Origin of the sequence: Dyella lipolytica (assembly GCF_030160075.1) — a bacterium.
In the GTDB taxonomy this organism is placed as follows: Bacteria; Pseudomonadota; Gammaproteobacteria; order Xanthomonadales; family Rhodanobacteraceae; genus Dyella_B; species Dyella_B lipolytica.
Window position 1 is genome coordinate 801,082 of sequence record NZ_BSNQ01000009.1, and the last position, 57,671, is coordinate 858,752.

The window sequence follows — 57,671 nt, forward strand, 5'->3', positions numbered from 1 at the left end:
TGAGCTTCTCGCGCGTACCGCCGCCTTCCAGCACGGCTTCGGCCAGCTCTGCCTTGCGTGCCTTCAACTCCTCGATGCGTTCTTCGACGGTACCGACCGTAATCAGGCGGAACACGAACACCGGCTTGTCCTGGCCGATGCGGTGGGCGCGATCACTGGCTTGTGCTTCGGCGGCGGGATTCCACCAAGGATCGTAGTGGATCACCGTGTCGGCGGCGGTGAGGTTGAGACCGACGCCGCCCGCTTTCAGCGACAACAGAAATAGCGGTACATCGCCCTCCTGGAAACGCTGTACCGGTTCTGCGCGGTCGCGCGTTTCGCCGGTCAGCATCACGTAGCGAATGCGATGTCGCTCCAACTCGTTGGCGATCAGCTTGAGCATTTCGGTGAACTGCGAGAACAGCAGCACCTTGCGACCTTCGGCGAGCAGCGCGGGCAGCATGTCCATGAGCAGCTCGAACTTGGCCGAATCACGCACACCACGCGCCGCTTCCAGTTTCACCAGGCGCGGATCGCAGCAGACCTGGCGCAGCTTGAGCAAGGCATCGAGCACCACGATGCCGCTATGCGAAATACCGCGCTGTGCAATGACTTCACGTAGTTCGTCGGCCAGCGACAGCCGCAAACTTTCGTACAGCTCGCGCTGGCGGCCGTCGAGCACCACGCGGCGCGTGATTTCGGTTTTCGGAGGCAATTCGGAGGCCACCTGCGACTTGGTCCGGCGCAGGATGAATGGCGCCAGGCGCCGATTGAGACGCGCCTGGCATTCCTCATCGCGCTGCTTTTCGATCGGCACGCGATAGTGACGGCGGAAGGCGCCTTCATCGCCAAGCAACCCGGGCACGGCAAGATCGACCTGCGACCACAGCTCGCCCAGATGATTTTCCAGCGGCGTACCGGTGAGGCAAACGCAGCGCGGCGCGCGTAGCGTGAGTACCGCACGGCGTGCCTGCGTGCGCGGATTTTTTACCTGCTGCGCTTCATCCAGCACGATTAGCGAGAACGGCTGCTTGCGCAGCGTGACCACGTCGCGCGGCAGCAAGGCATAGCTGGTAAGAATGATGTCCTGCACGGCAATCTGCGAGAAATCACCGCTGCGCTGCGGGCCGTGCAAAGCCAGCGCACGCAGGGATGGCGCAAAACGCGCGATCTCGGCCAGCCAGTTCGGAATCAGGCTCGTGGGCACAACGATCAGTGCCGGTTGCTCCAGCGCGCCGGTTTGCTTCAGCGCCAGCAAATGCGTGATCAATTGCAGCGTCTTGCCAAGCCCCATATCGTCGGCCAGCACGCCGCCCACACCGGCTTCGGCGAGCGCATTCAACCATCGCAGGCCTTCGCGCTGATACGGGCGCAATTCGACGGTAAGGCCTTCGGGTACCACATCGCTGGCGCGGTCAGCAGCGTCGCGCAGGCGCGCAGTGAAACCGCGCAATTGCTCGGGCGCTTGCAGTTCACCGCCGCTCGGCAGCGCTTCGACGATTTCCTCGAGTCGCCCGGCCTGCACGCGCGGCAGGTGCAGTTTCTTTTTCGGCTTTTCCAGGTATTCGGCGAGCGGTGCGAGCAGGCCACGCAGTTCTTTCAAGCGCACGGGCACACGTCGACGCTCGTCGACGGGCGCGTACCACACGGCGTCTTCCGGCTCGTTCGGCGCGGGGCTCAGGTTGAGTTGATGCTCGGCCAGTGCCTGCGCAACGGCAGGCAGCAGGTTGCGGCGCTTGCCTTCGACCTCGATACCGATTTCCAGATCGAACGCGTGATCGTCGGCGTCTTCGACGGCATTGCCGTACCAGCGCACCGGACCTTCCAGCACTTCGAACGGAAAACTCGGCGCGTATTCGAGCAGGAAGCCTTCCGCTTCGAGTTTGGGACGCAACGCGAGCCAGCGCGCCGGCGTGTTCACTTCGAGCGCACCGGCGTGGCCTTTGCCGGGGAACAGCCAGGCGTCTTCCGGCAGCGTATCGGCGACATCCCAAGGCAAACCTTCGGTATCCACGCCGAGCGTGAGGCCGGCACGTTCGAGCTGCTCCATCGTGGACAACTCTTCGGCGCGGCGGCGGGTGATTTCCACCAACTGGCCGTTGCGCACGCGACGTACCAGCGGTTCGCCACCGCGCCCTGGCAAGCGTTCGCCCGCGTAATCGAAGGCGAGCCGCGCATAGGCGAGCGGCGGCGTGCCTGCGGCCAGGCGCGCGTGACGGGTCAGCGCGTGCAGGATCAGCACCGGCTTGGGCGCCAGTTCCGCGCGACGCAGTTCCTCGAAGACCTGCGGCGCCGGAATGCGGTGCGCCAGTCGACTCGACGGCAGGCTGCGGCGCAGGCTGCGGCTGTACTCGTGCTTGAGCGGTGGCAGATCGAGCCAGTGCGTTTCTTCGGGGTCCGCTTCCAGATGCCCGAGTTCGGCGCGTTCGGCATCCAGGTACCAAAGCCCTTCGACGCGCAGCAAGCGCTGGCTGTGCGGCAGCGACGGCAGCAGGCGCTGGCTGCCATCGTGTTCCAGGTGCCAGTGCCAGTTGAGCTGATGCGATTTGCCGCGTGACAGGCGCAAGCCAGCCAGACCACCGAGGAAGCACGGCGTGGTGTCGAGCATTTCAGCCAGCAGCGTGCTGCCGACGTGACCGCTCAGACGCGCATAGCTGCGCGACTTGCGCAGCGTCTGCGGCAGACCCAGCACGGCCGTGGCAAGCCGCTGTTCGAGCGGCTGCAACGTGGTGTGGGACAGCAGTTTGCTTTCCAGGGGCGCAGGGCGAGCGAAGCGGCCGTGTTCGACGGCCGACAGCAGCACCGGCGCTGCGTCCAGCCGCGCGAAGGGCGCGCCTTCTTCCGACATCACCTCGAAAAAGAAACCGAGCACGACGTGTTCGTGTGCCGCAGCGGCTGTCGGCTTGGCCAGCAGCTTGCGCCACACGCCGGGCAGACTCTCCTCGCCGCGCTCTTCCTTGGGTGCGGAGGGATCGTCGTGCCGTTTCTCGTCCGGTAGATGCATGCGCATGCGATCCCTGGGGAGATCAAAACCTTGAGCTTAACAGCGATCGGGGTCCGCGCCGCAAGCGAATGCGGACAAGCACACAAGAATTGACGTTTAGTGAGAGCCGAACAGGCCTTGCGGGTATTCCGGTTTCTGTTCGCGCGCCATCAGGGCACGCAGTCCTTCGACGGGCGTGACCTCGCCATGCAGCACCGCGCGCACGCCTTTGCTGATCGGCAGGTCCAGGTCGTGCTTGTCGGCCAGGCGCACCACTTCATCGACCGTAACGACGCTTTCGACGACCTGACCGATCTGCGCCACCGCCTCGTTGATACCGATGCCTTGCCCCAGCGCGATACCGAGCCGACGATTGCGGGAGAGGTCGCCGGTGCAGGTAAGCACGAGATCGCCTAGGCCGGAGAGGCCCATCAGGGTTTCCGGTCGTGCGCCAAGTGCAACGCCGAGGCGCAGCATCTCGTTCATGCCGCGGGTGATCAGGCCGGCACGTGCATTCAGGCCCAGCTGCATGCCGTCGGCCACGCCGGTGGCAACCGCCAGCACATTTTTCATCGCACCGCCGAGCTCGGCGCCGAGCACGTCCTTGCCGGTGTAGGCGCGAAAGTTGGGTGCGTGAAGCAGAACGGCCAGCTGCTGGGCGAACGCATCGTTTTCCGAATGCACGGTGACGGCACTGGGCATGCCGGCCGCCACTTCACGCGCAAACGATGGGCCGGTGATCACCGCCGCAGCGCGACCGGGAAGCTTCTCGGCCACCAATTCATGCAGGAAACGACCGGTGCCAGGCTCGAAGCCCTTGGTGGCCCAGGCGATGTTGGCGGCGGGATCGAGCAGCGGCGCGACCTCATCCAACATTTCGGCGAACGCGTGGCTGGGCACCACGATCAGCACGATCGTGGCGCCGCGCAGAGCGACAGCCAGATCGGGCTCGAAGGCGAGCCCGGCGGGCAGCTCGAGATCCGGCAGATAGCGCTGGTTACGGCGCGTGGTCGCCATGGCGGCCAGCGCTGCGGCATTGCGCCCCCACAACCGCGTGGGAACACCATTGCGCGCAGCCAGCGTGGCCAGGGCCGTGCCCCAGGAGCCCGCACCCAGAACCGCCAGGCTCGGCTGGTCCAGAATCGGCTGGTCGGTCATGGTTTGTGCTCAGCTGTTGAGCGTCGGGGCCTCGCCGCCGCCCGCTACGCGGCGCTGCTGCTCGGCGTACAGGGCTTCGAAATTGATCGGCTGCAGCAGGAACGGCGGGAAGCCGCCTTCCTGCACCAGCGAGGAGATCACCTGCCGCGCGTAAGGGAACAACAGGTTCGGGCAGTAGCTGCCGATGATGCCGGCATGATCGCTTTCGCTGAAGCCGGCGATGCCGAACAGACCTGCCTGGTGCACTTCGGCCAGATAGGCGGTGCGATCATTCACGGTGCAGGTCAAGGTCAGGCTCAGTACCACTTCATACATGTCGTTACCCAGGCCGGTGGCGCGCTGGGTCAGGTTCAGCTGAACCTGCGGCGCCTCGTTCAACTCGCCCACATCCTGGAAGATCTGCGGAGCGTTGGGTGCCTCGAAGGACACGTCCTTTACGTAGATCTTCTGCAGCATTAGCTGCGGCTGGCTGGCCGGGCCACTGGCCTGACCGTTGGCGATGACTTCTGCCATGGGAATCCCTCAGTTCGAATAAGCAGGCGCGCGGGGCGCAAAGGAGGAGATTGTTCCATACATCCCCGTCTGCTGCCATGAGCATGGCTCTTTGCCTTCTCCCCTTCTCCCCACCGGGGTACGCGGGGAGAGCACATGGATGTGCTCGGCTTTGAGGAGCGAGGAGAAGGTTGGGATGAGGGGCCAATCTTGCGACGGGCTACATCGAAGCAGACTACGAATAGCCATTTACGCAAGAGTGGCCCCTCACCTCGTTCCTCTCCCCGAAGGGGAGAGGAAGCAAAGCCGCCATTTGCACATCACCCTGTTTTTACTGGATAATGCACGGCTCGCCCTTATCGACCCGGCCTACCGGGTATGTCCGCTACGCGATGCGGACCTCACGACGTACGGCGAAAGCAACACCCTCCAGCATCGCGTGGCGCATAGCGTCGCTGGGCCGATGTCGCCCTGGCTAACGGGCGTTACACCACATTACGGAGGTCATCATGGCCCGTGTATGCCAAGTCACCGGAAAAGGTGTGCAGACCGGCAACAACGTCTCGCATGCCAACAACAAGACCCGTCGCCGCTGGTTGCCCAACCTGCATGAGCGTCGCTTCTGGGTTCCCAGCGAAAACCGCTGGGTGAAACTGCGCGTCTCCAACCAGGCGCTGCGCACCATCGACAAGAAGGGCATCGAGGCCGTGATCGCCGACCTGCGTGCCCGCGGCGAAAAGGTCTGAGGAGTAAGTCATGGCTAACAGCAAGCAAGACAAGATCCGTCTGATCTCGTCGGCCGGTACCGGCCACTTCTACACCACGCAGAAGAACAAGAAGAACACCCCGGACAAATTTGAATTCAAGAAATACGATCCGGTCGTTCGCAAGCACGTGATCTACAAGGAAGGCAAGATCAAGTGATCTCGCTGTGGGTGGATCACTACAGCGAAAGCTAAGATCCATCCCTTCGAAAACCCGCCCTTGTGGCGGGTTTTTTATTGGCAGCTCTCAGACAAACGGAAAATAGCGTCTATACCAGGAATACGATTGATTTATTTTGTGCCGGAATATGCAGGCGTCATGCGATGAGATTACTTAATCGCGCGAAAGACCGCGGTGTTCGCGCTTACAAATCCATATGAAGGCGCATAGCACAGCCCGATAGAAACGTGCGTAAAGCCTGCCGCACGAAGTTCGTCTATTAAATCGAGTCCAAAAGAGTGAAAGGTGTAGATGCCTGTACGATTCAAGCCATCCCCATGATATTCCGGCGGCGCAAAATGCGTGAGAGATCCATCCGAGTTCGGCTTCCCTCTTAATAGAGAGGTGGCGTTTTCATGAAAAAATGGCACGGTAAATACAAGCGTACTTCCTGGCGCGAGTACACGAGAACATTCACGTAACGCTGCCCGGTAGTCGTAGACGTGCTCCATTACATCGCTGTGAGCGATCAGGTCGAGCGAGTTCGACGCGTAAGACAACTGCGTGATGTCCTCATGCCTCGTATAACGAGGCCGAAAGGTGCTCGATCGCCACACATAGGCTTTCCCGTGTTGTTTATCAGGCCCAAGAAACTCGGACCCCATCGTATTCGGGTATCGTTTTTTTACTGATCGATACAATCTCGATGTTTGTTCTAACAACGCGATTCGAGCTTCGCGACCAGGCACATTCTCCGCTACCGCGCATCCGACCAAACGTTGCCGATTCGTCAGTCTGCAGTGAGCGCATCGCATACCCTCTCGCAAATTGGGGCGATCACTAAACGCGCCCCCTTCTGACACGCTAAAAATCGTCGCGCGATCGCACCAAGCGCACCAACCTTGGACAGAAGTGGATTTGGCTAGGGAATCTTCGTCTGCAATCACAGTCGAGCGAAGATCGTTCACCGCCGCGACATATTCGGACGCATCTGCAAACCAATTCAGCATGTCTGAGTACTTTTCTGTTGAAGTCGGCCGACTATATAAGTTGGCCCAAACAACTGGCAGTCAATCGACGACTCATACGAGCATTTTTGGGGGCGTCTATGCGGGGATAACACCGAGGTCATGGTGATGGAACCCATCAGCCCTTCGCAATTACGGTGGAAATATTGCACCCAAAAGAAAGCCCGCCTCAGGGGCGGGCTTTGCTTGACTCATGCGGCGAAGGCCGCCTGAGCTCAGGCGCTGTTACCAACCAGCGCGTAACTCTTCAACCGCTGCGCGAATTCTTGCAGCGCGCGGATACCGCTCTGTTCGGCCTCGGCGATCCACTGCTGCAAACCTTTCAGAGCCTGATCGGCACCGCGTTGCTCCATCAGATCGGCGAGGCGATTGCGGAAATCGCACACGGTGCTGAGCGTCGGACGCTTGGCCAGCACGGCCTGCAGGCGCTCGCGGCCTTCACCGTCGAGCCAGCGACCACCGTCGGCCAGTGCGCGGCGCATACGGCGCGGCGTCGCCTTGATGCTTTCGCCGGCGTGCTGCGCTTCATCGCGCAGGGTCGGCACGATGACGTTGCGGTAGAAGTCGGTCATCGCCTCGAAGCGGTGGGTGAGCACGGCTTTCAAGGTTTCAGCATCGGGCAAGTGCACGTTCGGGCGCACGTCCAACGAGGGCGCAACGCGCAGCACTTTGGCAAGGCCCACGGCGCGCAGCGCGCAGATCATTGCCCAACCGATATCGAACTCCCACTTGCGCAGCGCGAACTTGGCCGAACTCGGGAAGGCGTGATGGTTGTTGTGCAGTTCTTCGCCGCCGATCCAGACGCCCCACGGAACGAGGTTGGTGGCGGTGTCGGAGCTTTCGAAGTTGCGGTAGCCCCACCAGTGGCCGACGCCGTTGACGAAGCCGGCCGCCCAGAACGGAATCCACGCCATCTGCACGGCCCACACGGCACCGCCGATGACGCCGAACAGCGCTAAGTTGATGATGAGCATCAGCGACGGCCCCCAGTAAGGGTGCCCGCTGTAGAGCTTGCGCTCGATCCAGTCGTCGGGTGTGCCGCGGCCGTACTTCTCCAGGTCTTCCTTCACTTCGCTGGCATCGCGATAAAGCCCGACACCGTCCCAAAAGACTTTCTTGAGACCGTAGATCTGCGGGCTATGCGGATCTTCCTCGGTCTCGACCTTGGCGTGGTGCTTGCGATGCACGGCGACCCACTCCTTGGTGACCATGCCCGTGGTGAGCCAGCCCCAGAAGCGGAAGAAATTCGCGATAGCAGGATGCAGATCGATGCCGCGATGCGTCTGGCAGCGATGCAGATAAAGGGTGACCGTGAAGATGGTGATCTGGGTGACCACCAACAGGTAGACGATAATCGCCACCCAGCCGGCATGGCTCAGGCCGCCGGAAAGGAACTGCAGCACAGCATCGAACATCTGGATATACCCGGGTACGTTGAAAAAGCAGTCTAGTTGAGGGCGTCCATACCCACCAGCACGGACTCCCACCATGGTAACGCCCCACCGCTTTCACTTCTGTTAAAACACGGCTTCGTGACGGCGAACGGTTGTCTAACGTATGGGGTCACCCCGACAATCAAGCAATGAACGCGCCGAAGCCTGCTTCACCTCCCGTATTGCAACTCGAACAGGTTGTCCGGCATCGCGCCGGCCGCCCTGCCGTGCGCGATGTCAGCCTGAGTCTCGAAGCCGGGCAAGTGCTTGGCCTGCTTGGGGTGAACGGGGCCGGCAAGTCCACCACGCTGGCGTTGATTGCCGGGGCGCTACGACCCGATAGCGGCGCGATCCGGCTGCAAGGACAAGACTTTCTCGAGCACCCCGAACGGGCCGGCCGAGCGATCGGCTGGCTGCCCGAAGGTGCCCCGCTGTGGCCAGAACTGACGGTACGCGAACATCTGGACGCGCATGGCCGCCTCCGCGGCCTGAACGGGACCGATCTGGACCGTGCGCGCGACGCCACCCTCGAGCGGCTGGAACTGAAGGACCTGGGCGACCGCCTTGCGGGCGTATTGTCGCAGGGTCAGCGCCAACGCCTTGGATTGGCCTGCGCGCTGCTGCATCGTCCGGCCCTGCTGGTGCTGGACGAACCCGCCAATGCCCTCGACCCCGTCCAAGTGGTCGCATTGCGCGGCTTGTTGCGCGAACTGGCGGCGAACGGTACCGCGGTGATTCTTTCCACCCACCAGCTGACCGAAGTCACTGCCGTGTGCGATCGCGTGGCGATCCTGCATGAGGGCACGCTGCGTTACGACGCGCCGTTGCGCGCGGATGGACATGCCGCGCTGGAAAAAACGTTCTTCGACATTGCAATGGCTGGTAGGGCACAAGCCGCATGACACTTCTCGCAGTGACGCGGCTGGAATTGCGCCGCCTGTTCGTGCGCCCGCTTGGTTGGATCATCGCCGCACTGGCCTTGGCGGAACTGGGTTGGCGCTTCGCCTTGTTGTTGCAGATATTCCTGCTCAACCAGATCCGGCTTGCCGCACTGCCCGATGGCCCCGGCTATACCGATCTGGTCGCCGTGCGGATGCTCAGCAGTTTCATGACCGGCAGCCCGCTGCCGTTCGGCCTGATCGAACTGGCTCTGCTGCTGGTTCCGTTGCTGACCATGACCACGCTCGCGAGCGAACGCAATGCGGGAACGTTGCCGTTGTTGTTCGCCAGCGGCTTGTCGGCTGCGCGCATTCTGCTCGGCAAGTATCTGGCAGTGCTGATCTGGCTGGCTCTGTGGCTGGTGCTCGCACTCGCCATTCCCGTTTACCTTGCGCATGGCGCGACGCTGGATTGGGGCAAGCTGGCTGCGGCCACGCTGGGCACTTTTCTTACGCTGGCGTTGCTGGGCGCTATCGGCGTGGCGTGTTCCGCGTTTGCGTCGCACCCGGCGGTCGCGGCGGTCGCGGCGTTGATGGTGGGGCTGGCGCTCTATTGCATCAACCTCGGTGCGCAGCTGGCAGGTGTCAACAGCGGCTTCCTTAATTGGCTAGCCATGAGCACGCATCAGGAAAACTTGTTGCGCGGATTGGTATCGAGCGCGGACATTGTCTGGTTCCTGCTGGCGATCGCGGTGGCGCTGGCGCTGGGCACTCAACGCCTGGCCGCTGAGCGGGAGCGTGGCTGATGAACATGGCGACACTCCGACGCCTCAACGGTTGGTTGTTTGCACTGCTGGTCGTGCTTGGCGCGGGCGCGATCGGCTTTCTCTCCGCACGCCACAACCATGTCGCCGATTGGACCTTCGGCAGTCGCGTCAGTATGTCGCCGGAAACGCGCAGCGTGCTCGCCAAGCTGGAAGGGCCGGTGGAGATCGTCAGTTACGCCGATCCACAGGGCGACCTACGTCAGACCATCGCGGCGGTGTTGCAGCGTTACCAGCAGGCCAAACCCGATCTGCACCTCAGCTTCGTCGATCCGCAAAAAGATCCGGCGGCGATGCGCAATCTCGGCATCACAGTAGACGGCGAACTGATCCTGCATTACCGCGATCGCGAACAACGCCTGGATGTACTGACCGAACGCAGTTTCACCGATGCGCTGGAGCGTCTGGTACGCGGTAGCGATCGCATCGTCGCCTTCGTCACGGGCGACGGCGAGCGGCGCGCGGATGGCGTGGCCAATGCGGACCTCGGCACTTTCGCATCGCAACTCGAACAAAGCGGCATGCGCGCCGTGCCACTGAACTTTTCGCAGGTCGCCGCGGTGCCCGATCACACCGATCTGGTGGTGCTGGCCAGCCCACAAGCAGCGCTGTCGCCCAGTGCCATGAAGGCGCTGACCGACTATCTGGGCAACGGCGGCAATCTGCTTTGGCTGGCCGATCCAGGCAATCAGGACCCAAGCCTGCAGCCGCTCGCAGATGCACTCGGCATCCGCGTGCTTCCCGGTGAATTGATCGACGCGTCTGCTGCCACACTGGCGTTGAAAGATCCGCGCATGATCGCACTCGGCGATTACCCACCCAGCGCGATCACACGCGGCTTCACTCTTACCACGCTGTTCCCGGAAGTCGCGCCCCTCGCAGAAGTGCGCAAGAGCGAATGGCAGATCGTTCCGTTCCTGCGCTCCAGTGCGCAGGCCACTACGCAGTCGATCGACGGCACATCCGCCAATGCGATGAAGGGACCGCTGGATTTCGGCTTTGCGCTCAGCCGACTCTCGCCCAGCCCGGCCAAGAGCGAACAGCGCGTGGCGGTGATCGGCAACGGCGATTTTCTCTCCAACAGCTACTTGGGTAACGGCGGCAACCGCGCGCTGGGCGAACGCATCTTCGACTGGCTGCTTGGCGACGACGCACTGATCAACATGCCGTCGCGTGGCGCACCCGATCGTGTGCTGACAGTCTCCCAGGGTTCGCTGAATGTGCTGAGCATCGCCTACATCGTCGTGTTGCCGCTGCTGTTGTTGGTGATCGGCGGCCTGATCGCGTGGCGCCGGCGTCGCGCATGAAGCGTGCGGCGCGCCGACAGTTGTGGTTCCTGGCGGCAGTGTTGGTGCTGCTAGCCGCCGCATGGTGGCAGCTGCGTAGCGACCGGATGTCTGCGCCCGGTACGTTGCTGACGCTCGATCCCAATGCGATCACGCACGTCGACCTGCAGATCAGCCAAGCACCAGCGGAGCACTACGTAAAGCGCGACGGCCATTGGTGGAGTGCCGACCAGACGGCAGCCGCCGACGATCTGCGCCTGGGCGAACTGGTTCGCATCGCTTCCGCCCCGGTGCAGAACTGGCAGCCTGCAGACAGCTACGATCCAACCAAGATTGGCCTCTCTCCGCCGCAGGCCACATTGAATTTGGACGGCCAAACGCTTCGCTTCGGCGGCATGACGGCGATCGGCCAGCGCGGTTACGTGCAAGTCGGGTCGCGTATAGGCATTGTCTCGCTGCGTTATATGCCACGCTCGGTGCAGAGCGCATCGATCAAGGGGTTGTGACATGCCTGAATTGCCTGAGGTCGAAACGACCCGACGCGGCATTGCCCCGCACCTGATCGGCCGCCGCGTTGCTGGCGTCACGCTGCGCCGCGCGGACTTGCGCTGGCCGATTCCGCGTGAAATCACCGAATTGCTGCCCGGGCAGCGGATCGACGACGTGGAGCGCCGTGCAAAGTATCTGCTGTTGCACACACAGGCCGGCAGCGCATTGCTGCACCTAGGCATGTCGGGTGTACTGCGAGTGCTGCCGCCCGATATTCCGGCTGGCGCGCACGACCACGTCGATATTCTGCTTGAACCGGTACAAGGCGAGCGCGAACGCATCCTGCGGTTCACTGATCCACGCCGTTTCGGCTGCCTGCTCTGGCAGGCGCCAGGCACCACGCACGAACTGCTTGCAGGACTCGGCCCCGAACCGCTTACCGATGCCTTCGACGGCGAGCGGCTGTGGCAACGTTCCCGCGGTCGCAAGGCGGCCGTGAAACTGTTTCTGATGGACAACGCCATTGTCGTCGGCGTAGGTAACATCTACGCCAGCGAAGCGCTGTTTGCTGCGGGTATCGATCCGCGCCGAACCGCCGGTTCAGTATCGCGCGCACGTTACCAGCGTCTTGCTGCCGAGGTGAAACGCATCCTGGCCTGGGCGATCGAGCGCGGCGGCACGACCTTGCGCGACTTCATCAATCCGGATGGCGCGCCCGGTTATTTCTTTCGCGAATTGTATGTGTATGGGCGCGAGGGCGACCCGTGCAAAGTATGCGGCACGGCGATTCGACAGACGGTCATCGGACAACGCTCGACCTTCTGGTGTCCGCGTTGTCAGAAGTGATGCTGTATGAGGCGCGACTCGCTCTTCACTCCGCGCCGGGCCAATAGAACGACACATACGTATTGTTGAACTGCGGATCGTCGTAACCACCGCCCATTTCAGCAACAAGACCGCCAAACAATCCGTCGACCTCCAGCGCCTGCCCATCGACGAAATGCGCGCCCATCGCCTGCAATTCAACCAATCGCTGGCACAGCGCGCCCGCGCGATCGATGTCTTGGACCGGCACGTCATGCAGGCTGATATCGGGACGACCGAACTTGCGCAGGCCGCGCGTGTGAATCCACAGACGGTCCGACCCTTCCTCCTCATCGCGCAGGATCAACAGATGATTGCGCAACGGCGCGCCATCCCTGATCAGATAACGGCGACGCCATTCGTCGGCGCTGAACAAGGAGAGGATCTGCGGATCGAGAATCGCCACACCGCCGATGTCGAGCAGGCCGGCCAGCACGCCAAAGGTGTCGCGCATGTAGCCCGTGTCAGCGCTGTCCTTGAAGCGTCCCCGAAGCACCAGCACCTGCGGCGCAGCGATGGCTTCTTCGTACGCCTGGGGCGAGTCGTTCTTGAACAAGTCGCCGAGCGAACCTTTCAGCGGATAGCCTTCCCACTCGCGCAAACTGCTGTGGTGATGACTGGTCAGTTCGACCTCTTCCGGCAGACCGTCGCTGCCATAGGGTGCAGACGGTACGCGGGTCGGCTTGAAATCGCCGAACACATAAAACTGCAGGACGATTTCCTCGTCACTTGGCTGCCAATGCGGACGCTGCCATGCGGGGAAAGTAATCGGATTGCTCATGCGTCATTCCTTAATAGCGGCGCCGGTTCGAATCAGGACTTGTCGTCCAGCGGCAGGCCGGGTTGTTTCAGTTCGATACGGCCGCGTCCCCGGGTGATCCTCTTGAACTCGGCGCGGCTGACCGAGACATAGCGTTCGTTACCGCCGATCTCAACCTGCGGCCCTTCGGTAATCGCGCGACCCTGCTCGTCTACGCGCACCACCATGGTGGCCTTGCGGCCGGTATGGCAGATGGTCTTGATCTCTTCCAGGCTGTCGGCCCAGGCCAGCAGATAACGGCTGCCTTCGAATAGTTCGCCGCGGAAATCCGTGCGCAGACCGTAGGCCAACACCGGAATGCTCAGCTCATCCACGACGTCGGTGAGCTGCCACACCTGCGCCTTGCTCAAAAACTGTGCTTCGTCGACGAACACGCAATGCAAGGTGCCGTGCGCGGCGATATCCGCCTGCACCAGCGCCCATAGATTTGCTTCTGCGGTGAAACGCTGCGCCGCCGATTTCAAGCCGATCCGCGAGGCGACCACCCCTTCGCCATAGCGATTGTCCAGCACAGGCGTGAGAATCAGCGTGCGCATCCCGCGCTCGTAGTAGTTGTAAGCGCTCTGCAGCAGATTGGTGGTCTTGCCGGCATTCATTGCCGAGTAATAGAAATAGAGCTTGGCCATGCGGGTGCCGGACATGCGGAATGACGCATGGTAACGCGGCACGGCGTCATCGGGACGAATCGGCTGTAACCTGCGCCAGGCACTCCCTGTTTGCTACGATCGTCTATTGCCTGCCTCCCACCGGACCGATTCGCCCACCGCATGCTCAACCCCCAACAATTGGCCGCCGTCGAACACATCGACAGCCCGCTGCTGGTGCTGGCCGGCGCCGGTTCCGGCAAAACCTCGGTGATCACCCAGAAGATCGCGCACCTGGTGCAGCGGCGAAAGCTGGCCGCCTCGAAGATCGCGGCCATCACCTTTACCAACAAGGCCGCTCGCGAAATGCGCGAGCGCGTGAGTAAACTGGTCAGCGCCGAGGATGCGCAGGCGCTCACCGTATGCACCTTCCACGCGCTGGGCCTGAAATTTCTGCAGATCGAACACGAGCGCGCCGGCCTGCGCCGCGGTTTTTCCGTACTGGATGCAGACGACAGCGAGAATATCGTCAAGGAACTCGCGCCGAAGGGTGCGAAGCCCGATGTACTGTTCGGCCTGCGCAACTTGCTTAGCCGCGCCAAGAGCAGCGGACTTTCGCCCGAAGAAGCACTAGCTGCCGCGCGCAGCCCACGCGAACTAGACGCCGCCACCATTTACCAGATGTACCAGCAGCGACTCGCCGCTTTCAATGCGGTCGATTTCGACGACCTGATCCGCCTGCCGCTGCGCATCCTGGAAGACGACGAAGCGTGCCGCAACGGCTGGCGCGAACGCCTGCGCTATCTGTTGGTGGACGAATACCAGGACACCAACGACGCGCAGTACCGGTTGCTGAAAGCATTGTCCGGCGAGCGCGGCAACTTCACCTGCGTCGGCGATGACGATCAGTCGATCTATGCCTGGCGCGGCGCCAATCCGGAAAACATCGATCAGCTCGGCAAAGACTGGCCAAGCCTGCGCGTGATCAAGCTGGAGCAGAACTACCGCTGCGGCCGGCGCATTCTGCGTGCAGCCAATCAGCTGATCGCCAACAATCCGCACCTGCACAGCAAGAAACTTTGGAGCGAGCATCCGGAAGGCGCGCCGATCCGTGTCATCGAATGCAAGGACGCCGAGCACGAGGCCGAGCGCATCGCCGGCATGGCCGCTACGCTGGCGGAAAAACACAAAGTGCGCTGGCACGATATGGCCATTCTGTATCGCGGCAACTTCCAGGCGCGACCGCTGGAAAAAGCGCTGCGCTTGGCGCGCGTGCCCTATCACCTCACCGGCGCGCTGTCGTTTCTGGACCGCGCGGAAGTGAAGGATCTGCTCTGCTATCTGCGCCTGTTGACCAACCCAACCGACGACGCCGCCTTCCTGCGCGTTGTGAATGTGCCAAAACGCGAAATCGGCGCCACGACGCTCGAGAAACTTGGACAGCTCGCACAATCGCGCCATAGCTCATTGCTGGACGCCACACGCAGCGACAGCGTATTGCGCCAGCTGAGCCCGCGACCCGCCGCAGCGCTCGCCTCGTTTTCCGAGTTGCTGGACGAGTTGCGCAGCGCCTCGCTGCACGAAAGTGCCGCCGATCTCGTCGAGCGCGTGTTGACGCGCACAAGCTACGCCGCGCACATCGCTACCGGAACGCCGGACGCCGCGTTACGCGAACGCCGTCTCGGCAACCTGCGCGAGCTGGCCGACTGGTTCCGTGCCATGCAGAAAGGCGGTGGCAGTGCCGGCGATCTTGCTTCCCAGCTCGCGCTGTTGAGTCATGCCGACCGCGACGAACCCGGCAATGCGTTGCGCATGATGACCTTGCACTCCGCGAAAGGCCTGGAGTTCCGCTTTGTATTCATCGTCGGCTGCGAGGAAGGCACATTGCCACACGACGGTGCGATCGATGAAGGCCGCACCGATGAGGAACGCCGGCTGATGTACGTGGGCATAACCCGCGCCAAAGAACTGCTGACGCTTTCGTGGTCGTCCAAGACCAAGCGCTACGGCGAAGTGCACAGTAATCAGCCCAGCCGCTTCCTGCACGAACTGCCGCAAGACGACTTGCACTGGGAAGGCAAGGATCTCGAAGCGGACAAGGAAGCAGTGCGCGAAACAGCCGAATCGCATATGGCGAAGATCGCAGCAATGCTCGCCGGTAACTAAGGAAACAGCATGAACGAACACGGCTTTCCGGACGAACAACGCGAAGGACTGTACCGGGCCATTCGCGAACGTCGCGATGTGCGCTCGCAATTTCTACCCGATCCCATCGCGCCCGACGTACTTGCCCGCCTGCTGCGCGCAGCGCATCACGCACCCTCGGTCGGCTTTATGCAGCCGTGGGATTTCGTGGTCATCGACAGCATCGAGATCAAGCGCGCAGTCAAAGCGCTTTACGAAAAAGCCAATGCCGAGGCAGCCGGCCATTACACGGATGAACGCGCAACGCTCTATCGCCGACTGAAACTGGAAGGCATCGTCGACAGTCCGATCAACCTTTGCATTACCTGCGACCGCCAGCGCGGCGGACCGCATGTGCTCGGTCGCAATACGATGCTGGAGACCGATCTCTTCAGTACCTGTCTCGCCGTGCAGAACCTATGGCTCGCAGCACGTGCCGAAGGCATCGGTGTAGGCTGGGTCAGCATCGTGGATCCGGCGCAGTTGGCCGACACGCTGGGACTGCCTGCTCATGTGCAGCCCGTGGCCTATTTGTGCCTGGGCCACGTGAGTGAATTTTTGCCGCGCCCGGAGCTTGAAATCGCCGGCTGGCGTTCGCGTATCCCGCTGGAGCAGTTGCTCCACAGCAACACCTGGAATAGCGCGGTGGAAGATGATGCGCTGATGGCAGCGGTGCGTGGACCTTTCGATTCGATTTGAACGCCGCGGATTCAAACCATTCCTTCGGCCTCGAGCTCGCTCTTCAGATACGCATAGTAAATCGGCGCGGCGATCAATCCCGACAAACCAAATGCGGCTTCCATCACCAGCATAGCCACCAGTAATTCCCAAGCGCGCGCGCGAATCTGCGTACCGATGATCCGCGCATTGAGGAAATATTCCAGCTTGTGGATCACTATTAAAAAGCCAAGCGCAGCTACCGCCATCCACACCGATATCGAAAGCGCGGCGATCGTCACCGCGGTATTCGAAATCAGATTGCCGATGACCGGCAGCAAGCCTGCCACGAACGTGACTACCACCAGCGTCTTGGACAGCGGCACGTGGATACCCATCAACGGCAGTACGCCGAGCAGGAAGACGCCGGTCGCTACGGTATTGATCAGCGAAATCTTCAACTGCGCGAACACGATGTTGTGAAAGGCTTCGGCCAGGTGCTGGCAGCGCTGGCCCAACGCCGCCGCCAATGGGCCGACCTGATGCGGCGGACGCTCGCGGTTGAGTGCCACCAGTGCGCCGAGCACCAGGCCGATGATGATGCGAACCAGCACACGCGCCGTTTCCTTGCCCGCCATTTGCAGGCTCATCGCATGCTTGCGGGTGAGATCCAGGGCCATCACGCGCAATTCGTCCACGCTATCGGGCAACCAGCCGGTCAGCGCGACGGGCAACTGCTGCCGCGCTTTTTCCACCAGCGGCATCAGCTGCTGCTGCCATAGCAGGTCCGGATTGCCGATCTCATTGCGCAAGAAGCTGACGGCCGCGACGATCAGCAGAGTCAGCAAGCCGACCACGATCACGCCCAGCACCGTCACCACGACCAGTCGCGCACGCTCGCCGGAGATACGGCGACCGAGCAGCGGTGTCATCGCGTGCACCAGTTCATACACGAGCAGTCCGGCAAACAAAGCGGGCAGCAGCCGCAATAGCAGCACCATCACCAATGCGAAGCCGGCCAGGACATAGGTGGTAACGCGGATACCGCGAACGGAATCGAAGAGTGCAGGCACGGGGGACCTTGGGGGGCAGACCTGAATGTCGGCAAGTCTGTCATAAACCTCCTCCCAGCCCGCGTGTCATCAGCGGTGGCGACGGAAGATCACTTCCCTATACACAAATATATTAAATATCAATTATTTATATCGTTGCTTCTAAAGTATTGCCTGAACTTCGGAAGGTCCGTATCATGGCCTCCGCCGGATCCTGCTGACCTCCAATTTCTGCAGGCATGGCCATTTCCCTTCCGGCGCTGCCGGCATCACCCCGCGAGGCCCAACGCCCGTGGGGTTTTCTTTAAGATGCACCGCCAGCCCCTGCTTGCCTCGGGCAAGCCATCCTCCTCTTATGCGAGATATTCCATGCGTTTTCAGACACTTGGCCGCGGCCTGCTGCTTTTGTCGATGCTCGTGCTAGTCGCCTGCCATAACAAGGAAGAGACCGCCGCGACACCCGGAGGCGCTACGCCGGAAGCGGCCATGCAGCAATCTGTGACGCTCATCAAGAATGGCGATTTCGCCGGCTTCTGGAAGCACGCGCTGCCGCCCGCCGACTACGCCAACCTGCGCGCCGACTGGATGCGCCCACGTCCCAACCAGCGGCCTATCACCGATGACGATCGCGCCCGCTTCGCGCTGACCGTCAAACAGCTCACCGCCCCGGATGCCGAAACCAAGCTTTACGACCAGCTGAAACCCAAGCTGGCGCAGATGGACCAGCAGTACCACGACCAGCTGCCGGTAATGATCGGCATCGGCCAGGCCATCCTCACCACCGGCATCGCGCAGAACAAAACCATGACGGAAAACCAGAAACAGCAGGCCCGCGACGCACTCAACGTGTTACTGCCCTGGGCCCAGCAAACGCCATGGTTCGACCAGGACAAAGCCAAGCAGGCGGTGAGCGTGGTGGTGGGTGTCTCGCGTCAGCTCGATCTCAAGAGTCCCGACCAGCTGCAAAGCATGGATTTCGACCCGGCGATGAAGGACTACTCGATCGCCTACGGTGGTCTCAAGCAGCTGCTGACGATCTACGGACTCTCGGTCGATGACACGCTGGATTCGGTGAAGGTCACCACGGTAAGTGTCGACCACGACCAGGCACACGTGAAGATCGACTACACCCTGCTTGGCAAGCCGCTGAGTTCCGACTCTCAACTCGTGCAGGTCGATGGACGCTGGTACAGCCAGGATCTGATCAACAGCGAACGCGCGCAGCACGAGCAGTTGCTGCATCCGGCACCCACGAGCAATGCACCCGCATCCGCGGCAACATCACCGGCACCTAGCATGCCCGCCCCTGCCTCTACCCAGGCCACACTCACGGCAAAACCGTGAGCTAAGCCGGTACCCGTTAGACTATGCAGATGCCGACTATGACGACCGCGGAATCCACTTACCGCAGCCGCGCCCCCTGGTGGTTCAACCTCGCCGGGCACCTGCTTGAACCCTGGGTACGCATCCGCCGCGACCCGGCCGAACCGGCCGGTCTGTTGCAAGGCGATGCGCCCGTTTGCTACGTCATCGAGCGCGACGGTTTTTCCGACGCGCTGATCCTGGATCGCGCGTGCCGCGAAGCGGGCCTGCCGAGCCCGATGCAGCCGCTGCCCAACACGCGCCGCCGACGCTCGGTGTTTGCGCTGGCACGTCGCGATGGCTGGTTGTTCGGGCGCAATCGAAAGCGCTCGCCGAACGAACCGCTCGGCCAACTCGTGCGCTCGCTGGAAGGTTTCCCTGATCGAGACATTCAGATCGTGCCTGTCTCGATCTATGTAGGTCGCGCACCGACGCGTGAATCCGGCTGGTTCAGCGTGCTGTTTTCGGAAAACTGGGTGGTGGTCGGTCGCTTCCGCCGCATGCTCGCTCTGTTGCTCAACGGTCGCGACACCGTGGTGCACTTCTCCGCACCGGTGTCGCTGCGCACCGTCTTGAACGAAGAAGGCGAAATTCGTCCCGAACGTTTCGCGCGCAAGATGGCGCGCGTGCTGCGTACTCACTTCCGCCGCATTCGTGCAGCGGTCATCGGGCCAGACCTTTCGCACCGCCGCACCGTGGTCGATGCAGTGCTGAACTCCGAACCAGTACGCACCGCGATCACCGCCACCGCCGCCAAAGAAAACATCAGCTACGGCAAATCGTGGGAACGCGCGCAGAAGATGGCGATGGAAATCGCCGCCGACTACTCGCATCCCGTCGTGCGCTCGGCGTCGTTCCTGCTGCGCAACTTCTGGAACAAGCTGTACGACGGCATCACCATGCACCACTTCGACAAGGCCCGCGCCGCCGCGCCTGGCTACGAAGTGGTCTATGTGCCCAGCCATCGCAGCCACGCCGACTATCTGCTGATGTCCTATCAGCTGCACGCATCGGGCGTGGTAGTGCCGCATATCGCGGCCGGCGTGAATCTCAATCTGCCGCTGATCGGTCCGATCCTGCGTCGCGGCGGCGCGTTCTTCTTGCGCCGCAGCTTCAAGGGCAACGCCCTCTATCCGGTGGTGTTCAACGAATACGTCGCGCAGCTGATCGATCGCGGTGTGCCGATGGAATATTTCATCGAAGGCGGACGCTCACGCACCGGCCGCTTGCTCGCGCCGCGCGCCGGCATGCTGGCGATGACGGTGCGCGCCTATCTGCGTGCGCCGCGCCGCCCTGTGCTGTTCCAGCCGGTGTATATCGGTTACGAAAAGCTGATGGAAGGAAAGAGTTACATCGGCGAGCTTTCCGGCAAACCGAAGGAAAAGGAATCGCTGATCGGCCTGTTACGCGGCCTCGGCGTGTTGCGCCAGCGCTATGGCCATGTTGCGCTCAACTTCGGCGAGCCGATCGAACTCAATCCTCTGCTCGACGCCATGGCCGGCGATTGGCGCGAGGCCGGCACCGATCCGAATAGCAAGCCGGAGTGGCTCAACGCCGTGGTGGGCAAGCTGGCGGAAAAGATCCAGATCAACATCAACCGCGCCGCCGACGTCAATCCCATCAACCTGCTTGCGCTTGCCTTGCTGGCCACGCCCAAACACGCGATGGCGGAAAACGATCTGCTGGCGCAGCTGGAACTGATGAAGGCCTTGCTCGAGGAACTGCCCTATTCGGACCGCATGACGCTTACGCCGCTGGATCCTTCTGCCATCGTCGCGTATGGCGAGCAGATGGGTTGGATCACGCGCGTAAACCATCCGCTTGGCGACGTGCTGACGGTGGAAGGCGAACAGGCGGTGCTGCTGAGCTACTTCCGCAACAACGTCCTCCATCTCACCGCTGCCGCGGCATGGGTGGCCTGTTGCTTCCTCAACAATCGCCGCATGTCGCGCGCCTCGATTCTTCGCCTGGGCCGCATCATTTATCCCTTTATCCAGGGCGAACTGTTTCTGCCCTGGGACAGCGAGGGCTTCGGTGCGCAGCTGCAGGCAACCATCGACTTCTTCGTGCGCCGCGGCCTGCTGGAAGCCTCCGGCGAAGGCCGCCTGCTGGAACGCGGCCCCGGCCAGGACGATGCTGCCTACCAGCTCAAAGTGATTGCGCGCAGCCTGATCCAGGCCTTCGAGCGCTACTACATCGCCATCGCCGCGCTGGTGAAGAACGGCCCGCACACCATCACCGCGGCCGAACTGGAAAACGTCTGCACACTCACCGCACAACGCCTGAGCCTGCTCAACGAACCATCCGCACCGGAATTCTTCGACAAGGCGCTGTTCCGCGGCTTTATCCATAAGCTGCGCGAAGGCCGCGTGGTGTGGACCGACGAAGAAGGCAAGCTCGACTACACCGCCGCGCTGGAAGACATGGTGCGCGACGCGCGCGTGATTCTCGCCCGCGAAATGCGTCACTCCATCCTCAAGATCACCGGTGGCGATAGCGAGAAAGAAGCGCCGCGCCATACCGAGCCGGACGTCCCACCGACACCCGCGGAGACCATGAATACCAGCGAAGAACTGCACGAGCGACATGTGATTGCCGAACATCGTGAGCATGCGCCGCTGGACGAAGAGAAAGATTGACGGCCTCACGCGCGTTGGGGTTCGCCGCACTTACTCCAACCTACGGTGCAATACCCGTAGCAATCGCTTCGATCACACACTGTCGAAACCATAGATGGGCCGGGTCGTCATTCGTCGACTCGTGCCAATACGCCAGTATCGGAAACGCTTTCAGTTTGATCGGTAACGGTAATATCGCAATCGGCAATAACGTCGACAGATGCAACGCATAGGAGCGCGGTACGGTCAGCAGCAAATCGGTGCTCGACGCAATCTGGCATGCCGAAAAATAATGTTGACAAACCAGTCGCACGTGGCGAAACGTCCCGCTCTGACCCAGCAGCACATCCAATGCACTCGCTTCGCCTAGTGGTGAAACGGTGACGTGCTCGGCGTCGAGGTAATCACCGCGCTTCAGCTGCGACGACAGCGGATGCCCGGCACGCATCACCACCACCAATGTCTCCTCCGCCAGCGGCTGACGCACGATCTGCGGCCCGGCGCGCAACGGGCGGTCGACCACCAGGTTCAATGTTCCTGCGCGCAGCTCGCGCTCGACGTCATCGGCGGCGATGCGGTGACTGACGACGCGAACATGCGGCGCTTCGCGCTCGATCTGCTTGAGCAACGCAGGAAGTGCGATCGACTCCAGGATGTCGCGAAAACCCACCGCAAATTCCAGCTCCAGTCGCGCCGGATCGAAACGCGGCTGCGCGTGCGCGCTCGCGTGCAATCCCTCCAGATGTGCTTGCACGGCGGGCATCATCGTGCGCACTTTTTCCGTAGGCAGCAGCCGATTGCCCTGGCGCACGAACAACGGATCACCGAGATGGTCGCGCAATCGCTTCAAAGCATGCGTTACCGCCGGCTGGGTGAGATGCAGCACGCGCGCCGCGGCGCTGACGCCGCCATAGGTATAAATCGCGTCCAGCACGCGGAATAGGTTGAGATCGATGCGGCTGTCCGCGCGGTCCATGGAGGCGTCTCGATAAGGTGTTTTCAGGATACGCCAACCCATGCATGAAAATGATATCTACCCATAAGACATATTCATTTCAATAATCCCCTTATAAGGGCGTAGGCTGGTGGGATTGAGGAGAGAAGCCCATGGATTTCGCCCCCTCCGAACGCACTCAAACCCTGGCCGAACACCTGACGCGCTTCATGCGCGAAGAGGTCGTGCCAGCTGAGCCCCTCTACGCCGCCGAGTTGACCGGCAGCGCGGACCATCGCGCATGGCGGCAGCCGGCGATCATGGAAACGCTGAAGAACAAGGCACGTGCAGCCAGATTGTGGAATCTGTTCCTGCCTGATGCCGAACTCGGCGCCGGCCTGAGCAACACGGATTACGCGCCGCTGGCCGAGATCATGGGCCACTCGTTCATCGCCCCCGAAGTGTTCAATTGCAGCGCGCCGGATACCGGCAATATGGAAGTGCTGCATCGCTACGGCACCGCCGAACAACGCGAGCGCTGGCTGAAACCCTTGCTCGCCGGCGAGACCCGTTCGGCCTTCGGCATGACGGAGCCCGAGGTGGCCTCCTCCGACGCCACCAATATGCAGGCTACGGCGCGTATCGATGGCGATCACGTCGTACTGAACGGTCGCAAATGGTGGACCACCGGCGCGGGCCATCCGCATTGCCGCTTCGTGATCTTTATGGGCTTGAGCGATCCCGACGCCGAGCCTCATCGACGGCACGCCATGGTGATCTGTCCGCTCGACACACCCGGCGTAAAAATCGAACGCATGCTGCCGGTGTTCCATCACTACGACGAACCTTCCGGACACGGCGAACTGAGTTTTACCGATGTGCGTGTTCCCATCGGGAACGTGATACTCGGCCCCGGGCGCGGTTTCGAGATTGCGCAAGGACGACTGGGACCCGGGCGCATCCACCACTGCATGCGCGCGATCGGCGCTGCGGAACGCGCCTTGTCGCTGCTGTGCAAACGCGCCAGTTCGCGCGTCGCCTTCGGCAAGCCGCTAGCGGAACTCGGCGGCAATCCCGATATTGTGGCGAACCTGCGCATGGCCATCGATCAAGCGCGCCTGCTCACGCTCAAGACGGCCTGGACGCTCGACACGCAAGGCACCAAGGCAGCCTTGAGCCTGATCTCGCAGATCAAAGTGGTGGTACCCGCCGTCGCGCAGCAGGCTGCCGATGCCGCGATACAGATTCATGGCGGCGCGGGTCTGTCCGATGATTTCCCGTTGGCCCAGCTGTTTGCTTATGCGCGCGTGCTGCGCCTGGCCGACGGCCCGGATGAAGTGCATCGTGGTGTGATCGCCAAACTGGAAGCGAAGGCGCAAGAGAGCAGGGAGTCTTTCCGATGACCGCCACGCTGGATCAGGCACGCAGCTTGCGCGAAGAGGATGCGTTCGATGTCGCCCGCGTCGACGCCTACCTCAAGCAACACATCGAAGGTTTGCATGGCGTACCTGCGGTGGCGCAGTTCCCGGGCGGCGCCTCCAACCTCACCTATCTGCTGACCTATCCGAACCGCGAACTGGTGCTGCGCCGTCCACCGGCCGGTGCCAAGGCGAAATCGGCGCACGACATGCTGCGCGAGGCGCAGGTGATGGCAGCGCTGAAACCGCACTATCCCTACGTGCCGGCCATTCTCGCCGCCTGCGACGACACGACGGTGATCGGCCAGCATTTCTACGTGATGGAACGCTTGCGCGGCAGCATTCTGCGCCGCGATCTGCCTGCCGAACTCGGCCTCGATACGGAAGGCGTGCGCAAGCTCTGCCTAGGGTTTGTCGACAGGCTGGTCGAACTGCATCGCGTCGACACGTCAAACCCTGAGCTGCAACACATCGGCAAGGGCGACGGCTACATCGCGCGACAGGTTTCCGGCTGGAGCGATCGCTGGCGTCAGGCTCTTACTGAAGACACCGATCCCTGCGAAGACGTGGCTGCGTGGCTAAGCGAAAAGCAGCCCGCCCTCGACAATGCAAGCTGCATCATCCACAACGACTACCGCTTCGACAATGTCGTGCTGGATCCGCTGCAACCGTTACGCATCATCGGCGTGCTCGATTGGGAAATGGCGACGATAGGCGATCCACTGATGGATCTCGGCGGTTCGCTGGCGTACTGGGTGCAAGCCGATGATGATGCGACGTTTCAGTCGTTCCGCCGCCAACCGTCGAATGCGCCCGGCATGCTGACGCGACGCGAAGCGGTCGATTACTACGGCAGCCGCACCGGCCGGAGCGTGGACAACTTCGATTTCTACGAGGTGTTCGGCCTGTTTCGGCTGATGGTGATCATCCAGCAGATCTATCGCCGTTTCGTGCTGGGCCAAACCACCAACCCGCAGTTCGCGGGCTTCGGCCACGCCGCCCGCTACATGGGCGAACGCTGCCGCCGCATCATCGCTCGCTCGGCGTTGTAACCATGCGCAGCCTGCTACTGATCCGCCACGGGCAGGCCAGCTTCAGGGCGGCGGATTACGATCGCTTGTCACCCGTGGGCGAAGAACAATCGCAACGTCTCGGCGCGTGGCTGGCCAGTTGTGGTCCCACACCGGAACTTGTTGCCGTGGGACCTCGGCAACGTCACTTGCGTACCGCCGAACTCTGTCTCGGATCCGCGCGCATCGATCGCCCGCTGTTGCATTTAGAGGGACTGGACGAAGTCGATCATCAGGAACTGCTTGCCCGTTTGCGCCCGGATCTTGAGGGTCCCGATGCACTGCGCGCCGAACTGAAGCAGGCGCCCGATCCGCATCGCGCCTTCCAGAAGCTATTCGCTACGGCGATTACACGCTGGATCAGTGGTGCACACGATGCCGACTACACGCTCACCTGGCCACGCTTTCGCGGGAACGTGCTGCAGGCTTTGCGCACGCTGGCAGATCATCAGGCAAAAACGATCTGGGCATTTACTTCGGGAGGGCCGATCGCGGTGATTGCCAATACCGTCACCGAAGCGCCTGCCGCGCAAACGTTCAAACTCAGCTGGCCGCTGGTGAATACCAGTCTCACGCGACTGCGCCTGGGAAAACAGGGTGCGTCGCTCGTCACCTACAACGCGTGGCCGCATTTGGAGCGGACCGAAGACCAGCATCTGGTTACGCTTCGTTGAACTCTTCTCACTTCGCCGGAATGACCGATCATGACCACATCGCCAAGCTTCGACCTCACCGGCAAAATCGCCATCGTTACCGGCGCCAGCCGTGGCATCGGCGCCGAGATCGCCAAGTTGCTGGCTGCACACGGCGCGCACACGATCGTGTCGAGCCGCAAGCAGGCCGATTGTCAGACGGTGGTCGACGAGATCGCCGCCTCGGGTGGTTCGGCCGAAGCAATGGCCTGCCATATCGGCGAGCTGGAACACATTGAGGCGCTATTTGCGCAAGTCGCACAAAAGCACGGTCGCCTCGACATCCTCGTCAACAACGCGGCCACCAATCCCTTCTTCGGCCACATTCTGGATACCGAGCCGTCGATCTTCCAGAAAACCGTCGATGTGAACATCCGCGGTTACTTCTATATGTCCACGCACGGCGCGCGGTTAATGGCGAAGAACGGCGGTGGCTCGATCGTTAACGTGGCTTCGGTCAACGGCGTGGTGCCGGGCATGCAGCAAGGCATCTACTCGATCACCAAGGCAGCCGTCATTTCAATGACCAAAGCGTTTGCCGTTGAGTGCGCCGAATCCGGCGTGCGCTGCAACGCATTGCTGCCGGGTTTGACCGATACCAAGTTCGCCTCGGTGTTGGTCAATACGCCGGCCATCCTCAAACACGCATTGGCGCACGTGCCGATGCGGCGCGTGGCGCAGCCTTCGGAAATGGCGGGCGCCGTGCTCTATCTCGCTTCCGATGCAGCGTCCTACACCACCGGCGCGGTGTTGAACGTCGACGGCGGCTATCTCAGCGTTTGAACTCTTGGATACCCACATGACCCATGTTTCCGCACAACGCGTTGCAGGCAAGTGCGCTTTCGTCACCGGTGCAGCCGGAGGTCTGGGCGCAGCTACTGCGCGCATGCTGGCCCGGCATGGTGCCAAAGTTTTCATCACCGATATCGACGAGCAAGCGCTCGGCGCGGTCGCCGAAGACATCAACCGCGAACTCGGTGCGCAGGTCGCATGGTCCGCCGTGCAGGACGTACGGGACGAAGCGACTTGGCAGCGATTGCTGGCCGAGGCGGCGCAAACCATGGGCGGCCTGTCGGTGCTGGTGAACAACGCCGGCATCGGCTCGCTGGGCAGCGTGGAGCAGATCGAGCTGAAGGAATGGCGCCGCGTGATGGGTATCAACGTTGAAAGTATTCTGCTCGGCTGCAAGTACGCCCTCCCGTTCCTTCGCAAGCAGCAACCTGCGTCGATCGTGAACATTTCTTCGCTGGCCGCTTTCAAGGTCGATCCGGATTACACCGCCTACAACACCTCCAAAGCAGCGGTTGCGATGTTGACCAAATCGGTGGCGGTCGATTGCGCGCGGCAGAAGATCGACGTGCGCTGCAATTCGATCCATCCGGCCTTTATTCGCACTGGTATCGTGGCACCATTCTTTGCAGCACTTGGCGAAGAGGAAGCTACGCGTAAACTCACGCGCGGCATTCCCATGCGTCGCCTCGGTGAACCCGATGACGTCGCCTATGCCGTGCTATATCTCGCCTCCGACGAAAGCCGCTACGTCACCGCGGCCGAACTCGTCATCGACGGCGGCGCTTGCGCTGTTTAATCGCCCTTCTCACAGGTCATTTCGCCATGTCTCTTGTCAATCGCCAGCTGCGCCTCAAGACCCGCCCCGAAGGATTGGTCAAGCGCGAAGACTTTGATCTACAGCAGCAGCCCGTTCCCGAACTCAAGGAAGGCGAGTTTCTCGTGCGTGTGCTGTACCTGTCGATGGATCCCACCAATCGCGTGTGGATGAGCGATATTCCTCAGTACATGCCGCCCGTAGCGATCGGCGAAGTGATGCGTGCCTTGGGTCTTGGCCGTGTGGTCGCATCGAAATCCGCGCACTTTGCCGAAGGCGATCTGGTGCAAGGCCTTGTGGGCTGGCAGGACTACGCCGTGATCGACGACCGTCGCCGCAAGGATTACGTCAAGCTGCCGCCGCATCCATCCGTGCCGCTGCCCACCTTGCTCGGTGCCTGCGGCTTCAGCGGTATCACGGCGTATTACGGTCTCACCGAGATCGCACCCGTACAACCGGGCGAAACCTTGGTGGTCTCCGCCGCCGCAGGATCGGTAGGTTCGATCGCCGGCCAGATCGGCAAATTGCGCGGCGCGCGCGTTGTGGGCATTGCAGGCGGCCCTGACAAATGTCGCCACCTGGTCGAAGACCTTGGCTTCGACGCCGCCGTCGACTACAAGGCCGACGACTGGAAACAGGCCTTGGCCGATGCCACGCCAGACGGCGTGCACGTGAACTTCGAAAACGTTGGCGGCGCCGTGATGCGCGCCGTGTTGTCGCGCATGGTCAACGGCGGTCGCGTGGCGCTCTGCGGGCTGATCGCCAACTACACCAGCGATACGCGCCCGGGCGCCGACTACAGCATCATCATCGTCAAACGGCTCACCGTGCGCGGCTTCCTCGCCTTCGACTACGCCGATACGCACAAGGCTGCGCAGGAACTGGTGGGCTGGGTTCAGAGCGGTCGCATCAAGGCCGAGGAAACCATCGAAGATGGCCTGGAAAACGCACCGCTCGTATTGAACAAACTGTTCGAGGGCAGCAACAGGGGCAAGCTGCTGCTGCGTGTTTCCGATGACACGCATTGACTGGACGCATTCGCTAACCGCAAGGCATCGACGTCTATCGATGCCTTGCGATCTCGCAAACGATCGGAAGCTGCGGATCAGCAGCCCTTTATGTCGTATAGGCGCCGGATAACCTTCCCTTATCCACACCCGCCTTCCTGTACCATGCCGGCATGAGCGAGCAGCCCACTACCCACTTCGGCTTCCGCGACGTTCCGGTCGGGGAAAAGCAAAAACTGGTCGGCCAGGTCTTCACCTCGGTCGCCCGCAACTACGATCTGATGAACGACCTGATGTCGTTCGGCGTTCACCGCCTGTGGAAGCGCCACTTCGTAGCCGTCAGCGGCATCCGCCGCGGCGACCGTGTGCTGGACCTGGCGGGCGGCACGGGTGACATCGCCGCGCTGATCAAACCGGTCGTCGGCGAAGAAGGCGATGTGGTCGTGGGCGATATCAACGCCGCCATGCTCACTGTGGGCCGCGATCGCCTCACCGACCGCGGCCTGGTGGCGGGTCTGCGCTGGACGCAGTTGAACGCCGAAGCGCTGCCCTTCCCCGACAACAGTTTCGACGCCGTGACCATGGCCTTTGGACTGCGCAATGTCACGGACAAGGACAAGGCGCTGGCCGATATCTGCCGCGTGCTCAAACCCGGCGGCCGCGCCCTGGTGCTGGAATTTTCCAGGGTGCAGAGCGAGTTGTTCAGCAAGCTCTACGACTTCCACTCGTTCCAGGTGCTACCCAAGCTGGGCAAGCTGTTCGCCGGGGACGCGGACAGCTACCAGTATCTGGCCGAATCGATCCGCAAGCATCCGGATCAGGAAACGCTCAAGGGCATGATGGAACGCGCCGGCTTCGGTCGCGTTGAAGTGCGCAACCTCAGCAACGGGATTGTCGCGATCCATCGGGCGTATAAGCTTTAAGAGTCAGTCCTCATAGCGGGCGGTCAGGCCACCCGCAGATCCTCCAGCAACGTACCTTGGCGCAAGGTCTCCTCTTCGTGATCGGGATCGCGCCAGGTTTCTTTCAGTGCCGCGTCGTACCAGCGCTGCATGGAAGGAAGTGCAAGTATGCGTTGCACGTAGGCCTGTGTGGCAGCGTCCATGGCCAGTCGATAGCTCTGTATACGGAACACGACCGGCGCATAGAACGCATCGACGGCGGTAAACGCGGCGCCTGCGAGATACGGGCCGCCGAATTGCTGCAAACCTTCGTTCCATAATTCCTGCACGCGCGCAATGTCGCGCGCCAAAGCCGGCGGCGTTGCGTTCAACTGCAAGCGGATACCGCAGTTCATCGGACAGTGCGAACGCAATGCGTCGAAGCCCGAATGCATCTCCGCCGCTGCACTGCGTGCCCAAGCCCGCGCACGCGGATCGGCCGGCCATACGCCTGGGTGATGTTCAGCCACGTATTCGGCGATGGACAGCGAATCCCATACCGTGGTGTCGCCGTCGTGCAGGCAAGGCACTTTGCCGGTGGGTGAAAAAGCGCGAAACGCTGTCCAGCTCGATGAGGTGCCACGCTGAAATGGCGTGATCTTTTCTTCGAAGGGAATGCCTAGCTCACTCAGCAATATCCACGGGCGCAGCGACCAAGACGAGTAATTTCTGTTGGCGATGTAGAGCGTGTACATGGATTTTCTCTCCGAAGATGCAGCGCAATCAGATGTCCAAGTGTTCCTGCGGATAAGCAGCCGCGCTCATGCGCACTAGCTTGAGGTTGGCGCTACTAAATTTCGACACGATGCTAGAAGACTAGGCTTCCGGCAACTGCCGTGCTGAATCGATCAACCGGATATGCGTCATGGTTCGCAAACTTGCTTGACCGCGGTCGACGTAACCGCCGACGGCACTGCAGCGCTGCGACGTGCATTGGCCAGGGCGACACCGCCCACGGTGATCGCACCACCGATCAGGGTCAGCCAACCCGGCTGCTCGCCCAGCCACACCCAACCGATCAATACGGCAATAGGCGGAGAGAAGTAGATAAAGCTCGACACTTGCGAAGCCGATGCACGCCGCAATGCCGCGTTCCAGGTCAGATAGCCCACGAAGGTCGGCGCGATCCCAAGCCATAGCAATGCGGCGATATGCGACCAAGGCGCCGCGGCAAGAGCGCGCGGCAATCCGAGCCCGAACGGTATCGTGGCCAACGTACCGGCGAAGAATGTAAACGCGGTAACGCCGATCATGTTGTTGCGTGCAAATAGCGGCTTCTGTCCGACAAAGAAGATGGCGCAGGCGATGACGCTAACTAGCACGAGCGCCGCCATCGGCTGGAATGTCACCTGCTTGCCGCTGGTAAGCACCACCAGCACCACGCCAATCAACGCCACACCAAGCCCTATCACCCTGCGCACGCCAATCCGCTCGCCGATCCAGAATGCCGATAACGTGGCGGTCGCTGCGGGCACCAGCGAAATCAGGATGGCCGCCGTGCCGCTGGCGATGCGCGTTTCGGCATAGTTGAGGCACAAGTGATAAACGGTAAGGCCGCACACGCCCAGCAGGGCGAGCTGTAACCAATCGCTGCGTTGCGGTAGCGGCACACGTTTGACCCATAGCAACAGGGCGAAACACAACGAACCGATGGCAAGCCGCGCCAGCGCCACTTCGCCGGGCGTGAACGACGCGAGGGCATAGGCGATCGCAGCGTACGCCGACGACCACGTGAGCAAAGCGATAGCGATGTAAATCAGGGCGCGCCCGTCGAGGCGCTCAGTGCTGTCCATGGAGCTATTCCGTGGGGAAGGAATGTGTGAATCCTAGCGTTGCCGTGCATACCGAGGAATAATGGCCTCATAGCCAACCCCCATGTTTCGCCGTCGATCGAAATATCACTCTATGCCTATGACTTACGAATCGAAACCCGATTGGGACAATAAGGATTGGCAACTATTGGAAGCCCTGCAGCACGACGCCCGCCTGGGCTATGCCGAGCTGGGCCGCAAGGTGCGGTTGTCCGCCCCCGCCGTGGCCGAGCGAGTGAAGCGGCTGGAAGAAGCGGGCGTCATCACGGGTTATCGGGCGGTAGTCGATCCGAAGCGGCTCGGCTACGGCATTGATGCGATGGTGCGCCTGCGTTGCGATGGCGGCATTTGCGCGCGCATCGGGAAAATTGTCGCGGACGTGCCAGAAGTGCTCGATTGCCGTCGTCTCGCCGGCGAGGATTCCGCTCTGCTACGCATCGTGGCGATGTCGATCACGCATCTGGAAGCCGTGCTCGATCGTCTGCTGAAGATTCATCCCAGCATCAGCACGACAACGTTGATCGTGCTGCAGACACCGCATGCAAACCGCCCGATAACGCGCACGATGTGGGATGCCGCGCGCGCGTTATCGCAGGATTGATGCATCGTCTTCGCGTTAGGCGGCGCTGCATTCTGTCGCCATAACCGCCTCGCCACAGATCTCTTTGCGCCGAAGCGCAAAGAGATCCTTTGCATCAATGCTGGGATTCGTCCTTCTTCTTCGGCGGCGGCGGCGGTTGATGCTGGGGCGGCGCCGGATGTGCTTGCGGCTGCGGCTGTGGACGCGGAGGCGGCGGGGGCGGCGCGTGCTGCACAGGTGGCGGTGCAGGACGCTGCATCGGCTGCGGGGCAGGTGCGGGACGCGGTGCCGGCGGCGGCGCAGGATGGAACGCTGGCGGTTGTGCCGGGTGGAACGCCGGTTGTGGCGCGGGATGGAACACCGGTTGCGGACGCTCCTGCGGCGGTGCCGGACGTGGCGCCGGTTGCGGCTGCGGTTGCGGTGCCGGGTGGAATGCCGGTGTCGGCTGCCGGAATGACTCTTGCGGTCGCGGCGCAACGGCCGGACGCGCCGGAGCCGGCTGGTTCGGCGGCGGCTGATGCACCACATTCGGATGAGGCATCTGCGCCGGATGCGGAGCCTGCGCCGGGCGCGCTGACGCCGTCGGATTCACCTCAGGAGCGACATGCGGTGCCGCTGCCGGCGGATATCCCGCACGCCCGAAGTTCGGCATGCTCATCGGCTGCGCCGGACGTTGATTGTTATTAGTGGCGTTATGGCTGTTGAACTGGCGGTTGTCGGTGTTGTTGGTAACGTTATTCGTGACGTTGCGGTTGAACTGATTACGACTGTTGTTGATGTTGTTCGTGACGTTGCTGGTGTTATTCGTGCTGTTATTGGTGTTGTTGAACGTGCGGCTGTTGTTGATGTTGTTCGTGTTGTTATTGACCGTGTTGTTATTGACCGTGTTGTAACGGTTGTTGGTGATATTGGTATAACGATTGACCACCGTGGTCGAACGCGACACATAGGTCTGGTTGTTGTAGACCACCGCCGGGCGATGCCAACCGCCGCCGCCACCGTCATAACCGCCGCCGTTGTCTCCACCGCGGCCGCCCCAGTTCATCCCCCAAGAATGCCAGCCGCCTTCACGATGATGGTCGAGCATCGAGCCGACGATGATGGCAGCGCCAAACGCCACCGCACCCACCGCGATCACTTCGCCCGTGCTGTAAGACGGTTGCTCATATTGATAGCTGGGATAGACCGGCACGTCCCCGCCGTAGACCGTCTGCGGATCGTAACTGGGCACATAGACCGCATCCGATTGCGCCGGCTCAATCTGGATGATCTGCGCCGGCGGCGGCACCACGGCGGGGCCGTCATACACGGGCGGCTCATTGCCGTTGTCGGCATAGCCGTTCGCGTCTTCGGGTTGCGCCACCTGCTGTACCGGCTGTGTGTTGATCTGCTGCTGCGCCGAACTGCGCAAGTTGCCATGCGCGGTCGCGCGCTGGCGCATCACCTGGATGGCATTGAGCACGTCGGTCGGATCATTCACATAGGCTTGGCCCAACGCGGTGGTCCACTGAATGTTCTGCGCCATCTGGCCCAGCACGGACGGAAATTGTGTCAGCCCCTTCACGCTGGGATCCCAGCTTTGCGGTTCGACCGCCGCCTGCAGGAGGTCGCCTTTCAGGTTCGGATTCTGCGTGAGTAGGTTCTGCGCCGCGGTGATCTGGTCCGGATACGTCGATCCGGCCAATACCTGAGCAACCAGCTTGTCTGGAAACAACGCGATGGGCGCGACCATCTGGTACAGCTGATCCGCAGTCGGCGGCGTGTAGGCAGCGGCTTGCTGCTGTCCCGCGGCAGTGGCAGACGATGCCGGTGCGTTAGCGGTATTGGGGGCCTGCTGCTGATTGCACGCAGCCAGCGCCAACATGCTTGCGCACAAACCCGTAGCGACAGCCAGGCTGGGTGAATATGGTTTACTCAAGAGATCACTCCTTCCGATACGTGCCACGGGAAAACCATCGGCTTCCCCCCTATTCGCCAGGTGCGGTGTGAGGCAAGCCGGCATAGTGTGCGCCGCCCGGCCTTACGTCCGTGGAAACGGCCCGAGTATGCCTATGCCGTCGAACGATTTGGGCTAATGCGCGATGAACGTTTCTGCCGTTTGGTCGGCGTTAGGCAAAACAGTAAGCTCCACGTCAGCCCTGTGCGCGATCGCTCGGAAAACCCGCCGCGTCATGCCGCCCTTGCCTGATGCATCTGCCCCCGCACCCTGGATCACTCGACCATGCGCACGATGTATCCCGAAATAGAGCCCTATCGCACGCATCGGATCGCGGTAGGCGGCGGGCATACGCTGTACGTCGAGGAGTGCGGCAACCCGCAAGGGTTGCCCGTCGTGTTCCTGCATGGTGGTCCCGGGGCCGGTCTGTCGCCCTATCACCGACGCTTCTTCGATCCGGCACGCTATCGCATCGTGTTGTTCGACCAACGCGGCGCGGGGCGTTCCACACCCTTCGCCGATCTCACCGATAACACCACCTGGCATCTGGTCTCCGACATCGAAACGATCCGCGAACAATTCGAGATCGAGCGCTGGGCGGTGTTCGGCGGCTCGTGGGGTTCCACGCTGGCGCTGGCGTATGCGCAGGCACATCCCGAACGCGTGCTTGGCCTGGTGCTGCGCGGCATCTTTCTGTGTAGGCCGGAAGAGGTCCGCTGGTATTACGAGGAAGGCGGCGCATCATGGATCTTGCCGGAGAAGTGGCAGCGCTATGCGGCGGCCATTCCCGTCGAAGAACGCCACACTATGCTCGATGCCTATTGGCGACGTCTGACCAGCGATGACGAAACCGTGCGGCTGGCCGCCGCCAAAGCATGGGGCGCGTGGGAAGGCGGTGGCATCACGCTCGAAGAAAGTCCCGAAACCGAAGCCAGCTTCGCTGCGCCGGAGGTGGCACTGAGCCTTGCGCGTATCGAAGCGCATTATTTCCGCAACCAGGCTTTCCTCGAACCGAATCAACTGTTGCGCGATGTCGCGAAACTACGGCACATCCCAACCGTGATCGTGCACGGCCGTTACGACATTATCTGTCCAGCGAAAAACGCCTGCGATCTGGCTGCCGTGTGGCCCGAAGCGGATCTGCGCATCGTTCTGGCCGGACATGCAGCGTCGGAACCGGCGATCGCGGATGTGCTGGTGGAAGCGACCGATCGGCTTGCCGACCGGTATTGCTGAGAGCTTGCTCGCCACTTGGCGAGCAAGCTCCTTCCGATCACTGATACACGTGCAGCCGGTTGAAGATCCACGCGTAATACGACTGCACGAGCTGCTTGTCCGCACAATCGGCATACAAGCCGTTGCAGCGCTCCCGCAATGAGGTCAGCGCGGAAAAATACGGATCCATCGGCAACCCCGACGCTTTCAACACCATGCCCGGCAGGTGCGCGATATCCAGCATCGGATAGGTCGGCAGCGGCGCACCAGGCACGTTGCTCTTGATCATGTAATACGTCAGATAGTCCTGATACGGCACCAGCGCTGGCGGCAGCGTGCGCGGCAACGTACGCATCAGATCATCGAACGACGGCTGATGATCGCCGAAATGCACCAGCACCGTCGGCTGCGCGCGGTCGAGAAAATCGTGCTCCAACCCTTTCATCGCCGCATCCGAATCGTGCAGACGCTGCAGATAAGTATCGAAGTTGAGCGCGGTCGCATCCGGCAGTCCTTGCAGCAGATTCTGGAACTGCTTCGGCAAGGTCGACATGGGATCGTCATGCGGCCCGTGCTGGTTGATCGTGAGGATCATGACGAACACGGGCTGGCCCGGCTTCTTTACCTTGTCGTAGACGCGTTTGGCGGCAGCGAACATCTGCGCATCGGTTTCGTCCCAGTCGTCGAGGCCCAGCTCTCCCGCACCGTAGAAATGATCGACACCGTAAGCCTTATAGGCATCGCGTCCGTTAAGGAAGATCGCATTGGTGGGATAAATCGCCACGGTGAGATAACCGAGCCGGCGCAGCAGCAGCGGTAGCGAATTGCGCACGTGCGGTGCGAGCACATACGGCGCGTACATGCCGCCGGGCCCGAAGATATCCTGCGGCATGCCGGTCAGCGCGGCGAATTCGCTGACCCAGGTACCACCGCCGAAGGTATGCACGCGCATCACGCCCGTGCCGCGCGTACGCGCATCGGACTTGAACATCGCCAGATCGCATTCGGGCACGGTGCAATGCGTGTAGGGTGCTGGATCGAAGGTGCTTTCTTCCAGCACCTGCACGATGTCGGGATACTGGCTCGGATCGACCGTCGCCGACGTGGCTGTCGCGGTAGCCTGCCAGTCGCGCTCGGCGGCTTCGTCGCCAGCCATGGCGGGCAAGTGCACGTTGGAATCGCGCAGGTTGACGAAGAAGTTGGTCAGCTGCGCATCGTCGGACATCTTGTCCCACACGCCGCGCGCATGCACCTGCGCAAACGGACCGGAAGGCAGCAGACAGATCCAGAATACCAGCGCGCAGAGCGCGATGCCGCCCACGCGCAACACGATCTGCGACAAGGCGCGCAAACGGGAAAAAAGTCGCCGATCGCCATACCAGGCCAGCCACAGCACGATGGGCACGGCGATGCACACGCAGATGCCGACGCTGTAGAGGTTCGGATAACGACGCAGTGTTTCGAACAGACTGGAGCGCACATAATAAACGAAGTCCGCCGGCATCAGTGGCGATTCCAGATACTCCTGTTTGAGTACCGTAATCGCGCGCAGCAGCAAGAACAGTCCGCCACTGACGACGAGCGCAAAGGCCAGTCGTGCAAACACGAACAACGTCGCGCCGAAGACGCACACCATCAACGCGAAGACGAAGCCGCGTTGCTCCAGCAGCGGCTCCTGCCACGCAGTAAACCAAACGCAGATGGCGAAGAACGCCATGGCGCAGACCATAGTCGTGCGGTTTCGCGATGCGCGAAACGGAATCGACGGCATGTGCGGTGTCCCCCTGGTGCGGCGCCGCTTCGTGGAGCGGGACGTCATGTTGTGATTGTCAAAGTGTCGTCATTTTAGAGCCTTTTTATCGTCAAAAAGCTCTGTCTAGGCAGCGAACGGTCATTCATATCTGTTAGGTTCAGGCCCTGCACGCCCAAGACGGAACCCCCATGTCTCTGCGCTCTTCTCGCCTTGCCGCTCTTTTTACCGCGCTCCTGCTCGCCGGCTGCGCCAGCCAGCCGCATTCTCCTCAGCCGCGAACACTTCCGGATGGCTTGCGCGCAGACGTAGCGGTGCTGGAAACCACCGACCTGCATTCCAACATCCTTAGCTACGACTACTACAAGCAGAAAGCCGATCCGACGCTGGGCTTCGAGCGCACGGTGACGCTGATACGCAAAGCGCGCAGCCAGTTCACCAACAGCCTGCTGTTCGACGCCGGCGACACCATCCAGGGCAGCGTGCTGGCCGATTACCAGGCGCAGGTACAGAAGGTGGACTGCGGGCAGGAACTTGCGATCTATCAGGCAATGGATGCCATCGGCTACGACGGCGGCACCATCGGCAACCACGAATTCAACTATGGCCTGCCGTTCCTCTCGCAGGTCACCGGCACACCGATGAATGTGGATGGCGCGGGCTCGCAGCGCTGCATCGGCCCGCATTACCCACTGGTGCTGGCCAACGTGAATAGCGCCCGCGATGGCCAACCGATCTTCAAACCGTGGACGATGATCAAGCGCAACATGGCGGCTTTCACGCCGGATGGCAGCCAGATCAGCGTGCCGCTCAAGATCGCCATCATCGGCTTTACCCCGCCGACGATCATGCAATGGGACAAGCAGAATCTGGAAGGCAAGGTCACGGTGACGGGCGTGGTCGAAGCGGCGCAGAAATACATGCCCGAGATCGAAGCGCAGCACCCCGATCTGGTCATCGCGATCCTGCATGGCGGCATGAACATGGCACCGTACACCTCCGATATGGAAAACGGCGGCTGGTACCTGGCCGGTGTGCCGGGTATCGACGTGCTGCTGCTGGGTCACGAGCACACCGATTTCCCGGGCCCGCGTTTCGCGCACATGCAGGATGTGGATGACCAGCGCGGTTTCGTGCGCGGCGTTCCTGCGGTGATGGGCGGCTTCTTCGGCAAGGATCTCGGCGTCATCCGACTCGCATTGGTGCACCAGCAGGATCGTTGGACGATCGACAAAACCAAGACTTTTAGCCAGGTATGGCCGATCTGTCCGCCAATGGCCGGGGCAGGCAAACCCGCTGACTCGACGTCCCATTGCGTCGCCGCCGATCCGCAGGTGCCGCAGGTCGTCGGCAAGGTGCAGCAGGCTGCCATCGACTATGTGAACACGCCGATCGGCCAAAGCACGGTGCGTATGAGCAGCTACTTTGCCGATGAGGGCGATATGACGGCACTCGCACCAGTGAATGCCGCGCAGATCGACTATGCACACCAGGAACTATCCTCCGCGCATCCGGAACTCGCCAAGGTGCCGGTGCTGGGGTCGGCTGCGGCGTTCCGCAGCGGCTTCGGCGGCCCGGACGACTACACCGACGTACTACCCGGCCCGCTCACGCTACGCAGCGCGGCCGACCTGTACTTCTATCCGAATACGTTGAGCGCGGTGAAGATCAACGGCGCCGGGCTCAAGGCATGGCTGGAAAAATCCGCCGAGCGCTTCAACCGCATCGATCCCAACGCCAGCGGCGAACAAGCGCTGATCAACGACAAGTATGCCGGCTTCAACTTCGACCAGATCCAGGGTGGTATCGCCTACACCATCGATGTGTCGAAGCCGATCGGTCAGCGTATCGAGAAGTTGACCTATCACGGCAAACGCGTCACGCCGTCGCAGACGTTTGTGGTGGTGACCAACAATTATCGCGCCAGCGGTGGGGGTCACTTCCCCGGACTGGACGGCAATAACGTCGTGCTGGCATCGCCCGATGGCACGCGCGAAATTCTCGCGCGCTGGTTGCAATCGCACCCCACACTTAACGCGCAGGATTTACCGCACGCGTCGTGGCATTTCGCTCGCCTGAAGACCCGCAGCATGGTGGTGTTCACAGCAGCCAGCGACAAACAGGCCGTCGCGGAAGCCGATGGGTTGCGTCATATTCGCCAGCTCAGGGACAACGGCGACGGCACAGCGGTCTACGCGATCGACCTTTCGCACTGACTATATTCGAGTAATACAAGCGTCATTCCGGCGCATGCCGGAATGACAGCAGGGTTACGATGCCTGCTTTCCAAAGCGCAGGTGTAACACCGACATGCCATTGTTTCATTAGCGAACAGATTGACAGCAGCTCCGGCACGCGCCTATCTTCGGAACCATGTCGCCGCTATCCGCGCCAGCACGCATGCATTTCGCCCCGGTCCACACCGGGCGGGCGGGTATCTCGGCTGCATCGATTATCGCCACGATGACGACCACAACCGGAACCGGTACAACCGGCTACCGGGTGGTGTCTGTGCGCGAGTAAGTTCTCATACGCAACGGCCCCGCCCTCGAAGAGGCGGGCCGGCACACACCGAACCGCCAGCGAGCAGGGGCCTCAACCGGAGGCCACCATGGACAGCTGTGCATTACCACTCATTGCCGAACTCCCGCACCGTCTGCCGCCGCTGCAGGCAGCCAGTTCGCGCCGTCGAACTCTGGCGATCGGCTTGATTGGCCCCGGACGAGTCGGCAGCGTGCTGCTGGCCCAATTGCGCGCGGCGCAGGAGCGGCTTTCCCGCGAAGCCGGACTGGAACTGAAGCTCTGCGGTGTCGCCGCCAGCCGCCGCATGTGGCTCGATTGCGACGATCCCGAACTCAACGCGCGTCATGATTGCGCGCAGACCTGGCGACCTACCGACCTGGATCAGTTCGCCGCCTATATCCGCGGTGAGGATCAACGCCATGCGATGCTGATCGACTGCAGCGCAAGCGAAACGGTGGCGTCGCAATATCCCTACTGGCTGGCCTCCGGCTTGCACGTGGTGACGCCGAACAAGGTGGCCAGCAGTGGCCCGCTATCGCGCTGGCAGTCCATTCGTGCCGCGAGTCATCACGGCGGAAGGTTTCGCTATGAAGCGACCGTCTGCGCAGGCTTACCGGTGGTGCAAACACTGCGCGACTTGCTCGATACCGGTGATCAGCTGCTCTCCGTCGAAGGCATGTTCTCCGGCACCCTGGCGTGGCTGTGCTGCCAGTACGACGGCAAACGCCCCTTCTCCACCCTGCTGCGCGAGGCGCATGCGCTGGGTTATACCGAACCCGATCCTCGTGACGATCTGTCCGGCACCGACGTGGCGCGCAAGCTGGTGATCCTGGCGCGCGAGGCCGGCTGGCCGCTATCGCTACAGGACGTCGCGGTGGAAAGTCTGGTGCCGCAGCACTTGGCCGAGCTGCCGTTGGAAAGTTTTATGGAGCGGCTGGATGAACTCGACGAACCGATGGCCGAACGGCTTGCACTGGCCCACGGCGAGCACGGCGTATTGCGGCATGTCGCCAGCCTCGACCGCGACGGACACGCCCAGGTTCGCCTGCACGTACTGCCATCCTCGCATGCCTTCGCGCACACGCGCCTTACGGATAACATCGTGCAATTCCACACGCAGCGTTACCGTGATAATCCGTTGCTGGTGCAAGGCCCCGGTGCCGGCCCGGAAGTGACTGCCGCCGGAGTTTTCGCCGACCTATTGCGCATCGCCGAATCGCTGGAGGTGCGCGCATGAACACCCCACTTGCCGCAAAGGCCGCCATGCCCCCGCAACGCCTGCAATCCGCTTCTGCGATCGCCCATGCCAGCGTGGGCAATGTCGGCGTGGGCTTCGATATCCTCGGCCATTGCATCGCGGGTGCGGCGGATCGCGTCGAAGTGCGGCGCATCGATACAGCAACCGTACGTATTGCCGGCATCCATGGCTGCGTCGAAGTGCTTCCCATCGATGCCGCGCAGAACACAGCAGGCATGGCGCTGTTGGCGCTACGCAAGGCGCTGGGTTTGCAGCACGGTTTCGAGCTGTCGCTGCACAAGGGCATCGCGCTCGGTTCGGGCATGGGAGGCTCTGCGGCATCCTGCGTCGCGGCTTTGGTTGCCGCCAACGCATTGTTGGAGCGGCCGCTTTCGCGCGAATCGCTGTACGGTTTCGCGCTGGAAGGCGAAGCGGTCGCCAGTGGCGGCCGTCATGGCGATAACGTGGGGCCGATGCTGCTTGGCGGTTTAGTGATAGCCACGCGCGATCGCCTGTTGCGTATTCCGGTACCACCGACTTGGCACTGCGCGTTGGTGCATCCGCACGTCGTGCTGGAAACGCGCAAGGCCCGCGCAGCGCTGGTCGGTGACTACGCGTTGGGCGAATTCGTAGCGCAATCGGCCAACCTCGCACTGGTGCTCGCCGGTTGCTGGCGCGGCGAAGCCGAACTGGTGCGCGAAGGACTGAAAGATGTGCTGATCGAACCGCGCCGCGCGCCATTGGTGCCGAACTTCGCGCGCGTCAAACAAGCGGCGCTGGATCACAAGGCGATGGGTGCGAGCATTTCCGGCGGCGGCCCCAGCGTGTTTGGCTGGTTTGAACATCGTGCCGAGGCTGAAGCTGCCGCGGAGGCAATGCGCAGCGCGTTTGCCGAGGCGGGCTTGGATAGCGATAGCTTCGTTGCCCCCGTGGACGGACCCGCTGCGTCGCTGATTCCTTCCATCGACGCGAGTGAACAGGCATGAGTGTGGCCTTGCATTATCCCAGCACCCGCAACGCGAGCCATGCGGCGACACTCAGCGAAGCAATGTCTGCAGGACTCGCACCAGACGGCGGTCTGTATGTGCCCGAATACTTGCCGACATTAGATCCGGAAACGTTCGACCCTGCAGGAACACTGGCCGATACGGCCGCGACGTTGCTCACGCCATTTTTCGCCGGCGACGCACTCGCCAGCGAACTACCCTCGATCTGTGCGGAAGCGTTGACCTTTCCGACGCCGTTACGCGCGTTGCCGCAGCATCCCAAAACCTCCGTGCTTGAGCTGTTCCACGGACCGACTGCGGCCTTCAAGGACGTCGGCGCGCGCTTTCTAGCCGCATGCATGCGGCGCTTGCGTAAGCATGCCACGCAACCGCTTACCATTCTGGTGGCGACATCCGGTGACACTGGTGCGGCCGTCGGTGCGGCGTTTCATCAACAGCCGGGCATTGACGTAGTCATTTTGTACCCGGATGGTCGTGTATCGCCGCGACAGGCGCATCAGCTTGGCTGCTTCGGCGACAACGTGCGGGCCTTGCGCGTGCAAGGCCGCTTCGATGACTGCCAGCGCATGGTGAAAGCCGCGTTGAGCGATACGGCACTGCAAGCGCACTCGCCACTTTCCTCAGCCAACAGCATCAGTCTTGGACGATTGTTGCCGCAGATGAGCTATTACGCGCACGCATCCCTGGCGTGGTGGCACGAACATCGAGAACCGCTGAATCTGATCGTGCCGACCGGGAATCTCGGCAATGCGCTGGCGGCGCTATGGGTTCGCTCGATGGGCCTGCCTGTGGGCCAGATACGGCTCGCCTGCAACGCCAACGCCACGCTTCCGGATTTTTTTGCAGGCGGCGACTATGCACCGCGCGACGCTGTCGCCACGCTAGCCAATGCGATGGATGTCGGTGCACCGAGCAACTTCGAGCGTCTACGCTGGACACTCCCTGACGCCCACGAATGTCGAACGCAGTTGCAGGCAAGCAGCGTAGACGATCACACGATCCGCACGACCATTGCCTTGCATGCACGTGAACACGGCGAAGTATTCTGCCCGCATACGGCAACAGCCATGCATCTGCTGGATCAGCTGCGCGCGTCCGGCGACAACCTGCCATGGGCGGTCGTGGCGACGGCGCATCCGGCGAAGTTTGAGAGCGTGGTGGAACCTTTGATCGGGCACCCTATCGACGTGCCGCCTGCGCTATCGACCATGTTGCGGCGATCGGCTTCAGCAGAGCCGTTGGCGGCTGAAGACGGCGCGCTGCGTCAGTGGCTGGTGGAACGCGTTGTGCCCGTCTCTTGACACGTATGCGTTGGCAAGAAGCGCAGACTGCGCTCACTGCCGCTCCATCAACCAGCCACCGGTAAAGCCGGCACGCTCCAGCCCCTTGCGTATATATGGATTCTTGCGCATCACGCGCCACACGAACCCGCTGCGCCAGTTCTCGATCATCAACACGATCGGCCCTTGGTCGATGCCGATCTGCAGAGTGTCGAACCAACCTTTGCCAGGCACCAGTCGGCCGGTGCGCGGCGAGAAGTTCGCATCGAAGCTGGGATCGAAGGCATCGACAAAGCCGTAACGGTCGTAGACGTTGTCGCCGTAACGTTCCTTGATCGCTTCGAGCGCGGGAACCACGACCTCCGGCGCGAACGCGATGGAACCCCCGGCAGCCATCGGCGCGATCGTGCCATCGTCGGAAATGTAGTCGAGCCCGGCGCCGCGCGCGGTATAGCCGTAGAACGTGCGCGTGCTGCCATCGGCGATTTTCAGGGTGTAGTCGCCGGGTCCATTGCATGCGCTGAGTCCCCAGACATTTTCGCCGTAACCCGTCCAATGTCCCGGATTGGCCATGGCATAGGCACGTTGTGCATACACGGCGCGACGACTGTTCTCGAAGTAATCCAAATCGTGCGCGCGACTCCACGCATCACGGATACCGCGAAAGTCGACCCAGGCTTCGCTGAACTGATGACCGAACAGTGGTGCGAAGTTGAGGAAGGTTTGGCCCTGGAAACGGCCCCAGGTTTTGGGATAGGTACTCGCCCATGCCGACCAACCATCGTCGGTGATCGCATGCGTCGGCGAACCGAGCGCGAGGATGTAGACCAGCATACCTTCGTCGTAACCCTTCCAGTCGGCGTCAATGAATTTGCCGCCGGGCGTCCAGCCCATGCTGATCAGTGGTGCGCGCGGCTGCATCCAGGTCCAGTCCGCACGCCGGTAGATGGCATCGGCCAACGCGCGAATCTCTTTTTCTTTGGCGGTGTTGCGATCGTAGTAGGACTGTGCGAACAGCACGCCGCCGAGTAGCAGCGTGGTGTCCACGCTGGATAGCTCGGTAAAGCGCGCAAAGCGCTTGCCGGTGCGTATGTCGAGAAAATGATAGAAAAATCCGTGGAAGCCGGTGGCGTCATCCTCGCTGTCGTCTTCCCGCGCATTAGCGAAGAAGCGCAACGTCGCCAGGGTACGGTCCACTGCTTGCTCGCGTGTGATGTAGCCGCGCTCCACGCCGATGCCGTAAGCGGTCAAGCCGAAACCGACTGAGGCGATGCTTGAGAAAGAAGGGCCGGGATAGTGATCCGGTATCAAGCCATTGGAGGGATTGGCACTGTCCCAAAACCACTGGAAGGTACGCCGCTCCAGATCCGCGACCATCGCCTGCTGCGGTTTAGACAAGCTGTCGAAAGTGCTCGATAGCGGTCGTGCCGATGCAGGTTGCAGCGCACTGCCCCCACAGAAAACCCACAAGGCGACCAGGGCCTTGAACGCGACGTTTTTAAGAACATTGCTTGCCATGGTCATGATGGTTAGGTCAGTCACTGCAGGTGGTGAACTTGCGAGCCCTAACACGCCGAGCAATTCGTGTCAGGGCCCGCAGGCTCACTTCAACATGTAGCGGCATGATGCAACAACCACACACTAGAACTTGATGCCCAGCGTCAGCTTCACCTCGCGCGGTGTACCGAGGATGTTGCCCGTCGGATTGTATGTCACCGGTATCCGGTTCAATACGCCGTTCGAACCGTAGTTTTGAATGTAATCGCTGTAGTTGTTCCAGTTGAATGCATTGAGTAGATCGAAACGGACGTAGCCGTTGAAATTCTCGTAGATCTTGAAGTTCTTGGTGATCTGAAAATCGATCGAGCGATAGCCGAAGATCGGACCGCCGATCAGGAAGTGCGAACCCGGCGGCGTGAACGCGAGCGGGACGCACCCATTTCCGAGACTGCCATTGCCCTGAAGCGGAGCGCCGTAGCACGCCAGACCAAGGCTAGGGATGGGAGTGGCCAAGGTGAGCTTGTAGCCGAACAACAGACCCCAGGGTAGATCCGCCGAACCGGCAACAACCAGGCGATGCTTTGCCACCGCCGAGGTTATATACGGATAGTCCTGGATGGTCGCCTCGTCGAACGCGTATTGGTCGGTCACATCCTGGTTGTCATTGTTCTGCTTGGCGCGCGTGTAGGTGTAGGCGACATTGATGCCCCAGCCCGATTCGGGCGTATAGGGTTTTTGTATCGACGCCAGTACTTGCTGCGTCTTTTGGGTCAAGCCGTTGTTGGCGATGATCAGGCTGCCGAAGCCGGGGATGGGCTGGCCGAAAGCCTGGTTGCCGTTCTGCCAGAACGCACCATTGGCGTAGCGGTTGCCCAGCGTCAGCACGACGCCATCGAAGCGGTTGATCTGCGCCCAAGTGAGGTCAGTGATCCAGTCGCCGAACTGGTTGCGCATGCCGATACTGATCTGATCGGAATACGGCGTCTTCAGACGGTTGTTCATCAGGTCCACTTCGCGACCGGCCGTGGTGCCGGTCAGCAGCCCCTGCAATACACCTATGCCGCTGAGATAGGCGGGGTTCCACGGAATGCAGGTGGGACTCGGCGCGCAGGAGTGGTACTGATTGGGGAAGATGATGGTCGCTTCGGCCAGTGCGAGTTTGGTCTGCTCCAGTTGCAGGATCTCGTAGATGGTGCGGTCATAGGAACGGCCGGCGCCGCCGTGGATCACATGCTGCTGGTCGCCGTTGACGTCGTAGGAAAAGCCGAAGCGCGGCTGGATTTCGTTGGTCTGCGCGTTACGGTTATGACCATTGCTGATGTAGTCATTGACGTTCACGCCGCCCAAGGCCAGCGATTGCGCATAAGTCACACCGGCCGGCGCATTGGGATTTTGCGAAAAGAACGCGTTGACGACCGACGCTGGCGTGACGAAGTTGAGGTAGGACGGCGTTTGTTCGTAGTCCCAGCGAACGCCCAGGTTCAAGGTGAGATGCTGATCTACCGTCCAGTCGTCCTGGATATACGTCCCAAACTGACGGTCGTTGGTTCTGACGACCGGACTGAGCCCGGGCAGTGAGATCGGGAACAGCACCTGATACGGCGTCGACAGCGTGCCCGTGGGCGTCACGTCGTAAGAGAACTGCGGATTGAATTCGCCCGCGTCTTGCGCCGTGAGCTTCACCAGTTTGTATTTGACACCCATCTTGACGACGTGGTCGCCAAGCCATTCGAAGTCGTTGAAGGTGAGATCGTCCTGAATCGACGGACCCTTCTGGCCCTTGTCCTGCGTCCCGCGCGGATCGGCCGCATCGGTGGTCAGGATCTCCGCGTTCTGGTTGTTGAATTCGGTGTAAGTGGCACCGTTGCCGATGTTCACCGCACTCGGCTTGAAGAATGCGTTTTCGAAGGTCGCCTGCAAGCGGTTGAACCAGCTGTCGGCGCTGTGATCCCAGCGGATGTCGAAACGGCGGTCGTAATTAATCTGATTGAGCGCCGACGATTCGGCCACGCCGGTACCGGTGCCGGTAATGGCCGTTTCATTGCGGTATTTGCCGCTCACTTCGATGCGGTCGCGATTGGTCGGCTCGTAGTCGACCTTGAGGAAGTACAGGTTTTCCTTGAACGGCAAGCTCGACGGCCCAAGCTGCGCCAGTGCACTCGGCGGCAGCTGTGCGATGAGTGCGGGCGATCCGTTACCCGGCACCACCGCGATCGGCGTGTCGTATTCCTTGCCCTCGTAGGCCACGAAGAAGTGCGCCTTGTCCTGGATGATCGGTCCACCGAACGCGAAACCGTATTCCTTGTCGTGCGAGGGTTGTTTCTTTTTCGCGGCGATTTCGGAAGGATTTTCGGCACGCATGCGGGTGTCGGTCCAGTCGCCGAACACTTCGCCATGGAATTCGTTGGTGCCGGACTTGGTTTCTGCAATCACCGCGGCGCTGGAAATCTGATCGTATTCGGCTTTGTAGTTGGACGTAACGACCTTGTATTCGCCAATCGCCAACTGCGGAAACGGGTTACCCTGAGTGGCGTTCTGCCCGGTGATGCCGCCGTTCTCCACGTAGTTTTTCTGGCCGATGCCATCGATATACACGTTGATGCCGGCCGGCGCCTGACCACCGGATTGCAGACTGGTGTTGCCGTTCTGCTGCACGGTAAACACCATGCCGGGCACGGTGTCGGCGAATTCGAGGAAGTTGCGCGTGATTTGCGGCACGGTCGCGATTTCACGCTGCGTAACGGTCGTACCGACTTCCGAGGTGGTCATTTCAGGCAGCGTGGTGGCCGTGACCGTCACGGCGCCGAGATTCTTGGCGTTAACGGCCGCCGCAGGCGCTGCAGCAACGAGATTGAGCGTAGAGGTTGAAGCCACGGTCAACGTCACCGTGTGCTCGGTGCCCGGACCTGCGTCGACCTGATAGGTGCCGGGCGGCAAACTGACCAAGGCATAGCTGCCATCGGCACCTGACGTGGTGACACGCGCATAGCCAGTGGCAAGGTTTTTTGCGGTGACGGTGGTGTTGGGCGCGGCCGTTCCGCGCAGGTTTGCATCGGAGCTTTGTGCGAAGGAAACCATCGGCAAGGCTGCGGTCGCAGTAATCGCAGCAACGATAAATCGCGCCAGAACTAAGCTTTGATAACTCGGTAAAGCTTTCATGGACACCTCTCCCGAAAGATTTACGATGTATGTCGCTATGTAGAGTTGGTTGGCGGGTGGCGCTTGCGTGTCATGTGAGTTGTCGCGCGGGCGGTTCCGCCGCAGGTTTCTCGAACGACCACTTCGCATCCCTGCGCTTGCACCGATGCCGGCATCGTGTCGGTCGGGTCCAGCACAACCGCCTCGCGCTGCAGCGCGAGGTGGCCAGGATTGGCGATACGTCGCTGCGCCGTGGCAACGACGCGGCTGTCGACATTCAGCAGCAGATAGCGCGTGCTTTTCACGAAGCTATCCGGCAACACGCCAGTAGGCTGGCGCGTAGATGGGCCGCGCAAAGAGGCGGCGTCGACGCATTCGGAAAACATCAGCATGCCTTCCACATGGCCGCGACATCGCGCGACGGCGCCAACGTAGTCGCTTTCATACGAGCTTGTAAAGTTAGCGTTGCGTGCGCTTTCGCTGCAATGCAAAACGGCAGGATCGCTTCGAGCTTGCTAATGGCGCTGTGGAGCGCGTGACTGCTTCTGCTGTTAAGAAGCAGTCGACATGGCAGTGCAGCACACTTGTGGTTCTTTCCGTGCTCTGCACAGTGACTCAACTGGGATGATCGGCTTCACTGTTGTGCAGCGCCGCCGGCCAACGCCGGGCGGCGCATCGTCACAAGCGTCAACCACCCTTTGAGGGATAGGTCTGGAAACCACCGCTTTGTTGCTGTGGCGGCGGAGGTGGTGCGCTCTGCTGCGCCGGCGCCACCGGTCCGACCTCGTGATTGCCGCAAGCATAGGCTTCCCACGGCTGCGAACCATCGACCGGATCGGCCAATGGCTTGATGGTGTCGGCATGCATGCTGGCGGCGCTGTTGCGGGCCTGCACCTGCAGTTCGTCACGCACTTTGATGTCGTTGCGATCGAACGGCCCCACGTGATCCATCACCTGCACTGTGATCTTGCCGAGATCGCGGCAGCTGGGGGAAACATCGCCATTCCAGGCGGTGCGGATATTCAATGACGCCGGTTCCGGATTAATGCCCCAGGTACAACCGCCGAGCAGCACCACAGGTGCGAGCAAGAGCAGGGTTTTGCGCATGAGTAGCTCCATATAAGCGGGGAATGCGAAGGATGTTGCATCCGATTTGCATCGTAACCCGTTGCCGCCGCCCATCGCCGAACGGCGGCTTACCGTGCCTGCTCTGTTGTCCGTCCGGACACTGTCCGGTCGCATGTGTCCGGTGTCCGCGGACAGCACGACGCCCTTCAGTGCATCCAGATAAATACTTTCATATCAATGTATTACGAGAAAATCACGGGCTGGCACGGGGATTGCTCTGTATAGGGCGAGGACCTTCCCGGCCCATTACTCGGAGATACGGACATGAAATTCGAAACCCTGATCCTGCGCAGCTTGTTTGTCGCCTGCATGCTGGTCTGCGGACTGATTCTGGTGGCCATGGTCACGACCAAGCCAACACCGGTGCAACTGACGGTAAACAGCCCCGTCAGCACCTTGCTGGCGTCGGCACCATCGAGCTGCGCTTTGCCGATCGGTGGGAACATGGTTTGTGTACAGGCCGCGGGCTGATTGCGAGACGCGATCACCCCCGTCGTCTGATAATGACGGCATGCTGCATGTCATCCTGTTCCGCCCCGAAATTCCGCCCAATACCGGCAACGTGATCCGTTTGTGCGCCAACACCGGCGCCGGACTGCACCTGATCCGCCCGCTGGGCTTTGAGCTCGACGATACACGCCTGCGACGCGCGGGCCTCGACTACCATGAGTATGCGCGCGTCGCGGTGCATGACGATCTCGACGCTTGCCTTGATGCACTCGATCGCCCTCGGGTCTTTGCCTTCTCCACTCGCGGTCGCACCGCGCATGTGGACGCACGCTTCGCCGATGGCGACGCATTGCTGTTCGGTTGCGAAACCGCGGGTTTGCCCGACGCGGTGTTGTCTGCGCTGCCACCGGAACAACGGTTGCGGCTGCCGATGTGCGTGGATAGCCGCAGCCTCAACCTTTCCAATACGGTGGCGGTGGCGGTGTACGAGGCTTGGCGGCAACTTGGCTTTCCGGGCGCAGCAGCGCCCTAGGGCTCGATAGCGGCAGGCGCAACGTGTAGGCGGCTACAATCCCTGCATGAATACTGTCTCTTCCCCCAACCTGCTTCCGCAGCCGCTGCGTCAGTTGGCAGGCCGTGCGCTGGAAACCGCCCTCAATCACGCGCTTTCGCTCGATCCCGACACCCAGGCCAAGCTCGCCACGCTGGATGGCCGCAGCGTGCAGCTGCATTTGCGCGGTGTCGACCTTGCGCTGGCGGTCACGGTCGAACAAGGACGGCTGAACGTCGGACCCGCCCCGGACACGAGCGACCTGCGTGTCGCCGCGACGCCGGGCAGCCTGCTCTCGATGCTGTTTCGCCGTAACAGCGACGGCATGGCGCCCGGCAAAGTGGAGATTGCCGGCGATGCAGAACTCGCGCGTCGATTGGAAAAACTCGCCAGCGGCTTTGCGCCCGATTTCGAGGAAGCCTTTTCCCGCACTTTCGGCGATGTGCTTGGCGTGCCATTGGCGAAAGCCGTGCGCAGCGGTCTTGCGCATGCGCGCGAAACCGCGACGCATCTTAGTCAGGACAGCGCGGCGTGGTTGCGCGACGAGGCACGCATCGCGCTTGCACCGGGCGAAGTGGAAAATTTCCTCGATGAAGTCGACGCGTTGCGCGAACGTACCGAACGCCTGGATGCGCGACTCGCACGCCTGGAACGCACGCGCCGGGGAACCAACCCGTGACGCCGCTGAGCGCGGTACCGGGTCTATTACGCGTTGCGGTAGTGCTGCTGCGCTATCGGCTCGATGAGCTGGTCGATGCAACGCATCTGTTTCGTCCGTTGAAGCTGCTGCGTCCCTTGCTTGGACGACCTATTACGGATGTTCGACCGCTTTCCCGCGGCGCCCGCATTCGACTGGCCTTGACCGAACTCGGCCCGATCTTCGTCAAAGCAGGTCAGGTGCTGTCGACGCGGCGCGATCTGGTGCCGGCCGATATCGCCGATGAATTGGCGCTGCTGCAGGATCAAGTACCACCGTTCCCGGGTGACGAAGCGCGCGCCATTATCCAACGCGAACTCGAGCAACCCATCGATCAGCTGTACGCCAGCTTCGACGCGGTTCCGCTGGCGTCTGCGTCGATCGCTCAGGTGCATGCCGCCACGCTTTACGACGGCCGCGCGGTGGTGGTGAAAGTGCTGCGCCCGCGTATCGACGAACGCATTGCGCGCGATGTCCGCCTGATCCATTCGCTCGGCGAACTCGCGCAACGCTGGCATCCCAATGCGGACAAGATCCGCCCGCTCGACGTGGTCAGCGAAGTCGAGAAGATGCTGGAGAACGAGCTGGATCTACAGCGCGAAGGCGCCAATGCCAGCCTGCTTCGTCGCAATTTCGCCAGCGGCACGGACCTCTACGTGCCGGACGTGCATTGGGAGCTCACGTCTACCCGCGTGTTGACGCTGGAACGCGTCACGGGTGTCAGCTGCGACGACATCGCTGCGATCGACGCTGCCGGCATCGATCGCAAGAAGCTCGCCGCCAAAGGTGTGCGCCTGTTCTACGAGCAGGTGTTCCGCGACAACTTTTTCCACGCCGATGCGCACCCTGGCAATATCTGGGTCGATCCCACGCGCGTCGACGAGCCGCGCTTCATTGCGCTGGATTTCGGCATCATGGGTTCGCTGCCGGAGACCGATCAGTACTGGCTGGCGCAGAATTTCATCGCACTGTTCGAGCGCGACTACGCACGCATCGCCAAACTGCACGTCGACGCGGGCTGGATGCCGGCCAGCGTAAGGCTGGACGAACTGGAAGCCGCGGTGCGTACCGTGTGCGAGCCTTACTTCACGCGTCCGCTATCGCAGATCTCGCTGGCCGAACTGGTGGTGAAACTCTTCCAGACCGCGCGCCGGTTCGAGCTGACCTTGCAGCCGCAACTGATCCTGCTGCAGAAGACATTGCTCAATATCGAGGGCGTGGGTCGACTGCTGGATCCGGATATCGATATTTGGGCGGTGGCGCATCCGGTGCTCAAGCGCATTCTGCGCGAGCGCTATAGTCCCCTGCGCACCTTGCGTGAAATTCGCAAGCACGCGCCGGAATGGTTCCACAATGCACCGCTGCTGCCAGTCCTGGTACGCGATGCTTTGCGCAAGATTGCTGTCGGCGAACAACGTTTGCTGGCCGATGCGGAAGCCCTCAGCCATCAGCGCAACCTTGCACGTCGCGTACTGGGGATGGTCGGCGGCAGTGTGCTTGGCGCAACGCTGATCATGAGCGCCACGCTGTTGTGGACTCTCTCGCCGCAGCATGGCGTGTGGCCGCCGCTTTGTGTGGGCGCAGGCGGTTTGCTCGCGTTTGCTGTTGGCTGGACGCGCAGATAGCACGTTAGCGTCTGCCTTGCTTACTGTCGGGCGTGCTTTCTGCGCGAATGAACATGATTGAGATTCTTTACCAGGACGATGCGCTGATCGCGGTGAACAAGCCCGCTGGCTTGGCCGTGCATCGCTCGAAAATGGTCGGCAATGCCGAGACGTTTCTGATCGATGTGCTGCGTGAGCAAGTCGGCGGCACGGTGTATCTGGCGCATCGTCTGGATCGCGCCACCAGCGGCGTGCTGCTTGTTGCTCGTTCCTCGGAAGTGGCTGCAGCGTTGGGCGAGCAGTTCATGGGCCGCGATGTGCACAAGCAATACCTGGCGGTAGTGCGTGGCTGGCCGGAGCCCGGCGAAGGCATCATCGATTATCCCTTGCCGGGTGCGCGAGATACCGGCCCACGCCGCGAAGCACGTACCGACTACCGGCGGCTTGCGACCGTCGAAGTGCCGATTGCGCTGGGCCGCTATCCGCAGCAGCGTTACGCGATGGTGCTGGCCGAACCCGAAACCGGCCGCTTCCGGCAGATTCGCAAGCACCTGGCGCATATCCATCATCCGGTGATCGGCGATTGCCAGCACGGGCGCAGCGATCACAACCGCTTATACAAGCAGTACTTCGGCTGTCATCGCATGTTGTTGCACGCCTGGCGTCTGCGTTTTCGCCATCCCTTGGACGGCCGACCCATGGTGCTGGATGCACCGCTCGACGATGCTTACTTGGGACTGCTGGAACGCTTCGGCTGGAGCCCGCCTACCGATGAGGTCATAAGCGTCACCCCGACCAGCTAAACTGCGCGGCATGCTGCCTGTTAGCCCTTCCATCGTCCTGCCGGAATCCGAGCTGGTCGTGCGCTTTCTGCGTGCCGACGGGCCCGGTGGCCAGCATGTAAACCGCACCGAAAGCGCCGTCGAGCTGCGCTTCGATGTGCTGCATTCGCCTTCGTTGCCGGAAGATGTGCGGGCACGGTTATTGGCACGCCGGGATCGCCGCCTGACCGACGAGGGTGTGCTGGTGATCCAGGCGCGTCGCTTTCGCGATCAGGGCCGCAACCGCGAAGATGCGCGCGAGCGTCTCGTGGAGATCGTGCGCGGTGCGCTCGTCGCTCCCAAGAAACGCGTCGCAACTAAACCTACTCGTGCGTCGAAACAACGCCGCCTGGATGGCAAGCAACAGCGGGCGAAACTCAAGCAAAACCGATCGCGTTCCTGGAGCCCCGAGTGAGTGAACCCATTTTGCCGCCCGTACCGGCACAGGCGCCTAGGATCAACAGCCGATTTTGGCCCTGGCTGATGCGCAGTCTGCTACGCCTCTCCGGCTGGCGCCTGCAGGGACAGCTGCCTGACTTGCCGAAGTTAATCATCATCGGCGCACCACATTCGTCCTACTGGGACGGTATATGGGGACTGATGATGAAGATCGGGCTGGGGATCAACATCAACATCATGATCAAGCGCGAAGTGCTGGACAGTCCGCTCGGCATTATCTTGCGCCCGATTGGCCTGATTCCGATCAATCGCGGTGCAGCGCTGAACGTGGTCGATCAGATGGTGCAGCGCTTCAGCGAACACGAAAAGATGTGGCTGGGCATTACTCCGGAAGGTACGCGCAAGCGCGTCAAACAGTGGAAATCGGGCTTTTTGCGCATTGCGCGCGAAACGAACGTGCCGATCCAGACCTTGTTTATCGATTACCCGAGCAAAACTTTTACGCTGGGGCCGATAGTGCAAGCCAGCGACGATGTGAATACTGACATGGCCGCCATTCGCTCGCTGTTCCGGCCGTATCGCGGCAAGCATCGGAATACCGAAGAATAAGAGCCACCGGAAGTACTCACTACGAAGAAAGTTCAGCAGCAGGACTGATCACTATCAGCGTTCGGAATGTCCGGATTCGTCGTAGTCGCGATGAGTCAACAATCCCGGACGGATCAGATCGATGAAAGCTCGCGCCTCCGCGCTGAGGAACTTGCTCTTACGCATCACCACTCCGTAACTGCGCTGCGGGAAATACTGCCGCATGTTGCGCACGGCCAAGCGATTGCGATCGGCATCGGTGATGCAGATGCCGGTGACGATGGAAATGCCCAGGCCCATGGCCACGTATTCCTTGATCACTTCCCAGCCGCCGACTTCGATCGCCACGTGATACGGCACCTGACGCTGTTGGAACACCAGATCGACCAGCCGGTACGTGGACAGACGTTGCGGCGGCAGGATCAGGCCGTAAGGCGACAGGTCTTCCAGCGCCACGTTTTCCTTGCTGGCCAGCGGATGATCCTTGGGCATGATCAGCATCGGATCGTAGTGATAGACCGGTGCCCACGCGATGTCGTTGGGCACGTCGAGCATGGAGCCCACCGCGAAATCGGCTTCATCGGCACGCAGCAACGCCATGCCGTCTTTGCCGGTGACGTTGGCCAGCTGCAGCTGCACGGCTGGAAAGCGATCGCGATAGCGCCGCACCAGTTCGGGCAGCAGGTATTGGATGGTTGAGCTGCCCGCGGCGACCGTCAGCCGCCCCCCTTGCAGGCCTTTTATTTTGCTCTGGAAATCGCGGTCGAGATTTTCCCAGCCTTCCACCAACGGACGCGCCAACTCGTACAGGGCTTCGCCGGCGTCGGTCAGGTTGATGCGGCGTCGGCTGCGTTGCAGCAATTCCACCCCCAGTTCACGCTCCAACGCCTGCAGCTGCAGGCTGATCGAGGGCTGAGACAGGTACAAAGATTCGGCGGCCCTGCTCAATGTGCCGAGCTTCACCGTGGCGACAAAGGCACGCATCTGCTTAAGCCGGTTGCCCTTGTAGTAATAGCGACCGGCATCGGCGGGGGGCGCGGCGTCCTTTTTCGCGCGACGTTGGGCGCCCGTCGGCAGCTTTTTTGTCACGTTCGGCTTTCGGACAGGTTCTTTCATGACAGATAGTTCAATACGTTAGCGTATGTATTGACATTGATAATATCAAAGATTGAAACATTTGTTTTGTCAAATGCATAACTGATCACTAGCTTTTTCACCGTACCCCTGGTGGAGAAGCACATGGCAGTTCCCAGCGAAAAGTTCGTGAGCAGGCCGGCCGAGATCCATGCGGCCATCGCCGGTTACGAGGACATCCTTACCCCGGATGCCCTGGCCTTCCTGGCCCGGCTGCACCGGTTTGCGGAGCCACGGCGTCAGCTACTGCTGCATGCTCGGCGTCAGCGCCAGGCGCGTTATGACGCGGGCGCTTTGCCGGATTTCCGCCCCGATACGAAGGCGATCCGCGAGTCCGACTGGACGGTGGCACCCATCCCGGCCGCCTTGCAGGACCGCCGCGTGGAGATCACCGGCCCGGTCGAGCGCAAGATGATCATCAACGCGCTCAATTCCGGCGCGAAGGTGTTCATGGCCGACTTCGAGGATTCGTCCGCGCCGAGCTTCGCTAACCAACTCGACGGCCAGCTCAACCTGCGCGATGCCGTGAGCGGCACGCTGACGTATCGCTCGCCCGAGGGTAAGGACTATCGCGTCGGCGCGAACCCCGCTGTGCTGGTCGTACGCCCACGCGGCTGGCATCTGCCGGAACGCCACGTGTCGGTGGACGGCGAGACGATGGCCGGCGCCCTAGTCGACTTCGGCCTGTTCGCTTTCCACAACGCCCGCGCGCTGCATGCCCGCGACCTCGGTCCGTATTTCTATCTGCCCAAACTCGAGGCCATGGAAGAAGCCGCGTTGTGGGACGAGACGATGGCGCTAGCCGAGGACGAACTCGATCTGCCGCACGGCACGATGAAGGCCACCGTGCTGATCGAGACGCTGCCGGCAGTGTTCCAGATGCACGAGATCCTGCACGCACTGCGCGATCGTGCCGTGGGCCTCAACTGCGGCCGCTGGGATTACATCTTTTCCTATCTCAAGACGATGCGCCGCCATCGCGATCGCCTGCTGCCCGAACGCGGCCAGGTGGTGATGACGGTGCCGTTCCTGAAAGCGTATTCGGAACTGCTGATCCAGACCTGCCACCGCCGCGGCGCTTTCGCCATGGGCGGCATGGCGGCGCAAATTCCGATCAAGGGCGATGACGACGCAAACGAAACGGCGATGGCGAAAGTCCGCGCCGACAAGTTGCGCGAAGTGCAGGCAGGTCACGATGGCACCTGGGTGGCGCACCCCGCGTTGGTTCCGGTGGCGAAGGATATTTTCGATCGTCACATGCCGGCGCCGAATCAGCTACACGTCAAACGCGATGACGTAAAGGCGGATCGCAATACCTTGATCGCACCGTGCGGCGGAACCATCAGCCGCGCCGGTTTCGACAACAACGTGGAAGTGGCGCTGCGCTACACCGCAGCATGGCTGGAAGGTCTGGGTTGCGTGCCGATCCATCACCTCATGGAGGACGCGGCGACCGCGGAAATCGCACGCGCGCAGTTATGGCAATGGCTGCATCACGGCAGCCTGGAATTCCCCGATCACGCGCCGATCGACTTCGCACTGTTCGATCACGCGCTCGCCACGCATACGCATCGTCTACGCGAAAGCAGCCTGCCAGGCGCAAGCCGCGCCAAAGATGCCGCACATCTGCTGGCGACGTTGACCCATGCCGATCAGCTCGGCGACTTCCTCACCCTGCCCGCTTACGAACAGCTTGTCTGATCGCGCGCATCCAGAGCATTCACGGAGTACACGACATGAAAAACACCCTGCCTACTGCCGAACAGATTTCGCTGGACTGGAAGAACAACACCCGCTGGGCTGGTATCGAGCGCAATTACAGCGCTGAGGACGTGGTGCGTTTGCGCGGCACAGTGGGCGTGGAACACTCGCTCGCCCGCCGCGGCGCGGAGCGCTTGTGGAAATCGCTGCACAAAGAAGATTTCGTCAACGCACTTGGCGCACTTACCGGTAACCAGGCCATGCAGCAGGTGAAAGCCGGCTTGCAGGCGATCTATCTCAGTGGCTGGCAGGTGGCCGCCGATGCAAACGTGGCGGGTGAGATGTATCCCGATCAGTCGTTGTATCCGGCCAACTCGGTACCGCTGGTGGTGAAGCGCATCAACAACACGCTATTGCGCACCGATCAGCTGCATCACGCCGAAGGCAAGGACGACACCGACTGGATGGTGCCAATTGTGGCCGATGCCGAGGCCGGTTTCGGCGGCGTGCTCAACGCCTTCGAACTGATGAAGGCGATGATCGAGGCGGGCGCGGCTGGCGTGCATTTTGAAGATCAGCTGGCCTCGGTGAAAAAGTGCGGTCATATGGGCGGCAAGGTGCTGGTGCCGACGCGCGAAGCAGTGGACAAATTGAATGCGGCGCGTCTCGCCGCGGACGTGCTTGGCGTACCGACCTTGCTGGTGGCGCGCACCGATGCGGATGCAGCCGACCTGCTCACCTCCGATATCGACGATAACGATCGGCCATTCACGACCGGCGAACGCACGATGGAAGGTTTCTATCGCGTGCGCGCCGGCCTCGATCAGGCCATCAGCCGTGGCCTTGCGTACGCGCCGTATGCCGATCTGGTCTGGTGCGAGACCAGCAAGCCCAATCTGGAAGAAGCACGCAAATTCGCCGAGGCGATTCATGCGAAGTTCCCAGGCAAACTGCTGGCCTACAACTGCTCGCCGAGCTTCAACTGGAAGAAGAATCTGGACGACGCCACCATCGCGAAGTTCCAGCAGGAACTCGGTGCGATGGGCTACAAGTTCCAGTTCATTACGCTGGCGGGGTTCCACAGCCTCAACTACGGCATGTTCGATCTGGCACATGGTTATGCGCGGCGCCAGATGAGTGCGTTCGTCGAGCTGCAGGAAAAAGAATTCGCGGCAGCCGAGCGTGGCTTCACTGCAGTGAAGCATCAGCGCGAAGTGGGCACGGGTTACTTTGATGCAGTGACGCAAGCCATTCAGCAGGGCCAATCCTCGACCACGGCGTTGAAGGGCTCGACCGAAGAAGCTCAGTTTCACCGTGCTTCGGCCGCCTGAGTTCGCGC

The 57,671-nt window shown here is 61.6% G+C and carries 51 protein-coding genes (1 of these 51 running past the window's edge); 33 read left to right on the forward strand and 18 right to left on the reverse strand.

Annotated features, from left to right (window positions below):
* The 3 genes from QQL64_RS16705 to secB form a co-directional block, all read right to left on the reverse strand.
* Positions 1–2,983 carry the 5' portion of a DEAD/DEAH box helicase gene (locus QQL64_RS16705; protein ID WP_284402234.1) on the reverse strand. It extends 44 nt beyond the left edge of the window, so only the first 2,983 of its 3,027 coding nucleotides appear in the window; the start codon lies at positions 2,981–2,983; its stop codon lies beyond the left edge, outside the window.
* Between the two features lie 96 nt (positions 2,984–3,079).
* Positions 3,080–4,120: an NAD(P)H-dependent glycerol-3-phosphate dehydrogenase gene (locus tag QQL64_RS16710; protein ID WP_284401677.1), complete on the reverse strand. Its 1,041-nt coding sequence runs from the start codon at positions 4,118–4,120 to the stop codon at positions 3,080–3,082.
* Positions 4,121–4,129: 9 nt separating this feature from the next.
* Positions 4,130–4,633 carry a protein-export chaperone SecB gene (gene secB, locus QQL64_RS16715; protein WP_284401679.1) on the reverse strand — a complete coding sequence of 168 codons (504 nt, stop codon included), beginning with the start codon at positions 4,631–4,633 and terminating at the stop codon, positions 4,130–4,132.
* Between the two features lie 488 nt (positions 4,634–5,121).
* Between secB and rpmB the strand changes: the two genes are divergently transcribed.
* The gene (gene rpmB / locus QQL64_RS16720) at positions 5,122–5,358 is read left to right on the forward strand and encodes a 50S ribosomal protein L28 (RefSeq protein ID WP_128899395.1); all 237 of its coding nucleotides are present in this window, start codon (positions 5,122–5,124) and stop codon (positions 5,356–5,358) included.
* A gap of 10 nt (positions 5,359–5,368) precedes the next feature.
* Complete coding sequence (gene rpmG / locus QQL64_RS16725) at positions 5,369–5,536, forward strand: 50S ribosomal protein L33 (protein ID WP_126675274.1); 168 nt, start codon at positions 5,369–5,371, stop codon at positions 5,534–5,536.
* Positions 5,537–5,706: 170 nt separating this feature from the next.
* On the opposite strand, the gene QQL64_RS16730 is transcribed toward rpmG, so the two are convergent.
* Together QQL64_RS16730 and QQL64_RS16735 are read right to left on the reverse strand one after the other, a co-directional pair.
* Positions 5,707–6,546: a class I SAM-dependent methyltransferase gene (locus QQL64_RS16730; protein ID WP_284401682.1), complete on the reverse strand. Its 840-nt coding sequence runs from the start codon at positions 6,544–6,546 to the stop codon at positions 5,707–5,709.
* 233 nt (positions 6,547–6,779) lie between these two features.
* Entirely contained in the window at positions 6,780–7,979 is a 1,200-nt protein-coding gene (locus QQL64_RS16735) for a DesA family fatty acid desaturase (RefSeq protein ID WP_284401685.1), read from the reverse strand.
* A 167-nt stretch (positions 7,980–8,146) separates the two neighbouring features.
* Here QQL64_RS16735 and QQL64_RS16740 point away from each other — a divergent pair, with 167 nt between their 5' ends.
* Genes QQL64_RS16740 through mutM form a run of 5 tightly spaced genes read left to right on the forward strand, consistent with a single transcriptional unit; the run spans position 8,147 to position 12,320 of the window.
* Positions 8,147–8,899: an ABC transporter ATP-binding protein gene (locus QQL64_RS16740; RefSeq protein WP_284401686.1), complete on the forward strand. Its 753-nt coding sequence runs from the start codon at positions 8,147–8,149 to the stop codon at positions 8,897–8,899.
* On the forward strand, positions 8,896–9,681 hold the full coding sequence (locus tag QQL64_RS16745) for an ABC transporter permease (RefSeq protein WP_284401688.1): 786 nt from the start codon (positions 8,896–8,898) through the stop codon (positions 9,679–9,681). Before QQL64_RS16740 ends, QQL64_RS16745 begins: the two co-directional genes overlap by 4 nt.
* Before the next feature lie 5 nt (positions 9,682–9,686).
* Complete coding sequence (locus QQL64_RS16750; RefSeq protein WP_284402236.1) at positions 9,687–11,006, forward strand: DUF4350 domain-containing protein; 1,320 nt, start codon at positions 9,687–9,689, stop codon at positions 11,004–11,006.
* The gene (locus QQL64_RS16755) at positions 11,003–11,491 is read left to right on the forward strand and encodes a hypothetical protein (protein WP_284401690.1); all 489 of its coding nucleotides are present in this window, start codon (positions 11,003–11,005) and stop codon (positions 11,489–11,491) included. The genes QQL64_RS16750 and QQL64_RS16755 overlap by 4 nt, the downstream gene beginning before the upstream one ends.
* Before the next feature lies 1 nt (position 11,492).
* Positions 11,493–12,320, forward strand: a complete 828-nt coding sequence (mutM, locus tag QQL64_RS16760) for a bifunctional DNA-formamidopyrimidine glycosylase/DNA-(apurinic or apyrimidinic site) lyase (protein ID WP_284401692.1) — start codon at positions 11,493–11,495, stop codon at positions 12,318–12,320.
* 25 nt (positions 12,321–12,345) lie between these two features.
* Here the strand turns inward: mutM and QQL64_RS16765 are convergent, their stop codons facing one another.
* Together QQL64_RS16765 and QQL64_RS16770 are read right to left on the reverse strand one after the other, a co-directional pair.
* Complete coding sequence (locus QQL64_RS16765) at positions 12,346–13,119, reverse strand: hypothetical protein (protein WP_284401693.1); 774 nt, start codon at positions 13,117–13,119, stop codon at positions 12,346–12,348.
* A 32-nt stretch (positions 13,120–13,151) separates the two neighbouring features.
* Positions 13,152–13,784 carry a thymidine kinase gene (locus QQL64_RS16770; RefSeq protein ID WP_284402238.1) on the reverse strand — a complete coding sequence of 211 codons (633 nt, stop codon included), beginning with the start codon at positions 13,782–13,784 and terminating at the stop codon, positions 13,152–13,154.
* 141 nt (positions 13,785–13,925) lie between these two features.
* Here QQL64_RS16770 and QQL64_RS16775 point away from each other — a divergent pair, with 141 nt between their 5' ends.
* A complete protein-coding gene (locus QQL64_RS16775; protein WP_284401694.1) occupies positions 13,926–15,908 on the forward strand; it encodes a UvrD-helicase domain-containing protein in 1,983 nt (660 codons plus the stop codon).
* 9 nt (positions 15,909–15,917) lie between these two features.
* Positions 15,918–16,625: a 5,6-dimethylbenzimidazole synthase gene (gene bluB / locus QQL64_RS16780; protein ID WP_284401696.1), complete on the forward strand. Its 708-nt coding sequence runs from the start codon at positions 15,918–15,920 to the stop codon at positions 16,623–16,625.
* An 11-nt stretch (positions 16,626–16,636) separates the two neighbouring features.
* Here the strand turns inward: bluB and QQL64_RS16785 are convergent, their stop codons facing one another.
* Positions 16,637–17,656: an AI-2E family transporter gene (locus tag QQL64_RS16785; RefSeq protein WP_284401698.1), complete on the reverse strand. Its 1,020-nt coding sequence runs from the start codon at positions 17,654–17,656 to the stop codon at positions 16,637–16,639.
* 348 nt (positions 17,657–18,004) lie between these two features.
* On the opposite strand from QQL64_RS16785, the gene QQL64_RS16790 reads away from it, so the two are divergent.
* Complete coding sequence (locus tag QQL64_RS16790) at positions 18,005–18,979, forward strand: hypothetical protein (RefSeq protein WP_284401699.1); 975 nt, start codon at positions 18,005–18,007, stop codon at positions 18,977–18,979.
* Positions 18,980–19,008: 29 nt separating this feature from the next.
* Positions 19,009–21,636: a glycerol-3-phosphate 1-O-acyltransferase PlsB gene (gene plsB / locus QQL64_RS16795; protein ID WP_284401701.1), complete on the forward strand. Its 2,628-nt coding sequence runs from the start codon at positions 19,009–19,011 to the stop codon at positions 21,634–21,636.
* Positions 21,637–21,676: 40 nt separating this feature from the next.
* Here plsB and QQL64_RS16800 read toward each other — a convergent pair whose 3' ends face one another.
* Positions 21,677–22,591: a LysR family transcriptional regulator gene (locus QQL64_RS16800; protein WP_284401703.1), complete on the reverse strand. Its 915-nt coding sequence runs from the start codon at positions 22,589–22,591 to the stop codon at positions 21,677–21,679.
* Positions 22,592–22,722: 131 nt separating this feature from the next.
* Between QQL64_RS16800 and QQL64_RS16805 the strand changes: the two genes are divergently transcribed.
* From QQL64_RS16805 to ubiE, 7 genes are all read left to right on the forward strand, one after another.
* On the forward strand, positions 22,723–23,952 hold the full coding sequence (locus QQL64_RS16805) for an acyl-CoA dehydrogenase family protein (protein WP_284401705.1): 1,230 nt from the start codon (positions 22,723–22,725) through the stop codon (positions 23,950–23,952).
* Positions 23,949–25,019: a phosphotransferase family protein gene (locus QQL64_RS16810; protein ID WP_284401706.1), complete on the forward strand. Its 1,071-nt coding sequence runs from the start codon at positions 23,949–23,951 to the stop codon at positions 25,017–25,019. The genes QQL64_RS16805 and QQL64_RS16810 overlap by 4 nt, the downstream gene beginning before the upstream one ends.
* 2 nt (positions 25,020–25,021) lie before the next feature.
* Positions 25,022–25,711: a histidine phosphatase family protein gene (locus QQL64_RS16815; RefSeq protein ID WP_284401708.1), complete on the forward strand. Its 690-nt coding sequence runs from the start codon at positions 25,022–25,024 to the stop codon at positions 25,709–25,711.
* Positions 25,712–25,741: 30 nt separating this feature from the next.
* A complete protein-coding gene (locus QQL64_RS16820) occupies positions 25,742–26,512 on the forward strand; it encodes an SDR family oxidoreductase (RefSeq protein ID WP_284401710.1) in 771 nt (256 codons plus the stop codon).
* A gap of 16 nt (positions 26,513–26,528) precedes the next feature.
* Positions 26,529–27,317, forward strand: coding sequence for an SDR family oxidoreductase (locus QQL64_RS16825; RefSeq protein ID WP_284401712.1), 789 nt, complete (start codon positions 26,529–26,531; stop codon positions 27,315–27,317).
* 26 nt (positions 27,318–27,343) lie between these two features.
* Positions 27,344–28,363 (forward strand): NADP-dependent oxidoreductase, encoded by a 1,020-nt coding sequence (locus QQL64_RS16830; protein WP_284401713.1) that lies wholly within the window; start codon positions 27,344–27,346, stop codon positions 28,361–28,363.
* A gap of 152 nt (positions 28,364–28,515) precedes the next feature.
* Entirely contained in the window at positions 28,516–29,265 is a 750-nt protein-coding gene (gene ubiE, locus QQL64_RS16835) for a bifunctional demethylmenaquinone methyltransferase/2-methoxy-6-polyprenyl-1,4-benzoquinol methylase UbiE (RefSeq protein WP_284401715.1), read from the forward strand.
* A 23-nt stretch (positions 29,266–29,288) separates the two neighbouring features.
* Here ubiE and QQL64_RS16840 read toward each other — a convergent pair whose 3' ends face one another.
* Together QQL64_RS16840 and QQL64_RS16845 are read right to left on the reverse strand one after the other, a co-directional pair.
* Positions 29,289–29,978, reverse strand: a complete 690-nt coding sequence (locus QQL64_RS16840) for a glutathione S-transferase family protein (RefSeq protein WP_284401717.1) — start codon at positions 29,976–29,978, stop codon at positions 29,289–29,291.
* Between the two features lie 168 nt (positions 29,979–30,146).
* On the reverse strand, positions 30,147–31,076 hold the full coding sequence (locus QQL64_RS16845; RefSeq protein ID WP_284401719.1) for a DMT family transporter: 930 nt from the start codon (positions 31,074–31,076) through the stop codon (positions 30,147–30,149).
* A 112-nt stretch (positions 31,077–31,188) separates the two neighbouring features.
* On the opposite strand from QQL64_RS16845, the gene QQL64_RS16850 reads away from it, so the two are divergent.
* Positions 31,189–31,695, forward strand: coding sequence for an Lrp/AsnC family transcriptional regulator (locus QQL64_RS16850; RefSeq protein WP_284401721.1), 507 nt, complete (start codon positions 31,189–31,191; stop codon positions 31,693–31,695).
* Positions 31,696–31,789: 94 nt separating this feature from the next.
* Here the strand turns inward: QQL64_RS16850 and QQL64_RS16855 are convergent, their stop codons facing one another.
* Positions 31,790–33,592 (reverse strand): DUF3300 domain-containing protein, encoded by a 1,803-nt coding sequence (locus QQL64_RS16855; protein WP_284401723.1) that lies wholly within the window; start codon positions 33,590–33,592, stop codon positions 31,790–31,792.
* A gap of 303 nt (positions 33,593–33,895) precedes the next feature.
* Here QQL64_RS16855 and pip point away from each other — a divergent pair, with 303 nt between their 5' ends.
* Positions 33,896–34,846: a prolyl aminopeptidase gene (gene pip / locus QQL64_RS16860; protein WP_284401724.1), complete on the forward strand. Its 951-nt coding sequence runs from the start codon at positions 33,896–33,898 to the stop codon at positions 34,844–34,846.
* 37 nt (positions 34,847–34,883) lie between these two features.
* Here the strand turns inward: pip and QQL64_RS16865 are convergent, their stop codons facing one another.
* The gene (locus QQL64_RS16865) at positions 34,884–36,542 is read right to left on the reverse strand and encodes an LTA synthase family protein (RefSeq protein ID WP_284401727.1); all 1,659 of its coding nucleotides are present in this window, start codon (positions 36,540–36,542) and stop codon (positions 34,884–34,886) included.
* A 224-nt stretch (positions 36,543–36,766) separates the two neighbouring features.
* Between QQL64_RS16865 and QQL64_RS16870 the strand changes: the two genes are divergently transcribed.
* The 4 genes from QQL64_RS16870 (at position 36,767) to thrC (ending at position 42,643) form a co-directional block, all read left to right on the forward strand.
* Entirely contained in the window at positions 36,767–38,791 is a 2,025-nt protein-coding gene (locus QQL64_RS16870; protein ID WP_284401729.1) for a bifunctional 2',3'-cyclic-nucleotide 2'-phosphodiesterase/3'-nucleotidase, read from the forward strand.
* 395 nt (positions 38,792–39,186) lie between these two features.
* Positions 39,187–40,335 carry a homoserine dehydrogenase family protein gene (locus tag QQL64_RS16875; protein ID WP_284401730.1) on the forward strand — a complete coding sequence of 383 codons (1,149 nt, stop codon included), beginning with the start codon at positions 39,187–39,189 and terminating at the stop codon, positions 40,333–40,335.
* Positions 40,332–41,321 (forward strand): homoserine kinase, encoded by a 990-nt coding sequence (locus QQL64_RS16880; RefSeq protein ID WP_284401731.1) that lies wholly within the window; start codon positions 40,332–40,334, stop codon positions 41,319–41,321. The genes QQL64_RS16875 and QQL64_RS16880 overlap by 4 nt, the downstream gene beginning before the upstream one ends.
* Positions 41,318–42,643, forward strand: a complete 1,326-nt coding sequence (gene thrC / locus QQL64_RS16885) for a threonine synthase (RefSeq protein WP_284401733.1) — start codon at positions 41,318–41,320, stop codon at positions 42,641–42,643. The genes QQL64_RS16880 and thrC overlap by 4 nt, the downstream gene beginning before the upstream one ends.
* A gap of 33 nt (positions 42,644–42,676) precedes the next feature.
* On the opposite strand, the gene QQL64_RS16890 is transcribed toward thrC, so the two are convergent.
* From QQL64_RS16890 to QQL64_RS16905, 4 genes are all read right to left on the reverse strand, one after another.
* Positions 42,677–44,140, reverse strand: coding sequence for a glucoamylase family protein (locus tag QQL64_RS16890; protein ID WP_284401735.1), 1,464 nt, complete (start codon positions 44,138–44,140; stop codon positions 42,677–42,679).
* Between the two features lie 123 nt (positions 44,141–44,263).
* Positions 44,264–47,281 (reverse strand): TonB-dependent receptor, encoded by a 3,018-nt coding sequence (locus QQL64_RS16895; protein WP_284401737.1) that lies wholly within the window; start codon positions 47,279–47,281, stop codon positions 44,264–44,266.
* Positions 47,282–47,316: 35 nt separating this feature from the next.
* Positions 47,317–47,652: a hypothetical protein gene (locus tag QQL64_RS16900; RefSeq protein ID WP_284401739.1), complete on the reverse strand. Its 336-nt coding sequence runs from the start codon at positions 47,650–47,652 to the stop codon at positions 47,317–47,319.
* Positions 47,653–47,947: 295 nt separating this feature from the next.
* Positions 47,948–48,367 carry a DUF4156 domain-containing protein gene (locus tag QQL64_RS16905; protein WP_284401741.1) on the reverse strand — a complete coding sequence of 140 codons (420 nt, stop codon included), beginning with the start codon at positions 48,365–48,367 and terminating at the stop codon, positions 47,948–47,950.
* A gap of 285 nt (positions 48,368–48,652) precedes the next feature.
* Here QQL64_RS16905 and QQL64_RS16910 point away from each other — a divergent pair, with 285 nt between their 5' ends.
* The 7 genes from QQL64_RS16910 to QQL64_RS16940 are packed head-to-tail and all read left to right on the forward strand — an operon-like array spanning position 48,653 to position 53,518.
* A complete protein-coding gene (locus QQL64_RS16910; protein WP_284401742.1) occupies positions 48,653–48,859 on the forward strand; it encodes a hypothetical protein in 207 nt (68 codons plus the stop codon).
* A 40-nt stretch (positions 48,860–48,899) separates the two neighbouring features.
* Positions 48,900–49,370 (forward strand): tRNA (uridine(34)/cytosine(34)/5-carboxymethylaminomethyluridine(34)-2'-O)-methyltransferase TrmL, encoded by a 471-nt coding sequence (gene trmL, locus QQL64_RS16915; protein WP_284401744.1) that lies wholly within the window; start codon positions 48,900–48,902, stop codon positions 49,368–49,370.
* A gap of 46 nt (positions 49,371–49,416) precedes the next feature.
* Positions 49,417–50,067 (forward strand): ubiquinone biosynthesis accessory factor UbiJ, encoded by a 651-nt coding sequence (locus tag QQL64_RS16920; RefSeq protein ID WP_284401745.1) that lies wholly within the window; start codon positions 49,417–49,419, stop codon positions 50,065–50,067.
* Between the two features lie 5 nt (positions 50,068–50,072).
* Positions 50,073–51,710 carry a ubiquinone biosynthesis regulatory protein kinase UbiB gene (gene ubiB, locus QQL64_RS16925; RefSeq protein WP_404601074.1) on the forward strand — a complete coding sequence of 546 codons (1,638 nt, stop codon included), beginning with the start codon at positions 50,073–50,075 and terminating at the stop codon, positions 51,708–51,710.
* 53 nt (positions 51,711–51,763) lie between these two features.
* The gene (locus QQL64_RS16930; protein ID WP_284401748.1) at positions 51,764–52,492 is read left to right on the forward strand and encodes a pseudouridine synthase; all 729 of its coding nucleotides are present in this window, start codon (positions 51,764–51,766) and stop codon (positions 52,490–52,492) included.
* Positions 52,493–52,502: 10 nt separating this feature from the next.
* On the forward strand, positions 52,503–52,925 hold the full coding sequence (gene arfB, locus QQL64_RS16935) for an alternative ribosome rescue aminoacyl-tRNA hydrolase ArfB (RefSeq protein ID WP_284401750.1): 423 nt from the start codon (positions 52,503–52,505) through the stop codon (positions 52,923–52,925).
* Positions 52,922–53,518, forward strand: a complete 597-nt coding sequence (locus tag QQL64_RS16940; protein ID WP_284401751.1) for a 1-acyl-sn-glycerol-3-phosphate acyltransferase — start codon at positions 52,922–52,924, stop codon at positions 53,516–53,518. Before arfB ends, QQL64_RS16940 begins: the two co-directional genes overlap by 4 nt.
* A gap of 54 nt (positions 53,519–53,572) precedes the next feature.
* Here QQL64_RS16940 and QQL64_RS16945 read toward each other — a convergent pair whose 3' ends face one another.
* Positions 53,573–54,613 carry a LysR family transcriptional regulator gene (locus tag QQL64_RS16945; protein ID WP_404601052.1) on the reverse strand — a complete coding sequence of 347 codons (1,041 nt, stop codon included), beginning with the start codon at positions 54,611–54,613 and terminating at the stop codon, positions 53,573–53,575.
* Positions 54,614–54,736: 123 nt separating this feature from the next.
* Between QQL64_RS16945 and aceB the strand changes: the two genes are divergently transcribed.
* Entirely contained in the window at positions 54,737–56,332 is a 1,596-nt protein-coding gene (aceB, locus tag QQL64_RS16950; RefSeq protein WP_284401754.1) for a malate synthase A, read from the forward strand.
* A gap of 35 nt (positions 56,333–56,367) precedes the next feature.
* The gene (gene aceA / locus QQL64_RS16955) at positions 56,368–57,663 is read left to right on the forward strand and encodes an isocitrate lyase (RefSeq protein ID WP_284401757.1); all 1,296 of its coding nucleotides are present in this window, start codon (positions 56,368–56,370) and stop codon (positions 57,661–57,663) included.
* Positions 57,664–57,671 lie beyond the last annotated feature (8 nt).

Coding starts and splice junctions, on each gene's coding strand:
- mutM (WP_284401692.1), top strand. CDS start 11,493: ATGCCTGAATTGCCTGAGGTCGAAACGACCCGACGCGGCATTGCCCCG.
- QQL64_RS16905 (WP_284401741.1), bottom strand. CDS start 48,367: ATGCGCAAAACCCTGCTCTTGCTCGCACCTGTGGTGCTGCTCGGCGGT.
- QQL64_RS16910 (WP_284401742.1), top strand. CDS start 48,653: ATGAAATTCGAAACCCTGATCCTGCGCAGCTTGTTTGTCGCCTGCATG.
- QQL64_RS16850 (WP_284401721.1), top strand. CDS start 31,189: ATGCCTATGACTTACGAATCGAAACCCGATTGGGACAATAAGGATTGG.
- bluB (WP_284401696.1), top strand. CDS start 15,918: ATGAACGAACACGGCTTTCCGGACGAACAACGCGAAGGACTGTACCGG.
- QQL64_RS16770 (WP_284402238.1), bottom strand. CDS start 13,784: ATGGCCAAGCTCTATTTCTATTACTCGGCAATGAATGCCGGCAAGACC.
- rpmB (WP_128899395.1), top strand. CDS start 5,122: ATGGCCCGTGTATGCCAAGTCACCGGAAAAGGTGTGCAGACCGGCAAC.
- QQL64_RS16825 (WP_284401712.1), top strand. CDS start 26,529: ATGACCCATGTTTCCGCACAACGCGTTGCAGGCAAGTGCGCTTTCGTC.
- QQL64_RS16765 (WP_284401693.1), bottom strand. CDS start 13,119: ATGAGCAATCCGATTACTTTCCCCGCATGGCAGCGTCCGCATTGGCAG.
- QQL64_RS16710 (WP_284401677.1), bottom strand. CDS start 4,120: ATGACCGACCAGCCGATTCTGGACCAGCCGAGCCTGGCGGTTCTGGGT.
- QQL64_RS16895 (WP_284401737.1), bottom strand. CDS start 47,281: ATGAAAGCTTTACCGAGTTATCAAAGCTTAGTTCTGGCGCGATTTATC.
- QQL64_RS16810 (WP_284401706.1), top strand. CDS start 23,949: ATGACCGCCACGCTGGATCAGGCACGCAGCTTGCGCGAAGAGGATGCG.
- trmL (WP_284401744.1), top strand. CDS start 48,900: ATGCTGCATGTCATCCTGTTCCGCCCCGAAATTCCGCCCAATACCGGC.
- QQL64_RS16735 (WP_284401685.1), bottom strand. CDS start 7,979: ATGTTCGATGCTGTGCTGCAGTTCCTTTCCGGCGGCCTGAGCCATGCC.
- QQL64_RS16800 (WP_284401703.1), bottom strand. CDS start 22,591: ATGGACCGCGCGGACAGCCGCATCGATCTCAACCTATTCCGCGTGCTG.
- QQL64_RS16875 (WP_284401730.1), top strand. CDS start 39,187: ATGGACAGCTGTGCATTACCACTCATTGCCGAACTCCCGCACCGTCTG.
- QQL64_RS16845 (WP_284401719.1), bottom strand. CDS start 31,076: ATGGACAGCACTGAGCGCCTCGACGGGCGCGCCCTGATTTACATCGCT.
- aceA (WP_284401757.1), top strand. CDS start 56,368: ATGAAAAACACCCTGCCTACTGCCGAACAGATTTCGCTGGACTGGAAG.
- plsB (WP_284401701.1), top strand. CDS start 19,009: ATGCCGACTATGACGACCGCGGAATCCACTTACCGCAGCCGCGCCCCC.
- QQL64_RS16870 (WP_284401729.1), top strand. CDS start 36,767: ATGTCTCTGCGCTCTTCTCGCCTTGCCGCTCTTTTTACCGCGCTCCTG.
- QQL64_RS16880 (WP_284401731.1), top strand. CDS start 40,332: ATGAACACCCCACTTGCCGCAAAGGCCGCCATGCCCCCGCAACGCCTG.
- QQL64_RS16840 (WP_284401717.1), bottom strand. CDS start 29,978: ATGTACACGCTCTACATCGCCAACAGAAATTACTCGTCTTGGTCGCTG.
- QQL64_RS16790 (WP_284401699.1), top strand. CDS start 18,005: ATGCGTTTTCAGACACTTGGCCGCGGCCTGCTGCTTTTGTCGATGCTC.
- secB (WP_284401679.1), bottom strand. CDS start 4,633: ATGGCAGAAGTCATCGCCAACGGTCAGGCCAGTGGCCCGGCCAGCCAG.
- QQL64_RS16830 (WP_284401713.1), top strand. CDS start 27,344: ATGTCTCTTGTCAATCGCCAGCTGCGCCTCAAGACCCGCCCCGAAGGA.
- QQL64_RS16820 (WP_284401710.1), top strand. CDS start 25,742: ATGACCACATCGCCAAGCTTCGACCTCACCGGCAAAATCGCCATCGTT.
- QQL64_RS16805 (WP_284401705.1), top strand. CDS start 22,723: ATGGATTTCGCCCCCTCCGAACGCACTCAAACCCTGGCCGAACACCTG.
- QQL64_RS16775 (WP_284401694.1), top strand. CDS start 13,926: ATGCTCAACCCCCAACAATTGGCCGCCGTCGAACACATCGACAGCCCG.
- QQL64_RS16920 (WP_284401745.1), top strand. CDS start 49,417: ATGAATACTGTCTCTTCCCCCAACCTGCTTCCGCAGCCGCTGCGTCAG.
- thrC (WP_284401733.1), top strand. CDS start 41,318: ATGAGTGTGGCCTTGCATTATCCCAGCACCCGCAACGCGAGCCATGCG.
- QQL64_RS16900 (WP_284401739.1), bottom strand. CDS start 47,652: ATGCTGATGTTTTCCGAATGCGTCGACGCCGCCTCTTTGCGCGGCCCA.
- QQL64_RS16745 (WP_284401688.1), top strand. CDS start 8,896: ATGACACTTCTCGCAGTGACGCGGCTGGAATTGCGCCGCCTGTTCGTG.
- QQL64_RS16930 (WP_284401748.1), top strand. CDS start 51,764: ATGATTGAGATTCTTTACCAGGACGATGCGCTGATCGCGGTGAACAAG.
- QQL64_RS16945 (WP_404601052.1), bottom strand. CDS start 54,613: ATGAAAGAACCTGTCCGAAAGCCGAACGTGACAAAAAAGCTGCCGACG.
- ubiE (WP_284401715.1), top strand. CDS start 28,516: ATGAGCGAGCAGCCCACTACCCACTTCGGCTTCCGCGACGTTCCGGTC.
- QQL64_RS16755 (WP_284401690.1), top strand. CDS start 11,003: ATGAAGCGTGCGGCGCGCCGACAGTTGTGGTTCCTGGCGGCAGTGTTG.
- QQL64_RS16750 (WP_284402236.1), top strand. CDS start 9,687: ATGGCGACACTCCGACGCCTCAACGGTTGGTTGTTTGCACTGCTGGTC.
- QQL64_RS16890 (WP_284401735.1), bottom strand. CDS start 44,140: ATGGCAAGCAATGTTCTTAAAAACGTCGCGTTCAAGGCCCTGGTCGCC.
- QQL64_RS16740 (WP_284401686.1), top strand. CDS start 8,147: ATGAACGCGCCGAAGCCTGCTTCACCTCCCGTATTGCAACTCGAACAG.
- aceB (WP_284401754.1), top strand. CDS start 54,737: ATGGCAGTTCCCAGCGAAAAGTTCGTGAGCAGGCCGGCCGAGATCCAT.
- QQL64_RS16865 (WP_284401727.1), bottom strand. CDS start 36,542: ATGGCGTTCTTCGCCATCTGCGTTTGGTTTACTGCGTGGCAGGAGCCG.
- QQL64_RS16815 (WP_284401708.1), top strand. CDS start 25,022: ATGCGCAGCCTGCTACTGATCCGCCACGGGCAGGCCAGCTTCAGGGCG.
- arfB (WP_284401750.1), top strand. CDS start 52,503: ATGCTGCCTGTTAGCCCTTCCATCGTCCTGCCGGAATCCGAGCTGGTC.
- QQL64_RS16730 (WP_284401682.1), bottom strand. CDS start 6,546: ATGCTGAATTGGTTTGCAGATGCGTCCGAATATGTCGCGGCGGTGAAC.
- rpmG (WP_126675274.1), top strand. CDS start 5,369: ATGGCTAACAGCAAGCAAGACAAGATCCGTCTGATCTCGTCGGCCGGT.
- pip (WP_284401724.1), top strand. CDS start 33,896: ATGCGCACGATGTATCCCGAAATAGAGCCCTATCGCACGCATCGGATC.